The sequence below is a fragment of the Shewanella khirikhana genome (assembly GCF_003957745.1).
Lineage (GTDB): Bacteria > Pseudomonadota > Gammaproteobacteria > Enterobacterales > Shewanellaceae > Shewanella > Shewanella khirikhana.
In genome coordinates this window covers 4,610,515-4,668,185 of record NZ_CP020373.1, presented here as the reverse complement: position 1 = coordinate 4,668,185, position 57,671 = coordinate 4,610,515, and the positions used below count along the sequence as shown (strand labels likewise).

At 55.7% G+C, this 57,671-nt stretch carries 39 protein-coding genes (2 of these 39 only partly in view); 17 read left to right on the top strand and 22 right to left on the bottom strand.

What is annotated here, in order from left to right:
* Together STH12_RS20450 and STH12_RS20445 are read left to right on the top strand one after the other, a co-directional pair.
* On the top strand, nucleotides 1-54 hold the final stretch of the coding sequence (locus tag STH12_RS20450) for a LysR family transcriptional regulator (RefSeq protein WP_164551265.1). It extends 864 nt beyond the left edge of the window; 54 of the gene's 918 nt are visible here — the last part of the coding sequence; its start codon lies off the left edge, out of view; its stop codon occupies nucleotides 52-54.
* On the top strand, nucleotides 48-986 hold the full coding sequence (locus STH12_RS20445; RefSeq protein WP_237158677.1) for a LysR family transcriptional regulator: 939 nt from the start codon (nucleotides 48-50) through the stop codon (nucleotides 984-986). Before STH12_RS20450 ends, STH12_RS20445 begins: the two co-directional genes overlap by 7 nt.
* Before the next feature lie 71 nt (nucleotides 987-1,057).
* Here the strand turns inward: STH12_RS20445 and STH12_RS20440 are convergent, their stop codons facing one another.
* The gene (locus STH12_RS20440) at nucleotides 1,058-1,942 is read right to left on the bottom strand and encodes a radical SAM protein (RefSeq protein WP_126169245.1); all 885 of its coding nucleotides are present in this window, start codon (nucleotides 1,940-1,942) and stop codon (nucleotides 1,058-1,060) included.
* 133 nt (nucleotides 1,943-2,075) lie between these two features.
* On the opposite strand from STH12_RS20440, the gene STH12_RS20435 reads away from it, so the two are divergent.
* On the top strand, nucleotides 2,076-2,330 hold the full coding sequence (locus STH12_RS20435; protein ID WP_126169244.1) for a hypothetical protein: 255 nt from the start codon (nucleotides 2,076-2,078) through the stop codon (nucleotides 2,328-2,330).
* A gap of 224 nt (nucleotides 2,331-2,554) precedes the next feature.
* Here the strand turns inward: STH12_RS20435 and STH12_RS20430 are convergent, their stop codons facing one another.
* The 4 genes from STH12_RS20430 to STH12_RS20415 form a co-directional block, all read right to left on the bottom strand.
* Nucleotides 2,555-2,872, bottom strand: a complete 318-nt coding sequence (locus tag STH12_RS20430) for a putative quinol monooxygenase (protein WP_126169243.1) — start codon at nucleotides 2,870-2,872, stop codon at nucleotides 2,555-2,557.
* Nucleotides 2,869-3,330, bottom strand: a complete 462-nt coding sequence (locus STH12_RS20425; RefSeq protein WP_126169602.1) for a GNAT family N-acetyltransferase — start codon at nucleotides 3,328-3,330, stop codon at nucleotides 2,869-2,871. The genes STH12_RS20430 and STH12_RS20425 overlap by 4 nt, the downstream gene beginning before the upstream one ends.
* Nucleotides 3,331-3,407: 77 nt before the next feature.
* Nucleotides 3,408-5,027, bottom strand: coding sequence for a DHA2 family efflux MFS transporter permease subunit (locus STH12_RS20420; RefSeq protein ID WP_126169242.1), 1,620 nt, complete (start codon nucleotides 5,025-5,027; stop codon nucleotides 3,408-3,410).
* Between the two features lie 35 nt (nucleotides 5,028-5,062).
* Nucleotides 5,063-6,106 carry an HlyD family secretion protein gene (locus STH12_RS20415; protein ID WP_126169241.1) on the bottom strand — a complete coding sequence of 348 codons (1,044 nt, stop codon included), beginning with the start codon at nucleotides 6,104-6,106 and terminating at the stop codon, nucleotides 5,063-5,065.
* 98 nt (nucleotides 6,107-6,204) lie between these two features.
* Here STH12_RS20415 and STH12_RS20410 point away from each other — a divergent pair, with 98 nt between their 5' ends.
* Together STH12_RS20410 and STH12_RS20405 are read left to right on the top strand one after the other, a co-directional pair.
* A complete protein-coding gene (locus STH12_RS20410) occupies nucleotides 6,205-7,131 on the top strand; it encodes a LysR family transcriptional regulator (protein ID WP_126169240.1) in 927 nt (308 codons plus the stop codon).
* Between the two features lie 185 nt (nucleotides 7,132-7,316).
* Nucleotides 7,317-8,342, top strand: a complete 1,026-nt coding sequence (locus STH12_RS20405) for a DUF4382 domain-containing protein (RefSeq protein ID WP_126169239.1) — start codon at nucleotides 7,317-7,319, stop codon at nucleotides 8,340-8,342.
* A gap of 388 nt (nucleotides 8,343-8,730) precedes the next feature.
* On the opposite strand, the gene STH12_RS20400 is transcribed toward STH12_RS20405, so the two are convergent.
* Both STH12_RS20400 and STH12_RS20395 read right to left on the bottom strand, forming a co-directional pair.
* Nucleotides 8,731-10,686: a S9 family peptidase gene (locus STH12_RS20400; RefSeq protein ID WP_126169238.1), complete on the bottom strand. Its 1,956-nt coding sequence runs from the start codon at nucleotides 10,684-10,686 to the stop codon at nucleotides 8,731-8,733.
* A gap of 93 nt (nucleotides 10,687-10,779) precedes the next feature.
* On the bottom strand, nucleotides 10,780-12,168 hold the full coding sequence (locus STH12_RS20395; RefSeq protein ID WP_126169237.1) for an aminotransferase-like domain-containing protein: 1,389 nt from the start codon (nucleotides 12,166-12,168) through the stop codon (nucleotides 10,780-10,782).
* 197 nt (nucleotides 12,169-12,365) lie between these two features.
* On the opposite strand from STH12_RS20395, the gene STH12_RS20390 reads away from it, so the two are divergent.
* Nucleotides 12,366-12,956, top strand: a complete 591-nt coding sequence (locus STH12_RS20390) for a carboxymuconolactone decarboxylase family protein (RefSeq protein WP_126169236.1) — start codon at nucleotides 12,366-12,368, stop codon at nucleotides 12,954-12,956.
* A 55-nt stretch (nucleotides 12,957-13,011) separates the two neighbouring features.
* Here STH12_RS20390 and STH12_RS20385 read toward each other — a convergent pair whose 3' ends face one another.
* Together STH12_RS20385 and zntR are read right to left on the bottom strand one after the other, a co-directional pair.
* Nucleotides 13,012-14,451, bottom strand: a complete 1,440-nt coding sequence (locus STH12_RS20385) for an SO_0444 family Cu/Zn efflux transporter (protein WP_126169235.1) — start codon at nucleotides 14,449-14,451, stop codon at nucleotides 13,012-13,014.
* Nucleotides 14,442-14,903 (bottom strand): Zn(2+)-responsive transcriptional regulator, encoded by a 462-nt coding sequence (gene zntR, locus STH12_RS20380; protein ID WP_126169234.1) that lies wholly within the window; start codon nucleotides 14,901-14,903, stop codon nucleotides 14,442-14,444. Before zntR ends, STH12_RS20385 begins: the two co-directional genes overlap by 10 nt.
* A gap of 294 nt (nucleotides 14,904-15,197) precedes the next feature.
* On the opposite strand from zntR, the gene purH reads away from it, so the two are divergent.
* The 3 genes from purH to STH12_RS20365 all read left to right on the top strand — a co-directional run bounded on the left by purH (nucleotide 15,198) and on the right by STH12_RS20365 (nucleotide 21,535).
* Nucleotides 15,198-16,787 (top strand): bifunctional phosphoribosylaminoimidazolecarboxamide formyltransferase/IMP cyclohydrolase, encoded by a 1,590-nt coding sequence (purH, locus tag STH12_RS20375; RefSeq protein ID WP_126169233.1) that lies wholly within the window; start codon nucleotides 15,198-15,200, stop codon nucleotides 16,785-16,787.
* A 57-nt stretch (nucleotides 16,788-16,844) separates the two neighbouring features.
* Nucleotides 16,845-18,140 (top strand): phosphoribosylamine--glycine ligase, encoded by a 1,296-nt coding sequence (gene purD, locus STH12_RS20370; RefSeq protein WP_126169232.1) that lies wholly within the window; start codon nucleotides 16,845-16,847, stop codon nucleotides 18,138-18,140.
* A gap of 194 nt (nucleotides 18,141-18,334) precedes the next feature.
* A complete protein-coding gene (locus tag STH12_RS20365) occupies nucleotides 18,335-21,535 on the top strand; it encodes an ImpA family metalloprotease (RefSeq protein ID WP_126169601.1) in 3,201 nt (1,066 codons plus the stop codon).
* Nucleotides 21,536-21,584: 49 nt separating this feature from the next.
* Here the strand turns inward: STH12_RS20365 and STH12_RS20360 are convergent, their stop codons facing one another.
* Both STH12_RS20360 and STH12_RS20355 read right to left on the bottom strand, forming a co-directional pair.
* A complete protein-coding gene (locus STH12_RS20360; RefSeq protein ID WP_126169231.1) occupies nucleotides 21,585-22,385 on the bottom strand; it encodes an SDR family oxidoreductase in 801 nt (266 codons plus the stop codon).
* Between the two features lie 70 nt (nucleotides 22,386-22,455).
* Nucleotides 22,456-24,921 carry a putative bifunctional diguanylate cyclase/phosphodiesterase gene (locus STH12_RS20355; RefSeq protein ID WP_237158889.1) on the bottom strand — a complete coding sequence of 822 codons (2,466 nt, stop codon included), beginning with the start codon at nucleotides 24,919-24,921 and terminating at the stop codon, nucleotides 22,456-22,458.
* A gap of 338 nt (nucleotides 24,922-25,259) precedes the next feature.
* On the opposite strand from STH12_RS20355, the gene STH12_RS20350 reads away from it, so the two are divergent.
* From STH12_RS20350 to STH12_RS20335, 4 genes are all read left to right on the top strand, one after another.
* Complete coding sequence (locus STH12_RS20350) at nucleotides 25,260-25,961, top strand: spondin domain-containing protein (protein ID WP_126169229.1); 702 nt, start codon at nucleotides 25,260-25,262, stop codon at nucleotides 25,959-25,961.
* An 11-nt stretch (nucleotides 25,962-25,972) separates the two neighbouring features.
* A complete protein-coding gene (locus STH12_RS20345; protein WP_126169228.1) occupies nucleotides 25,973-26,692 on the top strand; it encodes a spondin domain-containing protein in 720 nt (239 codons plus the stop codon).
* Nucleotides 26,693-26,755: 63 nt separating this feature from the next.
* Entirely contained in the window at nucleotides 26,756-27,514 is a 759-nt protein-coding gene (locus STH12_RS20340; protein ID WP_126169227.1) for a response regulator transcription factor, read from the top strand.
* Nucleotides 27,514-28,941 (top strand): sensor histidine kinase, encoded by a 1,428-nt coding sequence (locus STH12_RS20335; protein ID WP_126169226.1) that lies wholly within the window; start codon nucleotides 27,514-27,516, stop codon nucleotides 28,939-28,941. Before STH12_RS20340 ends, STH12_RS20335 begins: the two co-directional genes overlap by 1 nt.
* A 152-nt stretch (nucleotides 28,942-29,093) precedes the next feature.
* On the opposite strand, the gene hemE is transcribed toward STH12_RS20335, so the two are convergent.
* The gene (hemE, locus tag STH12_RS20330) at nucleotides 29,094-30,158 is read right to left on the bottom strand and encodes a uroporphyrinogen decarboxylase (protein WP_126169225.1); all 1,065 of its coding nucleotides are present in this window, start codon (nucleotides 30,156-30,158) and stop codon (nucleotides 29,094-29,096) included.
* Between the two features lie 458 nt (nucleotides 30,159-30,616).
* Here hemE and rsd point away from each other — a divergent pair, with 458 nt between their 5' ends.
* The gene (rsd, locus tag STH12_RS20320) at nucleotides 30,617-31,081 is read left to right on the top strand and encodes a sigma D regulator (RefSeq protein WP_126169224.1); all 465 of its coding nucleotides are present in this window, start codon (nucleotides 30,617-30,619) and stop codon (nucleotides 31,079-31,081) included.
* A gap of 222 nt (nucleotides 31,082-31,303) precedes the next feature.
* On the opposite strand, the gene STH12_RS20315 is transcribed toward rsd, so the two are convergent.
* Both STH12_RS20315 and STH12_RS20310 read right to left on the bottom strand, forming a co-directional pair.
* Nucleotides 31,304-32,362 (bottom strand): methionine synthase, encoded by a 1,059-nt coding sequence (locus STH12_RS20315; RefSeq protein ID WP_126169223.1) that lies wholly within the window; start codon nucleotides 32,360-32,362, stop codon nucleotides 31,304-31,306.
* A 14-nt stretch (nucleotides 32,363-32,376) separates the two neighbouring features.
* A complete protein-coding gene (locus STH12_RS20310; protein ID WP_126169222.1) occupies nucleotides 32,377-33,363 on the bottom strand; it encodes a DUF1852 domain-containing protein in 987 nt (328 codons plus the stop codon).
* 602 nt (nucleotides 33,364-33,965) lie between these two features.
* Here STH12_RS20310 and STH12_RS20305 point away from each other — a divergent pair.
* Together STH12_RS20305 and STH12_RS20300 are read left to right on the top strand one after the other, a co-directional pair.
* Nucleotides 33,966-35,384 carry a DEAD/DEAH box helicase gene (locus STH12_RS20305; RefSeq protein WP_126169221.1) on the top strand — a complete coding sequence of 473 codons (1,419 nt, stop codon included), beginning with the start codon at nucleotides 33,966-33,968 and terminating at the stop codon, nucleotides 35,382-35,384.
* Nucleotides 35,385-35,562: 178 nt separating this feature from the next.
* Nucleotides 35,563-36,984, top strand: coding sequence for a DNA cytosine methyltransferase (locus STH12_RS20300; protein ID WP_126169220.1), 1,422 nt, complete (start codon nucleotides 35,563-35,565; stop codon nucleotides 36,982-36,984).
* 22 nt (nucleotides 36,985-37,006) lie between these two features.
* Here the strand turns inward: STH12_RS20300 and STH12_RS20295 are convergent, their stop codons facing one another.
* Nucleotides 37,007-37,780: an Eco47II family restriction endonuclease gene (locus STH12_RS20295; protein ID WP_126169219.1), complete on the bottom strand. Its 774-nt coding sequence runs from the start codon at nucleotides 37,778-37,780 to the stop codon at nucleotides 37,007-37,009.
* A 1,000-nt stretch (nucleotides 37,781-38,780) separates the two neighbouring features.
* Nucleotides 38,781-41,378 carry a bifunctional aconitate hydratase 2/2-methylisocitrate dehydratase gene (gene acnB, locus STH12_RS20290; RefSeq protein ID WP_126169218.1) on the bottom strand — a complete coding sequence of 866 codons (2,598 nt, stop codon included), beginning with the start codon at nucleotides 41,376-41,378 and terminating at the stop codon, nucleotides 38,781-38,783.
* Nucleotides 41,379-41,748: 370 nt separating this feature from the next.
* Here acnB and hxpB point away from each other — a divergent pair, with 370 nt between their 5' ends.
* Entirely contained in the window at nucleotides 41,749-42,414 is a 666-nt protein-coding gene (hxpB, locus tag STH12_RS20285) for a hexitol phosphatase HxpB (protein WP_126169217.1), read from the top strand.
* 75 nt (nucleotides 42,415-42,489) lie between these two features.
* On the opposite strand, the gene STH12_RS20280 is transcribed toward hxpB, so the two are convergent.
* From STH12_RS20280 to aceE, 6 genes are all read right to left on the bottom strand, one after another.
* Entirely contained in the window at nucleotides 42,490-44,550 is a 2,061-nt protein-coding gene (locus STH12_RS20280) for a M13 family metallopeptidase (RefSeq protein WP_126169216.1), read from the bottom strand.
* 143 nt (nucleotides 44,551-44,693) lie between these two features.
* The gene (locus STH12_RS20275; protein ID WP_126169215.1) at nucleotides 44,694-46,895 is read right to left on the bottom strand and encodes a patatin-like phospholipase family protein; all 2,202 of its coding nucleotides are present in this window, start codon (nucleotides 46,893-46,895) and stop codon (nucleotides 44,694-44,696) included.
* Between the two features lie 104 nt (nucleotides 46,896-46,999).
* The gene (locus tag STH12_RS20270; protein WP_126169214.1) at nucleotides 47,000-51,475 is read right to left on the bottom strand and encodes an EAL domain-containing protein; all 4,476 of its coding nucleotides are present in this window, start codon (nucleotides 51,473-51,475) and stop codon (nucleotides 47,000-47,002) included.
* 151 nt (nucleotides 51,476-51,626) lie between these two features.
* The gene (lpdA, locus tag STH12_RS20265) at nucleotides 51,627-53,057 is read right to left on the bottom strand and encodes a dihydrolipoyl dehydrogenase (RefSeq protein WP_126169213.1); all 1,431 of its coding nucleotides are present in this window, start codon (nucleotides 53,055-53,057) and stop codon (nucleotides 51,627-51,629) included.
* 170 nt (nucleotides 53,058-53,227) lie between these two features.
* Nucleotides 53,228-55,159 carry a pyruvate dehydrogenase complex dihydrolipoyllysine-residue acetyltransferase gene (aceF, locus tag STH12_RS20260; protein WP_126169212.1) on the bottom strand — a complete coding sequence of 644 codons (1,932 nt, stop codon included), beginning with the start codon at nucleotides 55,157-55,159 and terminating at the stop codon, nucleotides 53,228-53,230.
* Nucleotides 55,160-55,170: 11 nt separating this feature from the next.
* Nucleotides 55,171-57,671 carry the 3' portion of a pyruvate dehydrogenase (acetyl-transferring), homodimeric type gene (gene aceE / locus STH12_RS20255; protein ID WP_164551264.1) on the bottom strand. 178 nt of this gene lie beyond the right edge of the window, so only the last 2,501 of its 2,679 coding nucleotides appear in the window; its start codon lies beyond the right edge, outside the window — the gene reads right to left on this strand; the stop codon is at nucleotides 55,171-55,173.

The following is a 57,671-nucleotide window of genomic DNA, read 5'->3' as shown; positions in this document are numbered from 1 at the left end:
CTGGCGTCATTAGTGAAGGCCAGCCTGTTATCCAAAGAGTTTTCATTATGTTGAATCAGGCCGACATCGCCCGTATCCGTAGTTGCGACCTCAATCTGCTGCTGTGTCTTGCGGTATTGATTGAAGAGCAGAGTGTCTCGCGCAGCGCCGAGCGGCTGGGCCTGTCACAACCGGCCATGAGCCAGAACCTGAAAAAACTGCACAAGCTGTTTGATGAGCCGCTGTTTGTTAAGCAAGGCCAGGGCATTGCCGCCACCGACAAGGCGCTCAAGCTGTACCAGCCGCTGCACCAGTGGCTGCAGCTATCCAGCCGACTACTGCTGCAAAAGCCATTTTTGCCGGAGGAAGCCAGCGGTAAAATTCGCTTCAGCCTGGTGGCCGATGTGGCCGAGGCCTTTGTGCCGAGACTGCTGGAGCGGTTGATGGTGGATGCGCCCAATGTGGAGCTGGAGTTTATCCATAAACCGTCGGATATCTTTTCCATGTTGGAGTCGGGTGAGCTCGACTTGGCGGTAGGCGGGGTGGAAATGCCGCCACCCAACATTTATGGCCGCCGCACCACCCGCGAGCAATATCTGGTGTTTTTCAGCCCAAATCATCCCATCGCCAAGCTGGCAAAGCCGACGATTGAAGACGTGTTCGAGTGGGATCATGCCCGCTTCAGCGCCTCGAATCTGATTGAACAGCAAATCGACCTGTTGGCGCAGGAACTGGGCCTTGGCCGCAAATGCAGCTTCAGCTGCTCTTCGATTCTGGTACTGCAACAATCCCTGAAGGCCGGCAGGCACCTGGCATTCCTGCCGGAGCGATTCTTAGCCCGCAGCGAAGGCCTGCAGCACCTGGCGCTGGCACAAATTCCGGCCATCGAAGGCATGCTTTACTGGCATGCAAGGGTACATAAAGACCCATTAATCCAATGGTTTAAAGATTTGTGTATCGAGCTGACCAAAGACATGATTGCCGAGGGACAGCTGCCACAATCCTAGTGGTACGCCTCCAATATCGGCTCTGGGCTTGCCTGTGCCTCAGCGAAGCGAGTACGAGAGCCAAGCAAGCGCTACAGCCCCCGCTGCCACTCCTGTCGCAGATTTGCCTCGGCAGGCGCCTGCATCGCCAGTTGAACCTGCCTGAGCAGCGCATCCTTATCCCGCCCCAAAATGCCCTTCAACACCAGATAGTTGGAAGCGTGATCTGAGCGGAACACTGTCTGCTCAAGTTCAAGATTGGCCAGCAGCGTGTGCATTTCGGTAAACAGTTCCGCCTGGGACGGCAGCTCAAAACCACCATCAAAACCCTCATCCATCCGCGCCTTGCCAAGCGGCAATGTCACCACCAGAGTGCTCAGATAATCGGGCTGAGCGGCATTCATCAGCCGGGCAGAATTGAGCGCATGCTGATGCGACAGAGCCTTGCCACCGAGGCCATTTAAAATCATCACCGACGATTTCATCCCTGCGGCGCGGATTTTTTCCAGCGCCTCCAGCGACGAGGCAAAGGTTTCGCCCTTGGCAACCCGGGCCAGCACTTCATCATCGCCGCTCTCGCAGCCGACATACATCAAACTGAGCCCCAGCTCCCGCAGCCGCGCCAACTGTGGCACCGACTTATTGGCCAGATTGCGCGGCAGACAATAGCTGCTCACCCGGCTCACATCGGGCAGGTATTGTTTGATAAGCAGCAAGATGGCTTCGAGGCGGGCAAATGGCAGCGTCATGGCATCGCCATCGGCCAGAAACACCCGTCTGATGGGCACGCCCGAGGCAGCGGCTTTGGCCAGATCCGCCTCGATTTTGTCTTCTTTAAAGGCCCGAAAACGTTTCTGCTCGGCGGTATACATGTCGCAAAAACGGCAGCGGTTGTAGCTGCAACCGTTGGTCACCTGCAATATCAGTGACTTCCATTCCGAGGGCGGACGAAACACGGGTGCGATGTAGTCGAACATACTTAAGTTGATCCTTGACAAGCTCTGGGTGCGTATAGAGGATAAACATGCGCGAGCGCAAATTTTAACCAGATAAAATAGGGTAAAATGCGCGCTTAATATGCCAGTTATCACCTAATTGTTGGGGCGAGATATGATGAATCAAACCTTGGCGGTGGATCAAGACAGGCGAGGGATTGCACTGCGTACCCAGGACCACTGGGACACCATGACCGCAGAACAGAAGATGAGCCTCTACCGGCTGCAAACCTGGGGATATCGCCTGCTGTTTGTGCGTAACCTGCCTCAGGGCCCATTGGCGATTATCGCCCAGGATAAAGACATAGCCACCCTGGATGCCGATGGCGAGTTGAACACCCGGCCTGAGATAACCCTCAGGCCTCATTAAGCCTTCCCGGGCCCCTGTTGCCGATGCCCCTCCCCGGCAATAATGGGCTGACACAGACAGCATGCGGTCAATCTGGCCGCCGCTGCCTTGTTTTCTCAAATCTCTTAGCTTTCCGGCACGGATCAAGGCTTCCCTGATCCGGCCTTTTTGCATCTCACGGCGATTCACGGTCAAACAAAAAGCCCCGCTTGGCGGGGCTTTTACTCATATGGCTTGCAGGCAAATCAGGCGATGATTTCGTGATAGGTTTCTACCTGATACGACTCCACCAGCGCCGGCATGACCTGATGAAAATAGTGCTGGATAGCGTCTTTGGCGCAGTGCTCCTCAAACGCCTGCAGGTCGACAAACTTCTCCACAAAGGTGATGCGTCTTGGCTCATCACGGCTCTGGTTAAGTTCATAGCGGATGCAACCCGGCTCGCGGCGGGTGTCGGCAATCAGCGAACTCAGGGCAGCGATCAGCGCCTCTTCTTTGCCGGGAAAAGCCAGAAAGCTGGCAACACATACCAATTGGCGCTCGTTTTTCACGTATTGAGTCATGACATCAATTCCTTGTTGAACAACATGTCGAGGTGGGGAATACCATCTTCAAGATAGACGTCGGAGACAGCTGCAAAACCCAATGAGCCATAAAAGCCTTCGAGGTACTGCTGGGCACCAATCCGGATCCCGGCATCAGGCCACTGAGCCAGCGCCGCCTCTATGGCCTGGGCCATCAACTGGCGCGCATTACCGCCGCCACGGGCAGCCTCGGCCACCGCCACCCGGCCAATACTGGCCTCAGGATAACTCACGCCCGGCGGCAGAATACGGGCGTAAGCCACCAGCGCATCGTCACGCCAGCCAAGCAGATGCAGTGCATCCGGGGCCAGATCTTTGTTGTCCAGTTCGGGATAAGGGCAGCTTTGCTCCACCACGAAGATATCGACCCTGAGCTTAAGCAGCTGATACAGCGTCAGCGCATCCAGCTCAGCGAAGCGTTTGATTTGCCATTGGATCACGGGGCTCTCCGAAACAGTCGAAAACGCCAGTCTATCACCGCCAAACCCGTGGCGCAGCCCCACCGTTATCGGAATTAATGCATCTCACCGGCATTGGCGCCCGGCGCCTGTTTGCCCCTTGGACGGATAAGCAGCACTGCCACAACCGCCAGCCCCAGCAACATACCAATGGCAAAAAACACATCGTTATACGCCTGCATAAAGGCTTCCCGCGTCAGGGTATCGCCAAACAGCTTGCGGGCCATGGCATCGGCGCTGACAGGGTCAATCCCCGAGGCAAACAGGCTCGATGCCTGCGCCGACAGATGCTGCTGCACCGAGGCGCTGACGGCCGGCACCGACTCTTTCAGATAGGCCAGATGCTCCCGCGCCCGGTTGTCGAGCATGGTGGCCACCAGTGCAATACCACAGGCGCCGCCAAGATTTCGGATAAGATTCAGCAACGTAGAGGCGCTGGCACTGTCCTGGGGCTTCAGGTGCATGGTGGCAATAATACCGATGGGCACCAACACAAAGGGCTGCCCCATGGCGCGCACAATTTGTGCCACTATCATTTGCTCACCGGCGAAGTCGGCGGTCATATGGGAGTTCAGGTAATAACTCAGCGCAAACAGCAAAAAGCCCCAGGCCGCCAGATAACGGGGATCCCAGCGCTCAATCAGTCTGGGAACCAGCGGCAGGATCAGCAGCTGCGGGAAGCCCATCCACATGATGACCTTGCCAATCTCCAGCGCCGAGTAATTGTGGATCTGCGACAAGTACAGAGGGATAAGATAGATGGCACCAAACAGGCCAAGCCCCAGCAGAAAATAAGCCACCGATGACAGCGCAAAGTCACGCTGCGCCAGCAGTCTGAGATTCACCAGCGGTGACCGGCTTCTAAGCTGCAACACCACAAACAGTACCAGGTTGATGGCCGCAACTATGGCAAGATTCAGGATAAGATCCGAGCCAAACCAGTCTTTGCGGTTGCCCTCTTCCAGCACTACTTCGAGGCAGCCAAGCCCCAGAGCCATGGTCAGAATGGCCCCCAGACTTACCTGGGTCAGCTTGCTCCAATCGATAGGCTGCTTCTCAAGCCCCCACCCCAACATGGCCAGCACCAGCAGTCCGGGTGGCAGGTTGATGTAAAACAGAAAATGCCAGCTGAAATGCTCGGTGAGCCAGCCGCCCAGAGTTGGGCCAATCGACGGCGCAAAGGTAGCCGTTACCCCAAACAGCGCCATCCCTGTGGCCCGCTTTTCCTGAGGCAAACATTCAACAATCAGCCTGAAGGCCAAGGGAATTAACGCGCCACCAAAAAAGCCCTGCATCGCCCGAAAGGCAATCAGCGAGTTTAAATCCCAGGCCATGGAGCACAAAAGCGAACTGACAATAAAGGCCGAGGTACTCCACAGCAAATAACGGCGCACCGACAAGCCGGTGCTGAGCCAACCGGACAACGGAATGGCAATCATCTCCGCCACCAGATAAGCGGTGGAAATCCAGGAGCCTTCTTCCAGTGTCGCCCCCAGGCTACCCTGAATTTCCTTCATCGACGCATTGGTGATTTGGATATCCAATATCGCCATAAAGGCGCCGATAAGGCCGCCCATCACAGCAATCCAGGCGCGGCGGCTGCCGACCCCGTAGTCGATGGCAATATCAGATTTATCGCCCGGGGCGTGACCGGGCACGGAAACAGAGTGGCTCATGGTAGCTCCTTACATCCGGGCAGCATCTGGCAGCCTCAGCGGCTCGCCGTCAGCGCCTGGTTGGGGGCCAGCTGGGTATCCACCGACACCACGGCGCTGAGGCCGGGCACTACGTGGGCCTGCTCTTCACTCATTTCCAGCCGGATCCGCACCGGAATACGCTGCACAATCTTGGTGAAGTTGCCGGTGGCGTTCTCTGCCGGCAGCAGGCTGAATTTGGCACCGGAAGCCGGCGACAGGCTGTCGATGACTCCATGGAATTCATGGTCGGGAAACGCGTCGAGTGACACTGTCACCGGCTGACCGGGTTTCATCCCGTGGATCTGCGTTTCTTTGAAATTGGCAGTGATCCACATGGCCCCGTCCGGCACCAAACTGAAAAGCGCTTGCCCCGGCTGCACATACTGGCCGACAAAGGCGCCGCGCTTGCCCACCACCCCATCGAAGGGGGCGCGGATTTCGGTATCTTTAAGCTGCAATTTGGCCAGGCTTAATCCAGCCACAGCTTCGGCATGGCTGGCATTGAGCTGATTGCGCTCGGCCACCAGCACCGCCAGTTCCTGCTCACGGGCATCCAGCGATGCCTGGCTCTCTTCAGTACGGGCTGTGGCGCCATCGAGCTCGGCGCTCAGGCGATCCACATCGTCCTGGGAGCTGTAGTCACGGCGGCGCAGCTCACTGGCACGCACCAGTTGTTGCTTCACCCGCTTGTGCTCAGCATCGGCCGCCTGCACCCCGGCACGGGCCTGGGCGATGAGGGCGCCCTGCAAATTTATCTTGGCTTCCAGCGTGGCAAGTTCGGCACTGACATTGGCCAGACGCGCCTCGCTCTGTGCCACCCTGGCGCGGTATTCGCTGTCATCGAGGCGGGCAAGCAGGGCGCCGGCGAGCACATGCTGGTTGTCCTGCACCCGCGACTCCACCACCAGCCCCGGCACCTTCACGCTGACCTGAGAAATATCGGCTTCCACATAGGCGTTATCAGTGCGTTCAATAAACCTGAGGCTGTGCCACAGATACAGGCCACCGCCAACTATGGCCAGCACAGGTAACAGCACCCAGAGTTTTGATTTGCTCATTCGTAGACTCCTTATTCAGTGACTGCTATTGTACTTCTGTCTCTTTTTTTTGATTAGTCAGCCAAAATTCAACCCACTGTTTCACAGGTGTAACAATCATGGACTTAAATCGGGTACAGCTGTTTGCCGCAGTGGTGGAACAGGGCAGCTTCACCGCGGCCGCCGCCCAGCTTGGCGTTACCAAGGCCACCGTCAGTCGTAAAGTTGCCGAGCTGGAGAAAGATGCCGGAGTGCAGCTGCTATTTCGCACCACCCGCGCCCTCAAGCTCACCGAGGCAGGTAACAACTACTACAACCGCATCAATCGGATTTTGTCTGAGCTGCAACTGGCCGAAGAACAGCTGAGTGCCAGCCAGCAGCAAATTCGCGGCACCCTCAAGGTCATTTGTCCCATCGAATTGGGGCAGCTGTATCTTGGCCGGGTGTTAGCGCGCTTTTTGATGCAATACCCTGAAATTAATATTGAAACTGAGCTGACTAACCGCCGGGTAGACGTAATGGAAGAAGGCATCGATATGCTGTTTCAGATTTCCGATGTCAAAGACACCCGGCTGACAAGCCATGCGCTGATCCGCGCCGAAAAGATTTTGCTCGCCTCACCGGATTATCTGGCCAGATTCGGCACGCCAAAGGTCCCGGCCGATCTGGTACATCACAGAGCCATTCGGCTGACCTCGGCCCATATCGATGGCGTGTGGCGCATTTTCGATGGCGAGCAGTGGCAGGTGTTTGAGCCCGAGGCGCAGCTCACGGTCAATAATGTCACCCTGGCGCGGGAAGCGGCCCTCGAAGGTGTGGGGATCGCCGCCGTACCCACCCTGATAGCCAAAGATGCCATTGAGGCCGGGCAACTGGTGCCTGTGCTGGAAGACTTTCCCATGCAGCAGGCGAAAATCACCCTTAATTACCCCCAACGCGCCTACCTGCCGCGGCGCTACCGGGTGTTTATCGAATTCGTGTTTACCCATTTGTTCGAGCGATTTGGCGATGAGGTGCTGGAAGTGCCAGACTTTATCAAACGCTGAAACCGGGCCTGTTCGACGGTTGCAAACGGGCGCTACATCAGGAAATTTGCATTTACCGTACGAGGGGTTATCCTGTCCGGCAGGTGCTCAGGCTAACACTTTCGCATGAGCACTGAGGGTTCAGGGAAGAAGTGAACCTCAAAAACAGGGACTTATGGAACTCTGAATAACGAAAAAGGTGCAACATGAAATTCACCCAAACTCTGATTGCCGTCACCCTGACCTCCTTGCTTGCCGCATGCGGCGGCGGTGGCGATGACACCCCTCAGGTACAGATGGGCAGCTTCAGCCTGGGCGTATCGGATAACCCAGCCGATGCGACCGAGGTTAATATCGCCTTCAAACAAGTGGTATTGAAAAATGCCAGCGGCACTTACTCCTTCAACGTGGCAAACAACGGCGCCGCCAAGCAGGTTGACCTGCTGTCGTTCCAGGGCGCTTCAGCCGAGACCCTGGTCGAAGGCGTGCAGGTACCGGTTGGCGAATACCAGATGTGTATCTACATGGAAAACCGCGAAACCGTGGATACCGCCAGTTCATTTGTGAAAACCAACGATGGCAACGACCATGGTCTGGTGACCAACAGCAACGGCAGCTGCGGTGGCACAGGCGCCGAAGACGCCGACACCGGTCGCCTGTTCTTCAACAAGAGCTTCACTATCGCCGCCGGTGCCAACGACTACGTTGCCGAGTTTGACCTCGCCCGTGGTATTCAGGCGCCCCATGGCAACAAAGACTACTGGACCCTCAAGCCGACCTCGGTACAGCTGGTTAACCGCGCCGAAGTTGGCAACATCGAAGGTCTGATTGGCCCTGACACCATCGCCGCCTGTGAAACCGCGGCCGGTGGCAGCGAGTTTGCCGGTGCTGTGTACCTGTACGATGCAGGCACTGTACTGGAAAACATGAGCGACATCCGTGCTCAGGTTACCGAGCCCATGGTTGCCCCGCTGGCCGTAGCCCGCGTGAACGACATCACCGATGAAGCCGGTAACCTAACTGGCCATGGCTACGAGTTTGGCTATGTGGTGACCGGCAGCTATGCCCTGGGTTACACCTGCGTGGCCCAGAACGACGATCCTGAAGCCGACAATGCGCCCACAGACGAAGTTGCCCCCTTCTTCATCCACGCCGATGAGCAGGACGTAACTGTCACCCAGGGCGCCACCAGCAGCCGTAACTTCCCTGCCGACTACACCCCAGCGGGTTAAGTCGAATAGCAGTAAAAAAGCCCCTTAAAACAGGGGCTTTTTTTATGGCTTTGCGCCGTTAGCAAGCTTTCGAATAAGCCAATTTCTATTAGCGCAAAATAATCTATCTGTCTTTTTCGGGATTCTCTAAGCTGACTCTTGCCGTTTAAAAATTCAACAAACGGCGCCACCGACCACCGCAGGGAGCCACCATGAGCAAAGACCAAAAGAAAGCACCGCAAAAAAGCATGAAGGAAAAACGCGCCGCCAAACAGGCGAAGAAACAACAAGCCGGCAGCAAGGTTGAAAACCTCGGCAAAAAGGGCAAGTAAGCCAGCACCGCCGTGATAGAACATCCATGAAAAAGGCACTCAATTGAGTGCCTTTTTTGTGTTTTCAGCCCGTGCAATCAGGGCTTTAAGTAGGTATCAAGGAATTTAAGATACGCCTCGGAAGCCGCAATTCTGTTGGCCTTCTTGGTAAAGCCGTGGCCTTCGTCATCAAACAGCACATATTCCACCGGCACCCCATTGGCGCGGACTTTTTCCACCAGCTCATCGCTTTCCACCTGCAATACCCTTGGATCGTTGGCGCCCTGAATAACCATCAGCGGCCGCACTATATTGCTGGCGTGGAACAGGGGTGAAATCGCCTTGTGGCGCTCGCCATCGGTGGCCGGATCGCCCATTTCATCGTAGAGCGACTTGCGGAAACTCTCCCACCAGGGCGGTATTGAGTTCAGGGTACGTACCCAGTTGGTAACTCCAAAGATATCGATACCGACCTTGAATTCCTCCGGAGTGAAGGCCAGCGCAGCGGCCACCATAAAGCCACCGTAGCTGCCGCCGACAATGCCGATGCGGTCGTTGTCTACCCAGTCGAGGCTTTGCAGATATTTTTTGGCCCACACCATATCCTGCAGATCGCCTTCACCATGGTTTTTATCATCCAGATGGAAGAAGGTTTTGCCGTAACCTGAGCTGCCACGGTTGTTAACCGCAAACACCGTATATCCATGGTTCACCAGATGCTGGATGGTAGGGCTGTAGCCGCTGCGGCTCTGGCCACCCGGGCCGCCGTGAACCCACAAAATGGCCGGTGCCGGTTTGGCGCCATGGGCCAGCTTGGGCTGATACAGCAGCCCTGGCACTTCAAGGCCATCGAAGCTCTTGTAACGCACCACTTTGGAGGCCACCAGGCTATTGCGATCGATATCCGCGCTCAGAGCATTGGTCAGGCGCTTCACCGACGGCTCGCCAACACGCCAAACGTAGAGATCCGAAGGCGAAATGTCTGAGTTCAGATAAAACACCATGGTTTTATCGTCTTTGGAAAAACTCACGCCACGAATATCACCCGCAGGCAGCGGTGGCAGCGCCAACGCCTTGCCGGTTTGGGTATCTGTGATGCTGACCTCGGTTCGGGCATCGGCATTCACCGCCATCGCCTGATAACGGCCACTTTCAGAGAAGCCATAGTAGAGGATATCCCAGTCTTCCGAGGCCACCTTGGTGCGCTTGCCAGAGGCAATATCGTAGGCCCACACCTCATCGAATTCAGACTTGGCATTGCTGCTGTAATACAGGGTGCGGCCATCCGGCGAGAAGCTCTTCACTCCTTCAGAGGCCTCGAGGTCTGGCTCACTTACCATCACGGGTTTAAGGCTGCGGCTGCGCAAATCCAGCAAGTAGATGTCGCTATCTTTGTTGCTGACGGATTTGTTCAGCGCCACAAAGCGGCCACTCTTATCTATATCCCCAAGCGAAAAGCCCTGATCGTTTTGGAATACCCGGGTGCGCTCGTAGCTGGACGCATCGTAGCGGTACAGATCCATAAACTTGGGATCGCGCTCATTGGTGAGGATAAAGAATGACTTACCGTCTTCGGTAAAGCCGGCAAAGGAGGCTCGGGTATTATCGCCCGGGGTCAGATCACGGATGCTGCCATCGAGTTCGCGCACATACACATGATCCAGCTCGTTACCGCCCTGATCCTTGGAAAACAGCACCCTGTCGTCGGCCGGGAACCAGCGCTCGGGGTAGGTACTGTCTTCGAAATTGGTCAGCTGTATCTTGCTGCCATCAGCCAGACTCAGTCGATACAGGTTATAAATGCCCGACTCGTCAGAGCCCACCAGCACAGAACGGCCATCGGCACTGATGCTCGAGCCCGTGTAAGAGGTGGTGTCGTAGAAGGTTTTGGCGTCATAGCGGGGATGCGCCAACAAACGTGGCTTGGCCATGGGGCCCAGGGCTTCGGCGCCACTTTGGCTGGCCGTTGGCGCTGTGGCCGATTCATTTGATGTGGATTGGCACCCCATGACTGCCAAGGCAGACAGGCTTAGTGCCAGCATGGTTTTTTTCATGAAAATCCCTCTGGAAATTGTTAATCCGTTACCGCTGGAACTTACCCATCATGGGTGGATGAACTTGTTTAGACAAGTTCCTTTTGTAAGAAGTTACAACAAACTATGAGCAAGCCGACCAAGCACTGCCACGGCTTTTTGGGTCTTGTCGTCATCGTCGAAGGCACCACTTAAACGCAGGCAGTGGTTGTATTGCCCCGCCCCGGAAAACACATCCCCCGGGAAGAAGGCCACCCCTTCGGCAACCGCGAGGGACAATAGCCGCCCCGAGTCTATGCCGGGCAAGCTTACCCAGAGCACAAAGCCCCCCTCTGGCCGACCGATTTGAGTCTGACCCGGAAAGGCCTGCTCCACCCAGCCGCGCAGTTTTTTCAGATTCAGTTGCAGCCGTTTTCCAAGGCTTCCAAGGTGCCTGCCATAGCCACCACTGGCCATGAACTCCGCCACCAATGCCTGAATAATCAAAGGCTCAGATACATTCCGAAATGCCTTCAATTTGGCGATATCGCCATGATAACGGCCGCCGCACAGCCAACCGAGCCTGAGCCCAGAACCCAGCGACTTTGCCACCGATGAGCAGTAGATAACCCGCCCGTCAGTATCGAGCGCCTTCAGCGCCGGGATGCCTTTGCCCGGCTCCTGCAACTCAGAAAACAGGTCATCCTCGATAATCGCCAGATCGTGCTCTCCAGCCAGCGCCAGCAAGCGTTGCCGATTGGCCAGCGGCATTTGGCTACCGGTGGGATTGGAAAAATCCGGGCAAAGCACCAGAGCCGCCACCTGCCAACGTGCCAGCGCCAGTTGCAGCGCCTCCACACTGAGCCCCTGTCCGGGCGAGCAGGGAATTTCCAGCACCTTCATACCCAATGATTCAATCACCTGCAGCAGCCCGGGAAAACAGGGGCTTTCCACCGCAATGGTGTCGCCCGCGTGGGCAATGGCACTGAGGGCAAGTGAAATGGCATCCTGACAGCCACCGGTAACAAGCACCTCGCTTTCACCAAGCTCAATCCCTTGCAATATCAGCCGCTTGGCAATTTCACGCCTCAGCGGTGGATGGCCACCACTGAAAAGCGGTTGCAGCACGGTTGCCATCTCAAAGCGTGCCTGACGAGCCAGCAGCTTCGACAGAGCCGCTCTGGGCAACAGCCCGGGAGACAGGACCGCGGTACCCAAATCTGTGATGCCAGGCTGGGCACACCAGGACAGCACCTGCAGCATGCGGTTATGCACCTCATACCTGGCCGGCCCCTCCCCAGGTACCTGCGGCGTGCCGCGAAAACTCACATAAAAACCGGCGCCCGGCCGCGCCTGTGCCAGCGCCTGATCTTCCAACAGCCGAAACGCGGCCTGCGCAGTAGACATACTGATGCCAAAACGGCCGCACACCTCCCGAACCGAAGGCAAACGCTCGCCCAGGCCATAACGGCCTTCGCGGATCTGCCTGGCGATAGCCTCGGCGACTTGCTGATATTTTTTCATTTCAACCGATACAGTTTTGCCAAAAATCCACGATACAGTGAAAGTTTGCCCTGAAAGTGTATCGATAACTTAGTGCGGCGGCGCAGCTATTGCCAAGCAAAACTTTTTCTTAGGCTAGTAAGGTACTCTCTCAAAGCGCCGCGGGTGCGGGATTGCCCCAAGGTGCTTTTTATTTTCTGCTGCTTCAAGGAGACCCCATGCCGCTGGTTAGCCCCCTGCCTGCCGATTCCAACCCCGAAGTGGCCGAAATGGCCAAGTTCTTTAACGAAACCTTGGGATTTTGTCCCAATAGCGTGCTGACCATGATGCGCCGCCCCCGCATCGCCAAGGCCTTTATCGAACTGAACATGGCTGTAATGGAAAACAAGGGTCGCCTGACCAGCGCCCAGAAGCGCCTCATCGCCTATGTATCCAGCAATATCACCGGCTGTCGCTACTGCCAGGCACACACTATCCGCGCCGCCGAGCGATACGGCGCCGACGCTGAGCAGCTGGAGCATGTGTGGGAATACAAGACCCACAGCGCATTCAGTGAGGCCGAACGGGCAGCCCTGGACTTTGCCGTGGCGGCCTCAGTTGTGCCCAATGAAGTGGATGCCGAGCTGAATGCCAGACTGCATCAGTATTGGGAAGAAGATGAGATAGTCGAGATGCTGGGGGTTATCGCCCTGTTTGGCTACCTCAACCGCTGGAACGATTCCATGGGCACCACCCTGGAAACCGGCGCCATCGAGTCCGGTGAAAAGCTTCTTGGCCACCGCGGCTGGAATACCGGCAAGCACAAATAAGCTCAGCTCTTTAAACAAAAAGCCCCGCGGTGCGGGGCTTTTTGATGCGTTGGGACTAGCTGCAACAGCTGCCGGTTTTTTGCTTGCGGGGCAGTTTTTGCCACAGCACCCGGCCCATCAGGAAGGCGAGCAGCAGCCCGGATGAGGCCACCAGCCAGTCTGGCAGCATGGCATGCTCCTCACCAATCTGCGGCGCCACCTCAAAGCCAAAGGTCGCCACCAGATAGTTCACCAGCACACCAAACACCAGGGCCACACCCAGCACACCACCCAGGTAGCCAAACAGCGCCCGCTTACCCAGTTCCTTGGTCACCACCCCCAGGGTTGCGATATTGGTGGCTGGGCCTGCCATCATAAACACCAGCACAGCGCCGGGAGACACACCGGCCAGCAGCAATCCTGCCGCAATCGGGGTCGACGCCGTGGCGCAGATATACATGGGAATAGACACCAGCACCATCACCAACATGGCGAGAATGCCGTTACCCCATTGAGCCAAAAAGTCTGCCGGCACATAGGTTTGCACCAAAGCAGCGAAGAAAAGACCAATCAGCAGCCAGATGGCGGTATCGCGCACCAGGTCGGTTGAGGCATACACCAGCCCATCCCAAACTCGCTCTATCACAGAGGCAGGCTTATCCGCCGGGTGAGCATGCTGTTGCGTGCTGCCACAGCAGCCAGCATCAGCAGATTTGACCATGGACGCGGATGATGAAGACGCGCAGCAGCTTTGTGCCTCGGGCACTGCGGCCTTGGGGCTGCAACAGGAGGCCTTATCAGCGGCGGGCTTGGCGTCGCAACAAGAAGCCGCAACCGCCTTTGGCGTGCAGCAGGATCCCTGTATGGGTTCGGGCTTGGGCTCAGCTTCGGCTTTGCCGGAGCAGCAGCTGGCGCCAGTCTTTGCCGCTGTTTTTTCGGTAACTGGTTTGAAACTCACCGCCGGCGCCCCAGCCAGCTTGGCGCCGGTTGGGGTCATCAGTGGGCTGTCTGCCGCAACCGGTTTGAAGCTCATGGCTGGCCTGGCCACTGGCTTATCAGAAGGCTTCTCAAACTGCGTTTCAGACGATGCTTCTGTGGATTGGGATCTGTTATCCGGCTCATCCTCATCACGGCCAACCAGCAGCCCTGCCACAATGGCGCTGGTCACAGCAGCGATGGGGCGGATGATGGCCATAAAGGGCCCAAGCAACACATAGGAGACGGTCACTGAGTCGACGCCAGTCTCAGGGGTAGACACCAAAAACGAGGTGGTGGCCGCCTTGGAGGCGCCGCTGCGCCGAAGGCCCACTGCCGCCGGAATTACCCCGCAGGAGCACAGTGGCAGGGGCGCACCCAGCAGCGCCGCCTTAACAGTTGCCTTAAAGCCGTGACCACCGAGCTGCCTTTGCATCCACTCCATGGGCACAAACATTTTCAGCATACCGGCCAAAAACAGCCCGAGCAGCAGCCAGGGGGCGGATTCCAAAAATAAATGAAGAAAGTTGTTCAACAACATGAGTCATCATCCTTATGCTGTGCGCTGCCGTGATGTTCCGGACGCACCTGATGATTGGTTTCCAATGCTTCCAAAATGGAGCAGTGTTCGGCGCTCTCGGGGCCGCCGCAGCAGGCGTCCGACAAACGCTGTAAAGAATCGCGAAATACCGTCAGCTCGGCGATTTTGGCATTCACCTGCTCGAGCTTGTCATCCACCATACCTTTCACATCAGCGCAGGCCCACTCGGCCTTATTCAGCTCGATGGACAACAGCTCGGTGATTTCATTCAGGCTAAAGCCCACCGCCTTGGCACGCAAAATAAACTTGAGCCGGGCGGCATCATCGCGGCTGTAAAGCCGGTAGCCCGAATCAGTGCGCATCGAGGGCGCCAGCAAACCGTGCTTTTCGTAAAACCTCAGGGTATCGGCTTTCACCTCACAGAGGCTGGCCAACTCACCGATGCGATACATGTGTCTATCCCGAATTTCCAACAATGGCGCAAGTATAAACCTTGGAGTTTAATCCAAGGTCAAGGGTCTGTATTGGCTTGGGTGTCGTTCGCAGAACGATATTGTGAAATCACGCAGAAAAAACAGCGCCGGGCAGCGTTTTACGGTAGAATACGCGCCCATAAAAAGGTGTCTTGGCAGACCAATAAACTCGCGTGAGGGGAAACGCGAGGGACTTTTGGAAAATAAAACATTGATGCTGTTTTGTTTTCCGAAAGATCCTTGAACCCTTAACAGCGGAAAACTGTACCCAAAATGAATAATGCCAGACCCATTCGCCGCGCGCTGCTGAGCGTGTCCGATAAAACAGGTATCCTCGAGTTTGCCCAGGCACTGCATGCACAGGGCGTAGAACTCCTGTCCACCGGTGGCACCGCCAAGCTGCTGGCCGATAACGGCGTACCTGTGATCGAAGTTTCTGACTACACAGGTCACCCTGAGATCATGGACGGTCGGGTCAAGACCCTGCATCCCAAGGTGCATGGTGGCATTCTGGCGCGCCGTGGCCAGGACGAAGACGTAATGGCCGCCAACAACATTGGCCCTATCGATCTGGTTGCCGTTAACCTGTACCCCTTTGCCGCTACCGTTGCCAAGCCTGGCTGTACTCTGGAAGACGCCATCGAGAACATCGATATCGGCGGTCCTACCATGGTGCGCGCTGCCGCCAAGAACCACAAAGACGTGGTGATTGTGGTTAACGCCAAAGACTACGACCGTGTGCTGGCCGAAATAAGCGCTAACGGCGGCTCTACCACCCACGCTACCCGTTTCGATCTGGCTATTGCCGCCTTCGAGCACACTGCTGCTTACGATGGCATGATTGCCAACTACTTCGGCACCATGGTTCCAGCTCACAGCAGCGACGAGTGCCACGACGACTCCAAATTCCCACGCACCTTCAACACCCAGCTGGTGAAGAAGCAGGACCTGCGCTACGGCGAAAACAGCCACCAGAGCGCCGCCTTCTACGTGGATTTGAACAGCGACGAAGCCTCTGTGGCCACCGCCACTCAGCTGCAGGGTAAGGCCCTGTCTTACAACAACATCGCCGACACCGATGCCGCCCTTGAGTGCGTAAAAGAATTCGATGCGCCTGCCTGCGTTATCGTCAAGCACGCCAACCCCTGTGGTGTGGCCCTGGGCGACAACCTGCTGGACGCTTACAACCGCGCCTACAAGACCGACCCAACTTCTGCTTTCGGTGGCATCATCGCCTTTAACCGCGAGCTGGACGGCGACACCGCCGCCGCCATCGTTGAGCGTCAGTTCGTGGAAGTGATCATCGCCCCCGTGGTAAGCCAGGCTGCCCGCGATGTGGTTGCCAAGAAAACCAACGTACGCCTGCTCGAGTGCGGTCAGTGGACCGAACAGACCAAGGGTCTGGACTACAAGCGCGTCAACGGTGGTCTTCTCATTCAGGACCGCGATCAGGGCATGGTGACCGAGGCTGAGCTTAAAGTCGTGACCAAGCGCGTACCGACCGAAGCTGAACTTAAAGATCTGATGTTCTGCTGGAAAGTAGCCAAGTTCGTTAAATCCAACGCCATCGTGTATGCCAAAGAAGGCATGACCATTGGCGTGGGCGCAGGCCAGATGAGCCGCGTCTACAGTGCCAAGATTGCCGGCATCAAGGCCGCCGACGAAGGTCTGGTGGTTGAGGGCTCAGTGATGGCGTCTGACGCCTTCTTCCCATTCCGCGATGGTATCGACGCCGCTGCCGCTGCCGGGATCAGCTGCATCATCCAGCCCGGCGGTTCTATCCGCGACGAGGAAGTGATTGCCGCCGCCGACGAGCACGGCATGGCCATGGTGTTCACCAACATGCGCCACTTCCGCCACTGATAAGATTGAGGCAGCCTTAGGGCTGCCTTTCGCATTCAAGATTTAAGGAATAAGCAGATGAATATTCTCGTAATTGGCAGTGGTGGCCGCGAACACGCCCTGGCCTGGAAAGCCGCTCAGAATGCCGACGTAAATACCGTATTTGTGGCCCCCGGCAACGCCGGCAGCAGCCTCGAGCCCAAGGTGGAAAACGTGGCGATTGATGCCACCGACATCCCTGCGCTGCTCGCCTTTGCCAAACAAAGCAATATCGCCCTGACCATAGTTGGCCCCGAAGCGCCGCTGGTGATTGGTGTGGTTGATGCGTTTCGCGCCGAAGGCCTGACCATCTTTGGTCCAACCCAGGGTGCCGCGCAGCTGGAAGGCTCCAAGGCCTTCACCAAGGACTTCCTGGCCCGCCATCAGATCCCGACAGCGGATTATCAGAACTTCACCGAAATCCCACCCGCCAAAGCCTTTGTGGCCGAGCTTGCCAGTAAGACCGGCTTCCCAGTGGTTATCAAGGCCGATGGTCTCGCCGCCGGTAAGGGCGTGATCATCGCTCAGGATCAGGCCGAAGCCGATGCCGCCATCGACGATATGCTGGCTGGCAACAAGTTCGGTGAAGCAGGTTCCCGCGTGGTGGTGGAAGAGTTCCTCAAGGGCGAAGAAGCCAGCTTTATCGTGATGGTCGACGGCAAAAACATCCTGCCAATGGCCACCAGCCAGGATCACAAGGCCCGCGATAACGCCGACCACGGCCCCAACACCGGCGGTATGGGTGCTTACTCTCCAGCCCCAGTGGTAACTCAGGACGTACACGACTGGGTGATGGCCAACGTTATTCGCCCAACCGTGGACGGCATGGCCGCCGAAGGCAATGTTTACACCGGCTTCCTGTATGCCGGTCTGATGGTCGACCCTCAGGGCAAGGCCAAGGTGCTGGAATATAACTGCCGCTTCGGCGACCCAGAGACTCAGCCCATCATGATGCGCCTCAAATCCGATTTGGTTGAGCTGTGTCTGGCCGCCTGCCGCGGTGAGCTGGATAAGGTGACCGCCGAGTACGACAGCCGCGCCGCCGTAGGTGTGGTGCTCGCTGCCGGTGGTTATCCCGATGACTACCGCAAGGGCGATGTGATTGAGGGCCTGTCCCTTGGCAACAACGACGCCAAGGTATTCCATGCCGGTACCAAGATGGTCGATGGCCGCGTTGTCACCAACGGTGGCCGCGTACTGTGCGCCACTGCCCTTGGCAACACAGTGACCGAAGCCCAAAAAGCCGCTTATGCATTGGTAGATGAAATCCACTGGGATGACGTGTACTTCCGCACCGACATTGGCTATCGCGCCATTGCCCGCGAAAAGCGGTAAATTGTCATCTATTCAAAAGCCGGCACCTGCCGGCTTTTTTGTGTCTGAAATTTGACGAACGTCAAAGACACCATTCTGTAACGCAATGAATTTCTTATATTTAATTCTTTAAAGCTAAGAAGGAAAGGTTATAATGCCTGCACAATAACAGTACAAAAAGACCACAAGGACTACCCATGAGAAACACAGTGGCCATGCGAAATACCCTGGTTTTCACCGCCCTGAGCCTGGCCCTCTATGGCTGCGGTGGCGGCGGTTCTTCCGATGGCGATGGTGGCACCACCACGCCACCTGCCGCGACCCTGTACACCGCCAAGGCCCAAAGTGGCAGCGGCGGCCAGCTGTCTCCCGCCAGTCTCAGCATCGAAGCAGGCAAACAGGGCAGCTTCACTGTAACGGCAAGCAGCGGCTTTACCCTGGATACCATAGAAGGTTGTGGCGGCACCTTGTCGGGCAGCAGCTATACCACCGCCGCCATGGCTGCGGATTGCACCGTGAGCGCCAGCTTTATCACCAATGCCGCCAATGCCATTCGCCACCGCGACCACAGCCTGGCCACTGATGCTGAGCTTATCAGCCACGCAAGGGAGGCCGTCGCTGCCGCCGAGGGCTCCCGTAAGGCGCTGGTCGATTCCCTGTATCAGGGCATATCCCAAATCAGCTGGCACCCGAGCCACGACTCCATCACCTTCACCAGTTTCCTGCCTGAGCGCACCCATACCTTACTGCCCGCCAATAAAGATGGCGGTGGCAACAGCGCCAATCGTGGCCTGGTAATGGTGTCAGAAGAGGGTGAATACCGCAGCGCGGCCATGGCAGCAAACCTGTTTTCGGTCAGTACCTCCACCGAAACCGATATGCTGCTCAAAGGCCTCATCGGCTGGCTCACCAAGGGCGCCGACCAAACCGAGGGGCTTAGCATAGTCACGGCGCAAATGCCGAGCCGCGCCGACAGCTGGTATTTCCCTCATAACGAAGGGATTCGCACCTGGCTGACCAATAACTATGCCAATGCCCACAGCATTAACGAAGCCAATAGCTGTGATTACAACGAGTTATCAACTTGTATAGACAACCTTAAGCCTGACCTGATTATCCTGTCGGACATAGACCGCAAGTCACTTGGCCATGAGGGCATAGCTGCAGCCGTCGCCAAGGCCAGAGCGGCGGGGATCCCGCTGCTGCTGTCCAACTACTGGCGAGAAGCCAGCCCCATGCTCAGCCCGCTGTATCAGCAAATGGGCTTGGTGACCTATGGCAACTATTGGTCGAAACTCAATGCCGACAATCTTGCCGTGAGCGACATCCGCGCCAGCGATGCCAATCTGGCAGCGGTCGACCGTCTGCTGGCCAACCTCGGCGCAGGTAACTTCGATACCGCGCTGCTGGCCAACTGTGGCGGCAACTTCCTCTCCTGTAACGAGGCAGGCTTTGTTGATGCCTTCAAAGCCGGGGCCGACTGGCTTAGAGGCGCTGCCGTCACCCTGGATAATATGGGCCAGGATGCCTTGTCATTGGCAGGCGCAGACACCCTGCATGCCGCCGTGCTGCTTGCCGACAAATACCGCGCCGCCATCGACTACCCCATCGCCTGGGAAGAGCAGCAAAGCTGGCAGCAAGCCATGTTCGCCGACTGGCTGGTGAACTATGCCCGCAAGGACAATCCGGCTCAGGCCGACCTCGGAGAATACGTAACCGACAGGAACAATCTCGCCAAGGGCAGCAACGCCAGTTACGCCCATCCGGCCACAGTTACCGAGCGCAAGACCCTGGGCGTGCCCTACCCCAACCAGTGGACCACCACCGGCTGGTATGTGCTGCCGGGGCAAACTGTGACCCTGAATCGACTGGATAACAGCGATGCACGGGTGGAAATCAAACTCAACTACCACAGACGCAACACCAACCGCGCCTTCGAGCAAAAGGTGTACCGGGCGCCACTGGAGCTGGCAACCCAGCGCCTGCGACTGGAAAAAGGCGAAAGCATCAGTTTTTCAAGCCCCTACGGCGGACCTCTGTACCTGTATCTGGGTGGCAGCGGTGAAGCCCTTAGCGCAGACATCAGCGCCAGCGGCGTAACCCGCCATCCGGCCATCATGAATTTCAGCGATGATAGCCAAATCGCCGCCTTTAATGAGCGCCTGAGCCAGACCGAACTGCCCCATGTGGATCTGCGTACCGATGGCGCCGAGCAGCATATGCGCCGTGACCGCTTTACCAATGCCATTGGCGGCGCCGTGGCCGATGTGAATGCACTGCTGAAAAGCATCTCGGAAGATCATATCAATGCGGTCTACACCCTGGCAGGCTTTAAAATTCAGGGCAAGTCCCTGGCTGAATCTCTGCCTGCCGATGTGAAAGCCGCCTGCACGAATCTGCTTGGCAGCGAGTGCCTGGATGAAACCCTGCACACCCGCAAAATCATCCAGCACGCCAACTACGACCAGAACGCCCACTGCGGCGCCGGTTGCAGCGGCAACCCCTGGGATGCGGCCTGGAACATCAGCCCCACCGGCTGGGGCGATAACCACGAGCTGGGCCACAACCTGCAAACCAACCGCCTCAATGTGCAATATGCCGCCGCAGGTGACGCCGACAACTGGGCCGGTTACGGCAGCCGCGCCGGGGAAAACTCCAACAACATCTTCCCCTACGTTGTGAAATGGCAGGCCCATTATCTGCGTGACGGCAATACCACCCCCATCACCGATGGCCATATGAACCATAAAGATTTGTTTTATGTGTTTATGTCGGATGCCGCTGGCGTGAAAGACAGCAGCGGCAACCGGGTGGTGCTTGGCGCCAACTGCAAGGTACTGGATGCGGGCAGCGACCGCTACGAAGCCCCCTGGAAGAGCAACAACTACGCGGTACACAACGGCTATCGGATGGCGTTTTACATCCAGATGGCGCTGCGCAGCCACGGCATGCAGCTGGCCGATGGCACCCACTTGGCCAATGGTTTCAATATCTTCACCCTGCTGTACCAGCACCAGCGCATCTTTGGCGCCTTAAGCGGTAATCAGGCCGATTGGGATGCCAATAAAGACCGTCTCGGTTTTGGTCTGTTCCCCTTTGAAGGCCATAGCGTTTACGCGGGCAAGAAGGTGCGGGATATTCCTGGCAACGACTTTATGCTGGTGTCGTTAAGCAAGCTCACCGGCATCAACTGGCAGAGCCATTTCGATATGCTGGGGCTGCGCTACTCAAGCCTCGCTGCTACCCAGGCGCAGGCCAATGCCACCAAGGGCAGCCTGCCGATGGGCATGTATGTGCTGGAGACCGACCTGCCGCCAGCCAATATGAGCGAAGGCCTGAGCTTCCTGCCGCTGTCACTCTCAGATGCCACCACCCAGTGGCGTGATGGCAGCTCACCGGCAAGTTGCAGTTTGTAAAACAAAAAAACGCCCTTAGGGGCGTTTTTTATTGGCTTAAGAATTTACCTCAGTGGCCACCGGCAATGGCCTTTTTGGCGATTCGGTCAATGGCCGAGGGCCACAGCAGACGCACCCAACGGCCAAGACGGCCTCGGCGGGACATAATCAACATACGCTCGCGGCAGGCAATGGCGGGGATCATGGCTTCGGCGCAAGCCTCGGCACTCATAATCTTGTCTTCTTTCATCGGCGTGGTGCCAAGCGGATTACCCTTGCCATCCAGGGCCCGTTTATGGATTTGCGAGACCACAAAGTCGGGGCAAATTACCGTGACGGCCACATCATCGTCGGCAAGCTCGATTCTGAGCGAGTCAAAAAAGCCCATCATGGCATGTTTGGAGGCAGCATAACCGCTGCGTGTGGGTACGCCGGTCAACCCAGCCACAGAGGCAATAGCGACCACCTGGCCATGGCTTTGCTTGAGATGCGGTAAGGCATAGTGGGTGAGTCTGGCGGGGCCGAGGTAATTAACCTGCATGATCTGCTCGAGCACCTGAAGATCTTCCAGCTCATCGAAGCGGGACCACATGGTCATACCGGCGTTATTGATCAAAATATCGAGGCGGCCGTACTTGTCTATACAAGCATCCACCAAGCTGCGGCACTGCGCCTCATCGGCCACATCTGTGGCCACCAGCAGCACGTCTGCCGCCGAGCCCAGCTCCAGCTGCAGTGTTCTGAGGCGAGCCTCATTGCGGGCGCTCAGCACCAGGCGGCAACCCAGGCGTGCCAGTGAGCGGGCCAACGCCCGACCAATACCTTCCGAGGCACCTGTGAGTATCACCACCTTGTCCATCAGGCCATCCATAGGTCCCCCAACCTTATTTATCCTAACTAACAAGGATTTACACTGTCACAATCGGGGGAAACTTGCAATATCAGGCCAATCGGGCCAACTGCGGCCGGCCGTGGTAGTCCTCCAGCGGCTTGGGCCTGCCGACGGCATAACCCTGGGCATAATTGATGCCTATTTCTTCCAGTTTGCGGATGATGTCCTGGCTCTCGACGAATTCCGCCACGGTTTCTATGCCCATCACGGCGCACACATCGTGAATGGATTTCACAATGGCGTAGTCCTTGGCATTGCCCGCCAACTGACGCACAAAACAGCCGTCGATTTTCACATAGTCCACCGGCAGCTCACGCAGATAACCGTAAGACGCAAAGCCGCTGCCAAAGTCGTCGATAGCGAAGGCAAACCCCTGTTTACGAAGGTTTCTAAGCATATCCAATGCCCGCTGACGGTTCTGAATGGCCGAGGTTTCGGTGATTTCAAAACAGATACAGCTTGAAGGGGCACCGGTACGTTTAAGCTCTTCAACAATAAAGGTTTCCATGCCTTCAACCCCGAGCGAATTGCCCGACAGGTTAATGGACAGGCAATGGTCGCTCCAGAGCTCAGGACGGGCCGCCAGCCATTGCATGGCCTTTGATACCACGGCCTTGTCGACCTCGGGCATCAGCTTGAAGCGCTCCGCCGAGGCAATAAACTGCGCCGGCGGCAAAATGCGGCCATCGGCCTCACGAATTCTCAGCAGCACTTCCAGCCGCTGACGCGGGTTGCCCGCATCCAAAGCATGGATGGGCTGGTAGTAAAGCTCCAGCTCGTGGCTGTGGATCGCATGGGCAATGCGCATGGCCCATTTAGGCGCATTACGCTGATAATTCAGCTCTTTATCTTTGTCATCGTAGAAGTGGATTTGGTTGCAGCCCTTACGTTTGGCAGCCACGCAGGCAATGTCGGCGTCTTTGAACAGCTCCTGCAGCGGTGGCAAAGGCGCCCGGGCAAAGGCGACCCCAATACTCACACCGACCCGGTAACACTGGCCGCGATATTCCAGCACCTGCATCGACAACTGCCGCTGCAATTCTTTAAGCACCATGGCCACTTCATGGGCACTGCGACCAAGCAGCAGAATGCCGAATTCATCGCCCCCCAAACGCGCCAGAATTTCTTTGGAATTCAGGCAGCTTTGCAGTGCTCTGGCAACCATCCGCAACATCTTGTCGCCCTGCAGATGACCACAGCTGTCGTTGATGATTTTGAATTGCTCCAAATCGAGGTAACAGACAGCTGCCGAGCCCACATCGCCACTGATGGTTTGCAGCCGCGACTCGAAAGTGGCGCGGTTGGGCAGGCCGGTAATGGTGTCTTCCTCGGCCTGACGGCGCAGCTCGGCCTTAAGCCGCTCTTCGGCTGTCACGTCCCGCAGGGCCATCAGCGCTCCCTGCAGCTGGCCTTGATGATCTTCGATACGGCTCAAACTGTATTGCATCAGCTTATTGGCAAAGCGAAGCCGCCCCTGACGCCGCTGCTGGCCGGAACCGATAAGAAAGTCGGAGATGGTGGATGTCTTCAGGCCCAGCTCGGCCACCAGGCTCTTGCCTTCGAGCTGCCCGGCCTCAACCCCAAGCAGCCGGGCCGCAGGCGGATTGAGATACAGCAATTGTCCCTGGGTGTCGGTCAGCAGCACAGCATCGGCAATGCCTTCCAGAATCGCCCTTGCCCGCTCTTTCTGGGCAAAGATTTCCGCCAGTAACTGATTGCTTACCCTTGAGAAATGCCGCACCTCGGTGCAGCCCTCGGCACTCAGTGGCTGATATTCACTGGCGCTGGGGTCGATATTGCCAAGCTGCGCCATCAGTCCCCGCAGTGGCGCTACCAGACTGCGGCGGATCCACACATAACCAAGTGCCAACACAGACACACCCAGGCCCAAAATGCCCCACACCACCCAGTCGGGCGTAATAGCCAATCCGCTGTAATCGGCAGTGCCAAAACTGACCTGCAATGCCAGCGGTGTGGCGCCCAGGCTGTCGATGGGCACCAGATGGGCGTCAGCGGGGCTGCCCGCCACAGGCACCATGCGGATCCGCTCCACAAAGCCGGTTTGCCCGAGGCGATTGAGTTCGTTGTCGGAAAGCGCGCGGGACACCAATACTCTGGCGTCGCCTATATGAATGGAGGTGAGGATATGGGGGCCACTATCGAGCAGCACGGCGCCGACGACTTCATCGTCAAGCGCCAGCGTTTGCAATACGTCATCGGGCAAGCCTGCGTCTGTGCTTTGCCCAAGCACCGACAGGCCGCCGTCGGTAAAGCGGTAAAAGTGCAGCCCCAGCGCATGGGTGCGCTCGTGCCAGGCCGAGTCCATGCTGGCCTGCGCCTCCGGCGGTAAGGCCTTTAACGGCCCGGCATAGATGTGACTGAGCAGCAGCTGCCGTTTGACACTGCTTTGATAGTGCTCGCGAATACTCGCCAGCTCCTGAGAAATGTTCTGCTCAAGCAGGGACGATGCCTTGTTGTCGAACCAAAGCCCCAATCCCCAATAGACCAGCAACATTGCCGGCACGCAAAAGCCCGCAATGAAAACCAGAAATTTTCTGCCAATGTGCATCTTAAACCACGGCTGTGTTCACCCCACGCAGGTCAAATACCTGCCGGGTACTGCGATAACGCGGCGAAACATACCTTATTTGCGGCCGCGCCGAAACCAGTCTTGTGCCTTCCAATGCAAAAACAGCGGCAGCTTGCCTAAATCCATGACAATTCGCTTTGACTTAGCGCATTTTTTGGCACAAACAACCGGCACTCTGTGATTTTTTTGTGATATTTCGGCGATATTTGAGTGAAGTTCTCAAGGGATGCTGCTCTCCATCAATCACAAAAAGGAGAGACACCATGGCCCACAAAATTTTGCCCGCAGGCGCCCTGCTTGCCGCTGCCCTGCCCTTTATCGGCAACGCCGCCGAATTGGACATCAGCATCACCAACCTCACCCACGGCAACCACTTTACTCCGGTACTGATTGCCGCCCATGGCGCTGATATGCACCTGTTCCAAAGTGGCGAAATGGCCACTGCCGCGCTGCAAAAAATGGCCGAAGGCGGCGCTATCGACGAGCTGGTTACTCAGGTCGAAGGCGCCGGTGGCGTAACAGTACAAAACCCCGCAGCTGGCCTGATGGCTGCAGGTAGCAGCGTGTCCGGCGTCATGATGGACAGTGGCAGCCAAACCCACCTGAGTGTGGTCGCCATGGTACTGCCCACCAACGATGCCTTTATCGGCCTGGATAGCTGGCCTATTCCCACCGAGCCTGGTACCTACACCCTGTATCTGAATGCCTACGATGCCGGTACCGAAGCCAACGATGAAATCATCAATGGCGCGGGCGCTCCGGGCCAGCCAGGTATTCCGGCAGCACCCGGCGGTGATGGCGGCAGCAACGGCACCGGCGTGGCCGACGGCTCAACCAATGACAAGGTGCATATCCACCCCGGCGTGCTGGGTGACACCGACCCCAATGGCGGCGCCTCTGATCTCGACAGCCGTATCCACCGCTGGCTCAACCCCGTGGCCCGCGTGGTTGTCACTGTGAAATAAGGAGGCTCAAGATGAATAAGCTTCCCATGAAAACCAGCCTGCTGGCGCTTGCCCTGTTGGGGCTGGGAGCCTGCTCCGACAGTGACAATCTGCCACCACCGCCGCCGGAGCCACCTGCGCCACCTCCAGTGGTGATGAAGAGCTTTGAAGTTACAGTCACCAACCTCACCGCCAATCAGCCGATGTCGCCGCTGGCGCTTGTCAGTCATGATGATGACATAGCACTGTGGCAAATAGGTGAAAGTGCCAGCGTGGCGCTGGAGCAACTGGCCGAAGGTGGCGACAGTAGCGGACTCGATGCCATCAGCGGTGTTGATACCCTGGTGCGCGGCACAGGCATTTTGCCGCCGGGCATGAGTGAAAGCCTCACGCTCACACTCGCAGAAGATAAGGTAGATGCCCTGTCGCTGCTGACCATGCTGGTTAATACCAATGATGCTTTCAGCGGTTTCAACGCCATGGATATCGAGTCCATGGAAAATGGCGTCAGCAAGAGCCTGAGGCTGATGGCATACGATGCAGGTACCGAGGCCAACTCCGAAGCCAAAGGCACCATCCCCGGCCCAGCCGATGGCGGCGAAGGTTTTAACGCCGCGCGGGACGATGTGAACCGGGTTCATGTGCATCCGGGTGTTATCAGCCAGGACGATGGTTTGGCCGACTCAGTGCTGCACGCGTCACACAAGTTCGACAACCCTGTGCTCAAGGTAACCATCACACGCACCGAATAAGGGTGAAAGAAAAGGCGCCGGCGTCGGGTCATCTTGTTACCTGTCACCGCCGGAGCCTGTGTGATGCCTTATCAGATTAATGGAAGCAACACCAAAGATAGCCATGCTATGGAAGGAGGGGTGCAGATCCTGCTTGTGGAAGACGAGCAGGATTTGGCCCAAATGATTATGGTTAACCTGACGGCCCTTAATTTCCGGGTCTTTCACGCCGCCTCTTTGCATCAGGCCAAGGCGCTGCTGCAGGCCAAGCGTATCGATCTGGTGCTGCTCGACCGCATGTTGCCCGATGGCGATGGCCTGTTGCTGTGCCAGCAACTGAGAAACGCAGGCCAGGAGATGCCGGTGATGCTGCTTACCGCCCGCGATGGCGAGGCCGATACAGTTCTTGGGCTCGAAAGCGGTGCCGACGACTATATGACCAAGCCCTTCAGCGTGCTCGAACTGCGTGCCCGTGCCAAAGCGCTGCTCAGACGCCGTCTGACCGCCGCACCTTCACGGCAGCTGATCGAATTTGAGGGACTGCGCATCGATGTAGACTCCCGCGAAGTGGTCGCCTTCGACAACCCCCTGCCCCTTACCGCCAAAGAATTTGATTTGCTTGCCTTTTTGGCCCGCCACCCGCAACAGGTTTTCAGTCGCACCCAACTGCTGGATGCCGTGTGGGGCTATCGTTTTGATGGCTTCGAGCACACGGTCAACAGCCATATCAATCGTCTGCGGGGCAAACTCGCCCATATCCCCGGCTCCCGTGAGCTGGTGCAAACCGTGTGGGGCGTGGGCTATAAATTTGCTCCTCCCGCAGCCCAGGCGGCATTGCACTGATGAAAACCCTGTTTTCCCGGCTGCTGCTGGCCTCGACCGTATTGATGCTGGGGCTGATGCTGGCTCTCGGCGCCTTTTTGGAGCAAAGCCACCGGCTGGGGCGTGACAAGGTGCAGCAATCGCTGCATCTGGAGCTGGCGGCCCATATGGCCCATATCAACCCCATGCTGTCGCGGGGTGTCACCTCCGACAGCGCCCTCAAAGAAGCCTTTCACGACTTTATGCTGCTGGGGCCAAGCTTTGAGATTTATACCCTAAGCCCCACAGGACAGGTGCTGGCATTCGATGCCGCGCCAAACAAGGTCGTCACCGGCAAGGTGGATTTGGCGCCGATTGCGCGCTTTTTGCGGGGCGAGCCCCTGCCGATTACCGGCACGGATCCGCGCTCCGGCAAGCAGCAAAAGATTTTTTCGGTCAGTGAGCTGAAAGACCCCAGCGGCAAACTCACGGGTTACCTTTATGTCATCATCGGCGGCGAGATTTACGACAGCTGGCATCAGCTGCTCGCCAGTGACATCCAGAGCCGCGGCCTTGGCGCCGGCATGCTGCTGGCCATTGGCTTTGTGATAGCGCTGTTTTTGCTGCTGGCCAAGGCGCTGAGCACACCGCTCAGGCGATTGAGTAAAGATTTGGAAACCCTGCGGCTGTCGGGTGCCGAAGTGGGCCACACCACATTGCCGGGGCATTATGGAGGCGGCGCCGAAATAGAAAGTCTTGCCAATAATATCAATCTGTTGCTGACAACCTTGTCGCAGCAGCATCAAAAACTGGTGAACCAGCAAGTGGCCCGGCAACAGTTTTTGTTGCACTTATCCCACGATCTCAAGACGCCACTGACCTCACTGCTGGGTTATCTGGAAACCTTCCTCATTACCGCAGAAAAGCAGCGCGACACCGCCTGGCTTGAGGCCGGGATGCGCTCGGGGGAAAAACTTAAATCGCAACTTGGCGAGCTGCTGGAGCTGGCGGCGCTGGAAAATGGGCAGATACGGGTGCGTTCGCGCCTAACGCCGCTTAAGCCCGTGCTGGACGAGCTGGGTCAGTGCTTTGCGCCCAAGGCTCAGCAGAAACAGATTGAACTTTGTATCGACGATCCAGGCGCCTTGTCGCTGCATACCGATCCGCAACTCTTTGGCCGGGTGCTGGCCAATCTGGTGGACAACGCGCTGCGCTACACCCCTCAGGGCGGCAAAATCTCTGTCAGCCTGCTTGAGGGCGAGCAGCAGACCATCAGCATTCGCGACACAGGCCCCGGCATGGGCGCCGAATTGCAGGCGGCCTGGCAGCAAACCGGCAGTACGGATTTGCCGCAGCTGGGAGTCGGCCTGTCTATCGTACGCCAGTTGACCGGCCTGCTGGGCATGAAGCTGATGCCCGTCAGCCGCCCCGGTGAGGGCTGTGAGTTCAGAATTGAACTGCCAGCCTGAAAGGCCGTGTAAATACCACAGCGTCCAGCCCATAGGCGACACATCCTGAACAATTGGCATTCAATAACCGGCTTTAAATAACCGGCTTTAAATAACAAAAAGGCCCGCATTGGCGGGCCTTTTGGCAGTATTCAGTAAAGCGCAGCGGCCGCTTACTTGTGATACTTGCGCGACTTCTCGTGTACCGCCTTGATAAAGGCGCCTGCATGCTCAGGATCCACATGCTGATGGATACCGTGGCCGAGGTTGAACACGTGACCGGTACCTTCGCCGAAGCCAGCCAGAATTTGCTCAACTTCTTCTTCGATGCGTGGGATTGGCGCGTACAGCATGGATGGGTCCATGTTGCCCTGCAGCGCAACCTTGTGGCCTACGCGGCGACGGGCATCGGCGATGTCCACGGTCCAGTCCAGACCCAGGGCATCGCAGCCGGTTTCGGCCATAGATTCGAGCCACAGACCGCCACCCTTGGTGAACAGGGTCACAGGCACTTTACGGCCATCGGCTTCGCGGGTCAGGCCATCAACAATCTTCTGCATGTAACGCAGTGAGAACTCACGGTAGGCGCTGTGAGACAGGGCGCCGCCCCAGGAGTCGAAAATCATCACTGATTGGGCACCGTTGGCGATTTGCGCGTTCAGGTACAGGATGACCGAGTCGGCCAGCTTGTCCAGCAGCAGGTGCAAAGCCATTGGCTCGGAGTACATCATACGTTTGATTTTTTCGAACGCCTTGCTGGAACCACCTTCCACCATGTAGGTGGCCAGGGTCCATGGCGAACCGGAGAAACCAATCAGAGGTACTTCGCCCTTGAGTTCGCGACGGATGGTGCTCACGGCACGCATCACGTAGCCCAGCTCATCTTCCGGATCCGGGATAGGCAGTGCCTTGATGGCTTCCAGGGTGTCGGCCTTGCGCTCGAAACGTGGGCCTTCGCCGGTTTCGAAGTACAGACCCAGGCCCATGGCATCGGGAATGGTCAGAATGTCAGAGAACAGGATTGCGGCGTCCAGCTCATAGCGACGCAGTGGCTGCAGAGTCACTTCACAGGCCAGTTCAGCGTTTTTGCACAGTGACATAAAGTCACCGGCCTGGGCACGGGTGGCGCGGTATTCAGGAAGATAACGGCCCGCCTGACGCATCATCCACACGGGAGTGACATCCACGGGTTGTTTAAGCAGGGCGCGCAGGTAACGATCGTTTTTCAATTCTGCCATTTGGCGTGATTCCTGTTCTTATGGAAAGCTGCGCGGTAGTTTAGCATTTACGGGAATAAAGTAACCTTTCTCAGTGCATTTATGTGACCTGATCCCGCCCCCGGAGCGGATCCTGCCAACCAACTGCAGTTGTTCTGATCAAGATCAACAGATGACGGGAAAATGACGCCTTTGTGAATTTGAAGGCAGAAAAAAGTTGCGTGGGGGGATCCCCTTTGGTATAAAAACTCTGCGCTAGCAAGAACAATCAAGAAGCTCGTCACATCGAGCCCGCATATATTCTGACTCGCCCGGCTACAGGTTTCTGTCGCCGGGCTTTTTATTTTTGTCATTTTTGTATACAAAACAACTGGTTTGTCCATTCCATACGGGATACTGAAAGCGTCAAAAATCAGTTGATCAAGGACCGATTTCTCTCCTACAGTAGAGGAAGGACTGTTGAGGAAGTGAGGCCAAAAATGCTGAGCCAGCTTGAAAGAGCAGAACAAAGATGGGGTGGAGCCAATAAGCTCATCGATCAGTGGCTGGAAAACCGCAGAAATCTGCTGGTGCACTATTGCCAAATTGCCGGTTTACCTCCCTATGAAGGGCGACAGAGCCTGCCTTCTGCCGATCATGTCAAAGCCTTCTGCGACCTCTTGGTCGATTATGTCTCCGAAGGCCACTTCGAAATCTACAACCGGGTGGTGAGCGCCTGCGAAACCAACGGTCAGTCCAGCCAGGCCATTGCCAAGCAGTTGCTGCCACGCATTCACAACACCACGGACGCCGCACTCGACTTCAACGACAAGTACACAGGCTCAGACGATGACAATGTGCTGATGCAACTCGATGAAGACCTCTCCCACCTCGGCGACGCCATGGAAACCCGCTTCCAGCTCGAAGATCAGCTGCTCGAAGTGCTGCACGCCAAACACTCTTAAGCGCTTGTTTGCGCTTAAGCAAAAAAGCCGGCTGATGCCGGCTTTTTGTTTTGTATCTGCCCACAGAGGATAAAGCACCTTAGCCGCCGAGCCTTAGCCGCCGCGCCTTATCACTATCATCAACCGAGCCCCCGAGAAAAGCCGCATAAGCGGCGATAGGATTACTCGCTGGCAGAGTTGCCGTTAACTTGCCCTGGTTGTTAGCGCTTCATGCTCCAGTTTTTAACCAGCCAGCTCTCCACGCACCAGCTCTTTTCGAACCAGCTCTTCTCGAACAAGCTGGGCCCCGGCCGCGAGTGCCGCCAGTTTGCCGCGCGCCACCTGGCGAGGCAGCGGCGCCATGCCGCAGTTGGTGCAGGGGTAAAGCTTGTCGGCATCGACAAATTGCAGCGCCTTACGCAAGGTGGCCGCCACTTCTTCCGGGGTTTCAATGGCATGGTTTGCCACATCGATGGCGCCCACCATCACCTTTTTGCCGCGCACCAGTTCCAGAAGCTCCAGCGGCACCCGGGAGTTGTGGCACTCAAGCGAAATAATATCGATGGATGACTGCTGCAGTTTGGGAAAGATTTCTTCGTACTGGCGCCACTCCGAGCCTAAGGTTTGCTTCCAGTCGGTGTTGGCCTTAATGCCGTAGCCATAGCAAATGTGCACCGCGGTTTCGCATTTAAGACCTTCGATGGCGCGCTCCAGCGCCGCTATGCCCCACTGATTTACCTCATCAAAAAACACGTTGAAGGCAGGTTCATCAAACTGAATGATGTCGACCCCGGCGGCCTCGAGCTCTTTGGCTTCTTCGTTGAGGATTTTGGCAAACTCGAACGCCAGCGCCTCGCGGTTTTTGTAATGGGCATCGTAAAGGGTGTCTATCATGGTCATGGGCCCCGGCAGCGCCCATTTAATGGGTTTAGTGGTTTGCTGGCGCAGGAATTTGGCGTCTTCCACAAACACAGGTTTGGTGCGCGACACAGGCCCCACCACGGTCGGCACGCTGGCATCGTAGCGATTGCGAATGCGCACCGTCTCGCGCTTCTCAAAATCGACCCCGTTTAAATGCTCGATGAAGGTGGTAACAAAGTGCTGCCGGGTTTGCTCGCCGTCGCTGACAATATCAATCCCTGCCTGTTGCTGCTCCTGCAGGGCGATACGCAGTGCATCGCATTTGCCGTCGTGCAGTGCATCGCCCTCAAGCTTCCAGGGCGACCAGAGGGTCTCGGGCTCAGCAAGCCACAGCGGCTTGGGTAAACTGCCAGCACTCGAGGTAGGTAAGAGTTTTTTCATGATTTGCTCCGAGCTTAGGCAACTGATTGAGAAAAATTGGCGGACCACTGCTCGAGGAACGCCCTGTGGGGCTTGATAAAATGCTCCTCGGCAAACTTGCCCTGCTGAATTGCCAGTTTGCTGCGCTCTTCACGGTCGTAGACGATTTTGGTGAGTGAGTGCTGCTGGCTCTTTAAATCGGCCTGATAACGCTGTCCGGCGGCGGCATGGGCGTTATAGATTTCAGGGCGGTAGATTTTCTGAAAGGTTTCCATGGTGCTGATGGTGCCAATCAGCTCAAGGTTGCTGTAGTCGTTGAGAAGGTCACCAAAGAAGTAAAACGCCAGCGGCGCAGCGCAGCCTGCGGGCATAAAGTAGCGCACATTCAGGCCCATCTTATTGAAATACTGCTCTGTCAGTGACGACTCATTGGGCAGGTATTCAAAGCCCAGCACCGGATGCTGATTGGTGCTGCGCTGGTACACCTTGCTATCGGACACACTGAGGCAAATCACCGGCCGCTTGTTAAACTGGCTCTTGTAGGCATCGGATTTCACAAAATGCTGGAACAGCCGTCCGTGCAGCTCGCCAAAGTTTTCCGGAATGCTGAACCCTTGCCTGCCTTTATTGTGCTCCAGCAGCAACACGCTGAAATCGTAATCCCGCACGTAAGAAGAGAAGTTATTGCCCACCAGCCCTTCAATCCGTTCATTGGTTTTGTGGTCGATGATGTTGGTTTTCAGTACCTCAATCGACGGAAAGGCATTGGCCTGCGCTTCGATTTGGATATCCACCGACACTATCTCCAGCTCAACCGAGTAACGATTGGCGTTGGGGTTGTCCCAATGGGCCAGCGAGTTGAACCTGTCGTTAATCATGGTCAGGGTATTGCGCAGGTTTTGCTGGCGACGCTCACCCCGGGCCAGGTTGGCAAAATTGGTGGTGATGCGGGTGCTGTCGGATGGGACGTAATGCTCATCAAAACAGATGCTTTTGATTGAAAAAGAAAATTCGTTACTCATACTGCTGCGCTCCATTAACCCTTGACCAGCCTATATTCACTGGCGCCTGCGGGTTTGGCTGTATCCCTGTATTTGTGAACCTGTGTCTGTGAACCTGTGCCAGAATCAGCGGGCTTAAGCCCCATGACCTCTGTCGCACCTAAGACATTTAGCCATCTAAACGTCTAAAGCTTGCTATAGGAGAGCTTTATACAGACACTGAAGGTCGAAGCAAATTGAATGATCCACGACTTCAACATGAGCCAAATTCAACATGAACCGAAAGCCGCATCCGCGTGGGCTGTGACGTAGGTAAAGCGGATGAGTTGGCAAACGAGCCCCGGCAATATCAGCCTTTCGGCTCACAGGGTAGCTGTGCATTTATCAGGGTGCGGGATTTAGGTCAGCCACAATGGCATGGCAGCCCTGGCTCTATCTGCTGACTCTATCTACTGGCTCTTTTCTGGGCTGGCTTTCTGTGCTTGACTTGATTCAATGTCGGCAGGCCCAATCAAGCACCGCTGGCTTTGAATCCCGGATGAATAGCGATAGAATGCGCGCCCATCCTGAGGCTACCGCCCTAACACTAAGGCTACCGCCCTTAACACTGAGTTGGATTTGCTATGTCATTTGCCCGTCTGGGATTAGCTCCCGCCATTACTTCTGCACTTGAGTCGCTGAACTATCAACAGCCTACCGAGATCCAGCAAAAGGCAATCCCGGTAGTCTTAAGTGGCCGCAATCTGCTGGCCGCAGCGCAAACCGGGACGGGCAAAACGGCGGCATTTGGGCTGCCGCTGATTGAGCGCTTAAGCCAGGGTAAGACCGAGCGGAAAAAACGGGTACGGGCGGTGATTCTGGCGCCAACCCGGGAGTTGGTGGTGCAGGTGGCTGACAATCTCGGCGCCTACGCAGCGAATTTGCCGCTGACCGTGCTGGCCATGTATGGCGGTGTGGATATGCAGGCCCAAAAGCAGGCGCTGATTGCGGGCGTGGATATTCTGGTGGCGACGCCGGGTCGACTCAAAGACATGTACCATCAGCGCGCTGTGTATTTTGAAGAAATCCAGGTGATGGTGCTGGATGAAGCTGACCGCATGCTGGATATGGGCTTTATTGAGGTCATTAACGACCTTATCAGCCGTATGCCCACGAACCGCCAGAATCTGCTGTTTTCGGCGACTTTATCGCCACGGATCCGCGAACTGGCCAAAACTGCGGTGCCGGATCCGGTTGAAATTGCCATCGCCAAGCCCAGCAAAAAAGAGATTTCCCAGTGGTTGGTGACGGTCGACAAGGACGCCAAGTCGGCACTGCTGAGCCATCTTATCCAAACTGAACAATGGCAGCAGGCACTGATTTTCATTGAAACCAAACATGGTGCAGCCAAGTTGGTCAGCCAGCTTGAAAAGCGTGGCATCCGCGCAGAAGCCTTTCACAGTGGCCGCAGTCAGGCGTCGCGCGAACAGGTGTTGAGTGAATTTAAAGACGGCAGCTTGCAGTATCTGGTCGCCACCGGCGTGGCCGCCCGGGGGATTGATGTCGATAAGCTTGAACGGGTGGTGAACTACGATCTGCCATTCCCGCCGGATGAATATATTCACCGTATCGGTCGTACCGGCCGTGCGGGCATGACAGGGGAAGCGGTGTCTTTGCTGTCAAAAGATGATTTCAAGAATCTGTGTATGATTGAAAGCCGTCTCGGGCATGTGATTGAGCGGCGGGTGATTGAGGGATTTGAGCCCAAAAAGCCTATCCCTGTGTCTATTCTCGACTATAAGCCCAAGTCTCAGCCAAAAGCTCAGCGCAGCTCTCAGCGCAAAGCTCAGCGCAGCTCTCAGCCTAGCTCTCAACTCAACTCTCAGCCCGTCTCTCAACCAAAAGCTCGCCCAGAAAAGCCAAGGGCAAGCGAAGGCGGCACTGCAGCCAAAAACCCTTGGGCAGCGGCGCAACGAAAAAAACCTGCCAACCCACAGCGTGGAACCAGCGCCGCCAGATCAGGGACGCCAAAGGGCAAGGATTCAGGCAAGCCACGGGGCTAATGTCAGAGGAAATGACCTTAAGGATAACGCCCACTACAGCGGCTGGCAAAGCTGGCACGTAATTGCGTGGCAATTTGAGTGACAGGTTTGACAGTCCGTTGCTGCTTGTTAGGGCTTGACATGTATGCATATCCAGCTATATTGGTACCTATTACAGGTTTCGCAAAGGAAACATAGAGTGAGTACCGAAATTACCATTAAAGAAGCAGCTGAACAACTAAATATTAGCGAGCAGCGGATCCGCACCCTTTGTAGAACCAATGAACTCAAGGCAAGAAAGCTTGGTAGTTCGTGGGTAATTGATGCCTCTAGCTTAAGAAACTATGGTCTCAAATCTGCCCACAAAGTAGCTGAAGATCATCCTGTTTATAAAATTGACAAAAAAAAGCCCATAGCATTGAGCTTCTTCTCAGGAGCCATGGGACTTGACCTAGGAATAGAAAAGGCAGGTTTTGACGTCCGTCTTGCCTGTGAAATTGATAAATTTTGCAGGCAAACAATTGCTCTGAATAGGCCCAATGCTGCCTTGCTAACCGACATCAACGAATATTCTAGTTCAGATATAAGACAGGCCGCAGGATTGTCAGATGACGATGATATAGATTTGATTATGGGCGGCCCTCCATGCCAAGCATTTAGCACCGCAGGAAAGCGAAAAGGCTTCAATGACGACAGAGGGAATGTGTTTTTAAAATATTTAGAGCTATGCCTTGAACTGAAACCGAAATATTTTGTAATTGAAAATGTTAGGGGGCTTTTATCTTGTCCTATGGATCATAGACCGCATGATCAAAGAGGTCCGGAATTCCCCGACTTAAAAGCGGATGAACTAAAAGGCGGCGCGCTAAATTTTATAATTAATAGACTCGAAAGTTCCGGATACGGATTTTCATTTAATTTATATAACTCTGCTAATTTTGGAACACCGCAAATTAGAGAGCGCGTAATTATCATTTGCTCTCGCGACGGCAAAAAACCACCATTTTTGATACCAACACACTCAGAAGATGGTTCGTTTGGATTGCCGAAATGGAGAACTTTAAAGTCGTGCATTAAAAATATTGAAAGCCACAATCACCTTAATTTTCCAGAAAAGAGATTGCAATACTATCGCCTACTCAAACCTGGTCAGAATTGGAAAGATTTACCAATAGAGTTACAAAAAGAAGCTATGGGAAAATCATTTTATTCCGGTGGAGGAAAAACAGGTTTTTTAAGGCGGCTAGCGTGGGATAAACCGTCCCCAACTTTGGTCACTCATCCAGCAATGCCAGCAACTGACCTAGCTCACCCAACAGAAGATAGGCCAATATCTGTTGAGGAATACAAAAGAATACAAGAGTTTCCAGATAGCTGGGAGCTAGCTGGACCGATAATCCAGCAATATAAACAAGTTGGTAATGCTGTTCCTTTAGGTATGGGGCTTGCTGTAGGCCAGCTTATTTTAAAGTTACTCAATAATGTTGATATTATTGCTCTCAAAGGGTTTAAATACTCTAGATATAAAAATACCAGTGATGCGGAGTGGAGAGACCAATTCAACAAGCAAATAGAAACATTTAAGGACAAATCAGAACAGCAAGAATTAGGTTTTGGTTAACCAAAACCTAATTTCAATTACATTAGCTAATCGAGTTATTTTTAACAATTTCGATTTCTGAAATGCCGGTTTCTTTAGCCATTTTCATTAAAGACGTCGTAACTCTCTTTGCGGCGTCATCTAATACCGTAGGAAAATCCTTCTTTACTTCTTCGCCCTTTTCATTTTTATAAGTTCCAAAATCTATTGTTTTTATAATATCAGGTATTGACTTTAGAGTTTGACTTAATACAGAGGTTAATTCCCCATCTACTCCTGTAACCACCTCATAAGACTTATTACCTTTATAGCAAGATGCGACTTCAGCTACTTGATTTTCACCTATAGCTTTTCGCTCTTGAGTTGCCACCACCCAGAGGCAACCAACTTCTGCAGTTGGATACATTTGTGATGTTTCTTCAAGTTCTTCTGCTAACTTTTTAGAAGAAGAAGAGTTCATTGAGTTGTGCTTACTTTTAATCTGAAAATATACTTCTTTTTCTCTATTAGCTATATCAATGCCTGGAATTGAGCCTTCAGGTACCTTTTCCCACTTCGTACTGGTCGGTATATGCATGACATTACCGAGATAGTCCTCATGAAAGTCACCAATTAAATTTTCCAAAGCCATTTCTATCTTATGTTCAATCTCTTTTCTAACTGCTAATGTTAGCCCCCAAATTGAAACATTTACTGTAAATCGAAAAGGATCAACTCCTGTTTTAAGGAAGTCTTGAACATTAAATCCATCAATTTTATTTTTGTACGCATTAATTAGTTTGGTTAATGCATTATTAAGAACTACTTCTTGAGACATTTTACTTCCTATACTCAGATACTTGGTGCCCTAACATTTGTATAGTGTGCCGGGGAATCTTCTATTATTCTTTGGGTTAGACAATTTTGTCCATATCAATTTACAAGCAAAGCGTGCTTGGTTTTTTGCCATTATCAATAACACTGCCGTCATAACCTCTATGTCGCAGGTTTTGATTATCCCCCATCGAAGCCGCTTTGGCTGTTGGGCTGAATGAAACGAGCGAGCCGAGGCATGGATGCCGAGGCAGTGACCGTTGAGCTTGGAGCGAATCGGTCGCGGTGGTCGTTTTCAGCCCATAAGGCCAAAGTGCTCGGCTTCGTCTGGGGTCGCTGGGGGATTGGACAAGGGGGCCTGTCGAAACGGTCCCCTTTCCCCCGGGTGTGGGTCGGCGACCCACGACTTTCGCCAAACGCAGTTTGGCAATCCCAACAAACGCCCCGTGTTGGCGCTAAACACCCAAATTCCGGGTAGGCTACCGCACCGGCACTCGCAGCTTTATTACGTACCCGCCCAAATGGCTTTGGTTAAAAGCCATTTGTAAAAAATCCAATTAAAACAACAGCAAGTTAGCAGCTTATGCTTAATCAAACCTTGGGCTTTATCAAACCTTGGGCTGGTTCATGTTTCGTGCAACGAGGGGAGAAGCTGAAGGGCGGGCTTGGCTGTGATTTACCTTGCTGATGCTTGGTTGGCGCTGTCCCTGCTTCGCTGGCCGCGCCTGAAAAGGCGTGGGCTAAGCGGTTCTTCCCTGATCCACGTTTTTGTACTGCTTACCGTTTACGGAATGCTTAATTAACGCCTTTAATTCATCATCTTAGGGTTAACAAAACCTTGTCAGTAGCAAGTTGCACCAAGGTACAATAAAGATTGCTGCCGGGCAACCCAATGTCTGTATGAGTGTGTAGCCTTACCTTGGGCGGCAGGCTTTTACTAACCTACTAGAAACAGACACAAAAAAGCCGGCTTGCGCCGGCTTTTCAACTCAACGAGTCAGTACTTAGACCGCAGATTGGAAGATCACTTCACCGGCTTTCTTGGTGTAGGAATCAATCTGGTCGAAGTTCAGGTAACGGTAGGTATCGGCGGCAGTGGCGTCGATTTCCTTGGCGTAAACCTGATATTCCTCTGGCGATGGCAGACGGCCCAGCAGGGCGGCTACGGCGGCGAGTTCCGCTGAGGCCAGGTACACGTTGGCACCGGTACCCAGACGGTTCGGGAAGTTACGGGTAGAGGTAGACACCACGGTGGCGCCATCGGCTACGCGAGCCTGGTTACCCATACACAGTGAACAGCCGGGGATTTCGATACGGGCACCAACGCGACCGAAGATACCGTAGTAACCTTCTTCGGTCAGCTGGTCCTTGTCCATCTTGGTTGGCGGGGCAATCCACAGACGGGTTGGCAGGCTCTTGGCGAACTTGTCCAGTACCTTACCGGTAGCACGGAAGTGACCGATGTTGGTCATACAGGAACCAACGAACACTTCGTCAATCTTGGTGTTGGCAACGGCAGACAGCAGCACGGCATCGTCCGGATCGTTCGGGGCACACAGGATTGGCTCTTTGATGTTGTTCAGGTCGATTTCGATAACCGCTGCGTACTCGGCATCCTTATCGGCTTCCATCAGCTCTGGGTTCTTCAGCCACTCTTCCATGCCCTTGATGCGGCGCTCGATGGTACGGCGGTCACCGTAGCCTTCAGCGATCATCCACTTGAGCATGACGATGTTGGAGTTCAGATACTCGATGATAGGATCTTTATCCAGCTTGATGGTACAACCGGCGGCAGAGCGCTCGGCAGAGGCATCGGACAGCTCGAACGCCTGCTCAACTTTCAGGTGTTCCAGACCTTCGATTTCGAGAATGCGGCCAGAGAAGATGTTCTTCTTGCCCTTCTTCTCAACGGTCAGCAGACCCATTTCGATGGCCTTGTGCGGGATGGCATGCACCAGGTCACGCAGGGTGATACCAGGCTGCATTTGACCCTTGAAGCGCACCAGTACCGACTCAGGCATATCCAGTGGCATAACTCCGGTGGCAGCAGCAAAGGCTACCAGACCGGAACCGGCCGGGAAGGAGATACCGATTGGGAAACGGGTGTGCGAGTCACCGCCGGTACCTACGGTATCGGGCAGCAGCATGCGGTTCAGCCATGAGTGGATAACACCGTCACCTGGACGCAGTGAAATACCACCGCGGTTCATGATGAAGTCAGGCAGGGTGTGGTGAGTGTTCACGTCCACTGGCTTTGGATAAGCGGCGGTGTGACAGAATGACTGCATGGTCAGGTCGGCGCTGAAGCCAAGACACGCGAGGTCTTTCAGCTCGTCACGGGTCATAGGACCTGTGGTGTCCTGAGAACCTACAGAAGTCATCTTGGGCTCACAGTATTGACCGGGGCGAACACCGGCCACGCCACAGGCTTTACCAACCATCTTCTGGGCCAGGGTGAAACCCTTGCCAGTGTCGGCCACATCCTGAGGACGAACGAACTCGGCAGATGCGCCCAGACCCAGCACTTCACGGGCCTTGTCGGTGAGACCGCGGCCGATGATCAGCGGAATACGGCCACCGGCGCGTACTTCATCCAGCAGCACGTCGGTCTTGAGTTCAAACTCAGAAATCACTTCATCGCTGCCATGGCGACGTACCTTGCCCTCGTAAGGGAAGATATCAATCACATCGCCCATTTCCATCTTGCTGACGTCCAGCTCGATTGGCAGAGCGCCGGCATCTTCCATGGTGTTGAAGAAGATAGGAGCGATTTTGCCGCCCAGACAGAAACCACCGGCGCGCTTATTTGGCACGAATGGGATGTCATCACCCATGAACCACAGCACTGAGTTGGTGGCAGACTTACGGGAAGAACCGGTACCTACTACGTCACCCACGTAAACCAGTGGGAAACCCTGGGTTTTCAGCTCTTCGATTTTCTTGATTGGGCCAATGGCGCCTGGCTCATCGGGCACAATGCCGTCGCGGGCGTTTTTCAGCATTGCCAGGGCGTGCAGCGGGATATCTGGACGAGACCAGGCATCCGGAGCCGGAGACAGGTCGTCGGTGTTGGTTTCACCGGTTACCTTGAATACGGTCAGCGAAATCTTGTCGGCAAGCTTAGGACGGCTCAGGAACCACTCGGCGTTGGCCCAGGACTCAACTACGGTCTTGGCGTGGGCGTTGCCGGCGTTCATCTTCTCAACCACATCGTGGAAGGCATCGAACATCAGCAGGGTGTGCGACAGGGCTTTAACGGCCAGAGGGGCCAGCTTGTCGTTGTCCAGTTGATGGATCAGCGGCTCGATGTTGTAGCCACCCTGCATGGTGCCCAGCAGCTCAACGGCACGCTCAGCGCTCAGGATAGGAGAAGTGGCTGCGCCCTTGGCGATGGCATCCAGGAAACCGGCCTTCACATAGGCGGCTTCGTCAACGCCGGGGGGAATACGGTTTTCAAGCAGATCCAGGATGAAGGCTTCTTCACCAGCTGGAGGATTCTTTACTAATTCAACCAGTTCGGCTACCTGGTGGGCATCGAGTGGCTTAGGGACAACGCCCTCTGCAGCACGTTCTTCGACGTGTTTACGATATGCTTCTAGCACGGCAACATTCCTCTTTGTATGGCGCTCTCAACGAAACTGCACGTCTTCGTGGATGAAGGCTACAGTCCGACAGGACGACCCGGATTTCCGGGCTGCAGTATACTACAGCTTTGAAAAAGTATGAATCAGCTCACACTCTTGTGCGGGGGAAATCTGCGGAAATTCTGTGGGCAAGCGGCACCTTATCCCAGCGATTAAACGCACGAAATTAGACAATAGTTTGAAACAAGGGCAAATTTCATACAATACAAAACGTTACCAATCACCTCCCCATTTAATTTCAACAGCCGACTTTTCAGTGCGGACAAATATGGGCTGAAAAAAATTTTTGCCCAAGCGACAATATCGACTCATTTTCTGAGGAGCCAGCATGTTAACCAACCGCATCGATGCCGTAATTTTTGATATGGACGGCATACTTATCGATTCAGAACCCGTGTGGCAACTCGCCGAATACGAAGTACTGGCCGGACTCGGCCTGCCAATCAAGCCCGAAGACATCCACGACACCGTGGGGCTGCGCATCGATATGGTGGTCGACTACTGGTATCGCCGTTTCCCCTGGGATAACTACGATAACGCCGCCGTGGCCAAACAGATTGTCGATGGCGTGGTGGCTCATATCCTCGCCGAAGGCGTACCCATGAAGGGCGTGATTGAGGCGCTGGAATTTTGCCGTGCCAAGGGCCTTAAAATAGGCCTTGCCACCTCGTCAAGCTGGGCCATTATCGATGCCGTGCTGGACACCCTGAATATCCGCGGCTATTTCGAGGCCATGGAATCTGCCGAGCATCTCGATTACGGCAAGCCCCACCCCGAGGTGTATCTGAAGTGTGCCGACGCCCTCGGCGTACCCGCACGTCACTGTCTGGCGGTGGAAGACTCATTCAACGGCCTGATTGCTGCCCGCGCAGCCACCATGCAGACCCTCGCCATTCCCCCCGCCCACGAGCGCGAGCAGGCCCGCTGGGCCGTGGCCCATGTAAAGGCAGAAGACTTAACCGCCCTGCCACCGCTGCTGGCAAGCCAGGGCTAACTGGCTGTAAGAATACAATAAAAAGCCGGGCCGCTGTGTTGAACAGGGCCCGGCTTTTTTATTGGGGAAAATCCGTTACCAGATCTTCACCCGTGCCTCTTCTGGCAGGTACATCTTATCGTTTTCGGTCACGCCGAAGGCCTGGTAGAAGCCGGGGATGTTACGTGGAGTGCCCATGGCGCGGAAGTGGCTTGGCGAGTGGTTGTCGGTCAGCAGACGACGGCCCAGCTCTTCATCGCGGTAGTTGCGGCGCCATACCTGGGACCAGCCCATAAAGAAGCGCTGATCGCCGCTCAGGCCATCGATTACCGGCGCAGGTTTGCCGTTGAGGCTCATCTGATAGGCGCGCAGGGCTACAGTCAGGCCGCCGAGGTCACCGATGTTTTCACCTAAGGTCAGGTCACCGTTAACAAACTTGCCTGGCAGGGCTTCGTACTTGCTGTACTGCTCAGACAGCTGCTTGCCACGCTTCTGGAATTCGTCACGGTCTTTGTCAGACCACCAGTTACGCAGGTTACCGTTACCGTCGTACTTGGAGCCCTGATCGTCAAAGCCGTGGCTGATTTCATGGCCAATCACGGCTCCAATCCCCCCGTAGTTCACCGCATCGTCGGCATCCATGTTGAAGAATGGCGGCTGAAGAATCGCGGCCGGGAACACAATTTCGTTACCCACAGGGCTGTAATAGGCGTTCACTGTTTGCGGGGTCATGTGCCACTCGGTGCGATCGATTGGCTGACCCAGCTTGCCCAGCATATCGGCGTACTCGAAGTTGGCGTAGCGCACGTAGTTGCCCACCAGATCGTCGGCCTTAATTTCAAGCCCGGTGTAATCCTTCCACTTGTCCGGATAACCAATCTTGTAGGTGAACTTGGACAGTTTGTCCTGGGCGGCAATCTTGGTTTCGGGCGTCATCCACTCCAGCTCATTGATGCTCACCTCGAAGGCTTTGATAAGGTTATGAATAAGCTGCTCCATGCGGGCCTTGGCTTCGGGCTTGAAGTGGGCCTTCACATAGGCTTCACCCACCAGCTCACCAATCACCTGATCGGCCGCATCCACGGCGCGCTTCCAACGTGGCGCCTGCTCCTGCACACCGGCCAGGGTCTTGGCGTGGAAATCAAAGTGCAGCTGCACAAAGTTGTCGCTTAAAAGCTCGGCGGCACCATCCACCAGATGGAAGGCCAGATAGTCCTGCCAGGCGGCAACCGGGAATTCATTGAAGCCCTTGCCCAGCGCTTCGAAGTAGGAAGGCTGACGCACGATAATGTCAGTCACCTTGTCGCCCATGCCGGCTTTGGCGGCGAAGGCTTCAAAGTCAAACCCACCGAACAGTTTATCGAGTTCTTTACGGCTCAGCTTGTTGTAAACCTTGTTGGCGTCACGTGACTCCACCCGGCTCCACTGGTTTTTGGCGATGAAAAGTTCAATCTCGGCCACACTGTTGGCGGCGCGCTTGGCATCGGCGTAACCGGCAGCGCTCAGCACCTCGGTAACGTACTTGGCCAGGGCTTCACGGTTGGCCACATACTTGGCGTCGTCTTTCAGGTAGTAATCGCGATCCGGCAGGGTCAGGCCGCTCTGGCTCATGTATACCGCGTACTGGGAAGAGTTTTTGGCGTCGTTGTTGACCCAGAAACCGAAAGGAATTTTGCTGCCGTCGGTGAGCAATTTGCCCATCAGACCCGCCAGTGCCTCATGGCTTTTTGCCTTGGCAATGGCATCCAGCGCAGGCTTAACCGGCGCAACACCCAGCTGCTCCAGCTTGTCGGTGTTCATGTAGCTTTGGTAGAAGTCACCGATTTTTTGCTCGGTGGAGCCAGCCTGTTTGTTTTCTTTGGCGGCTGCGGCTTCAACGATTTCGCGCAGGGCTTTCTGGCTGTCATCATAAAGCACAGAGAAGGCGCCGTAGTTGGATTTGTCGGCAGGAATTGGCGTGTTCTTCAGCCAGTTGCCGTTGACGCTGTAGTAGAAGTCGTCCTGATGACGCACATCTTGATCGAAGTTTTGCTGTTCGATGCCAGAAACGGCAACGGTATTGGCAACGGCGGCTTCGGGCGCCTTGGTGCTGTCGGCACAGCCAGCCAGACCCAGCCCCAGGGCTACGCCCAGCGCCAGAGTAGATAACTTGGTCATATCAATCCCCGGTTATTGTTATATGCCCATGCGGCGGGCAGAAAGGTCCCGCACAGCCTAACAGGAGATGTCAGGCTGCTCTAAGCGGGTTTTTGTAAAATTCTGTGAGTTGGGCAAGGTGCGAGGACTTGCTCGCACCTTACTTAGAAGTTCTTGCCGATGAACAGGTAGAAGGAGCGCTGGCCATCGTCACTGAGGCCGATACCCAAAGCGGCAGGGCCCAGATCTGTGTCTGTGCCTATATAGAGGCTGCCAGCATAGATAAGGTCGTTCAGTGACACATCATCCATTTCCCACCAGACGTTACCGGCCTCGACACTGGCGCCAAGGTAGAGCGGGTAATCTGTCATCCCCAGCGCATCGCGGCCAAGGTCATACTGATACACAAAGGCGCCAAACACCTTGTGGGCACCGGCCAGCGCATCTTTGCGGTAACCGGACAGATTGAGGAAACCGCCGAGCTCAGCAATGTGGATGGAATTGCCGTCGGAGTCGGACGACTCCAGCGATGCCTTACCCACGAAGGCGTGATTACCAAAGCCCAGTGCACCTTTCCAGTCGGCCTGGATTTGGGTGCTGGATTCGTTTTCCACGCCCTCAAGATCAAACTCTTCCTTGCGCATGGTCACCTTGAGGGTGACCCTGTTACCCGAGGTTGGGAAGCTGATGCTGTTTAGGCTGTCGTAGCCCACCTGGAAGTAGCTGCCGTAGGAGGTGAATCCCAGATCGTCGGCCAGCCAGGCTTCATTGGAGATTTTGCCTTTCTCGCCGGTGATACCAATTTCCATCTGCCCATGGCGGGCAAAGTTAAGCCCCAGACCCAAATCGATTTGGTGGGTATTTTTATCCAGCTCAAACACCTTGTTATTGGCGTCGAACAGATCCCAGGCTTCGATTTCATACTGATAACGGGCGCGGCCGTAAAACTGCTGGTCGCGATCCAGCGGCTGATAAAATTCGGTGCCAATCAGCTTTTCGTAACCCAGCTTAAGTTCGTTGCGCCACTCACCGCCATTCTCATTGAGGTTGGTCATGGTGTAGGCGGTATCCAGGGTCACGGCCGAGTCGGCGGTAAAGTCATCTTCCCAGTTAAAGCCCAGATCAAAATAGTTGGGCCCCCAGGACTTGGCTTTGGTGTTCACGGTCAGCACCCGGCCATCCGGGGTATCGGTAAACTCGGCATCCACCCGCTCGAAACGGTTCAGCGCATAAAGCTGATTGATCCCGGCTTCCAGCTCTTCACGGCTGACCACTTCTCCGGCATCGATACCCAGAGTCTCCGCCAGCAGGCTTTCGCTGACCCGCGACTGGTTGGCGTATACCACCTTCACCACCGGCCGCTGCATATCATCGAGCCAAACCTTGGAGCGCTGACGCTTGCTGTCCTGATACACGGCATAACGCTCGGCATCGACGCTGAGGCTGCGCAGCTTGGCAAGCTGAGTATCGGCCGCCTCTTCACCGAGCACCAAAGCGGTGCTCATCACGCTGAAATCCGTGGTACTCAAATCATCGATGGCTGGACGGATAAGTACGTCGGCATCGGTCAGTAATTTCTTTTGCGCTTCGGTGCTGGCTGCGGTCAGCATGGTCGACAGCTGATTGAGCACGGCTATGGTGCTGTTAAGCTGCTCTTTACCCACCAGCGGCGAGCCAATGTCCACGGCAATCACGATATCGGCGCCCATGGCCTTGACCACGTCTACCGGCATATTGTTGGCGATGCCGCCATCCACCAGCAGTCGCTCGTCAATCAGCATGGGCTGCAGCGCGCCGGGCACAGTGGCGGAGGCCTGCATGGCTTTAACCACACTGCCGCTGGCAAGCACCACCGGCTGACTGGTGGCCAAGTCGGTAGCCACGGCGCGGTAAGGGATGGCGAGTTCATCGAAACTGGCAAATTCGCGTACCACATCGGTGGATTCACGCAGCAGCACCGACATGGTCTGCCCCCGCAGCAAACCGCTGGGGGTTTTTACTTCCTGCTCGCTGTAACCCAGGTTCAGCGGGATGTTGTACTTGTCTCTGAGCTGCTTATCGCGGTAGCTCAGGGACTCACGGGGAATGGTGTCGGAATAGCCGCGGTTCCAGTCCACGTTCATCATGATGGCTTCGATTTCGGCGGCGCTGTACCCCAGGGCATACATACCTGCCACGTAAGCGCCAATACTGGTGCCTGCCACGTAGTCCACCGGAATGTGGTTCTCTTCCAATACCTTGAGCACCCCCACATGGGCAGCCCCTTTGGCACCGCCGCCACTGAGCACCAGGCCAATCTTGGGGCGATCGGCAGCCTGGGCGGCAGTCAGGGAAAAAAGCAGCAGCAGAGACAGTATCTTCTTCATTTAAGCCGGTCGCTAAGGTATCGGAAAAAAGTTGTGCGCCATTCTATCAGACATGGCGCAATAAAGTTAAAAACTTGAATACTTACTGAGCAGTAACAGACTCATCAGACCTGGCTTGAGAGGGCCTCGTCGGGATCAGACAAGCCGAGGAAGGCATCCAAATCATCCCTTGGCATGGGTTTGGCGAAATAGTATCCCTGGATTACATGGCAGCCACGGCGGAACACCTGTTCGAGCTGCTCTTCGGTTTCAATCCCTTCGGCCACAACCTTGAGCTTCAGGTTGCGGGCCAGTTCTATGATGCTGGACACTATGGCCTGATCCGCCGGGTTATCGGCGATATCTATCAGGAAGGAGCGGTCAATCTTCAGCACGTTCACATCGAAGTGACGCAGGTACGCCAGCGAAGAGTAACCGGTACCGAAGTCATCAATCGCCACCTGCACGCCCATACTTTTCAGCTGCCGCAGGTGGTCGCGGGCCACGTGCAGCTCCTTCATCAGCACCCCTTCGGTGATTTCCAGCGCCAGGTTTTCCACCGGCATACCGGTTTCGTCCAGAGTTTGCTGCAGATGCTCAATAAAGTCGTGCTGACGGAAATGCACCGCCGAAATGTTCACTGACAGCTTGAATGGCCGACCAAGCAGCTTGCTCCAGCGGGCGCCGTCGGAACAGGCCTGCTTCAGCACCCACTTGTCGATATCAATCACCAGGCCGCAGGCTTCTGCCACCTTGATAAAGATGTCAGTACGCACAAAACCATCTTTGGGGTGTTTCCAGCGCAGCAGGGCTTCCATCCCCACAGGTTGATTGTCTTCCAGCACATCGACCTGTGGCTGGTAGTTCAGCAAAAACTCACCGCGCTCCAACGCCTTACGAAGGTCAGCCTCCAGGCGTAAATGGTACAGCGCCTCGGCGTTACGCTCCTGAGAGTAATACTGGAAGTTGCCGCGGCCTTCTTCTTTGGCATGGTACATAGCCAAATCGGCATTTTTAATCAGCGCCTCCGGCTGACGCGCATCATCGGGCCAAATGGAAATACCGATACTGGTGGAGATATAAAACTCGCGGCCAAACAGCCTGAACGGCGTCTCGATTTGCTCCAGCATGGCGTTGGCCAGATGGTTGAGCGTGTCTACTTCGGCGCCATTGACGAGCACCACAAACTCATCGCCACCAAAGCGGCACAGGGTATATTCGGGGTCGATACAGGACTGCAGCCGCGCCGCAGCTTCCACCAGCAAGGCATCACCCATGCTGTGGCCGAACGAATCGTTGACGTGCTTGAAGCGGTCGAGGTCCAGGAACATCAGCGCCAGCTTCTCATCGTGCTGGGTCGCCTTGTGAATGGCCTGATTCAGTCTGGCGGCAAACAGCGAACGGTTGGGCAAGCCGGTCAGCACATCGTAGTTGGCCAAACGGCGCAGGTCGGCCTCGCTGCGCTTACGCTCTGTGATGTCCGAGAACACCACCACGTAGTGCTGCACCCTGCCCTGCAATCCAAGCATGGCCGAGACATTGAGCCACACAGGACACACCTGCCCCTTGGCGATACGCAGTTCACGCTCGCCGGTCCAGCTCATGCCGTTGGCGAGCAGCGCCGCTATCTCACTGCGGTTACCGCCGTGCTCCGACAACAGCGAAATAAACTTGCGCCCACTGAGCTCACCCGTGGTTGAGCCCAGTATCGATTGAGCCGCGCGGTTGGCCACCTTGATTTGCTCGTCAGCATCGAGAATAAGCACCCCTTCCGACGTGTTTTCAAAGGCCTGCGCCAGCAGATCCACCTCATTTTGCAGCTCTTTGTGCTGAGTAATATCACTGTAGATGCCGCTGATTTTCAGCACTTCACCCGTGTCCCGTGCCAGCTGACTTGGACGGCCGCGTACCCGCAGCCAACCCCAGCTGCCACTGCGGCGCCGGAAGCGATATTCGGCATCGAAGCGATCGATTTCACCGTCCACCACCGCATTCCAGTGGTTCAGCACCCGCTCTTTATCGTCGGGATGGATTGGGAAATCGGCGGGCGCCAACACCAGGACGTCCTTGTCGACCGACAGCACGCCATTTTTGTTGTCCAGATAGAAGTTGTTGTCTTTACGGGTCCACAGCCACAAATCGGAGTCACTGCCGCGCAGCGACTGCCTGAGCCGCTCTTCACTCTCCTGCAGCGCAGTGTTGATGGCGCGGAAACGGGAGACCTGGCGCTGACGCACGAAGATGATGGCCAGGGTCAGACCCATCAGCATAAAAATCAGCGACCACTTGAACCAGGGGGTTTCCCACCAGTAAAGGTCTACCTTCAGCTGGTGAATATATGGGGTTTCTGACCAAACCCCGTGGCGCTGGCTGAGAATTTCCAGACTGTGGGAACCGGCGGAGAGCCCGGATAAGTTCAGCTGCGGCTGACCGTCGAGCATCAGATAGTGGGGCTCTTTGAGCTCACCGCGGCGGGCAAGCCGATACTGGAAGCGAATGGGGGAATCGTCCAGATAATCGTTGGTGGTCAGCTGCAGGCTAATCATGCGTGCGCCGGGGGCGAGGTAGGTATCGCTGGACGGCACCAACGCCTTTTCGACGTGATTGTCGTAAAACACTGTGACCGATTCCAGGAACACCCGCTCATTGAAAATCCGATTGGACAGGGTGGCCACATCCAGAAGTCGCACCCCGTTGGGGCTGCCCAAAAACAGCCCTTTGTCGGGCCGGTAACTGATGGCCCCTTCATTGAATTCGGAATTCACCACCCCATCATTGGCCGAAAACACCTGCACCTCACCGGTGGCCTTGTGTTGCCGCACCAGGGATTTGGGGCAAACCAGCACCCGATAATCCGCGGTATCAACAATGCCGTAGGAGATGTAGCAGCTGAGCTTCCAGCGCTCCATCAATGACTCGAGACTGTCAGAGGCTTCCTGATACTCGAGCACGCCATACATGGGCGTTCCCAGCCAGAACTTGCCAGGGGCAATTTCTGCAATCTGGCTGACCTGCAAATCGCCCTTGAAGTTGGCAAACATCTCGGTTTTATCGATGTAGTAGTTATCGCCGTCGAGATAGCCGAACTTGCGCTCGCCCCCCAGCCACAACTTACCGTCGGCCGCCCTGAGCATAGTGTAAAGTGAGGGCAGATGCGGCTCACCGCTGCGGCTTTGAATGGAAAATTCCTGCGGGTCGAACAGCCCCGGCTCCCAATAGAAGAGTCCGGTCGCAGTCAAAAACCAGATGCGGCCGGGAATGCCGGGGTCCTGATACACATTCAGAATGTATTTGCGCTTCAACGACTCACTGCCGTGGGTCCATTCCGAAAAGCGCCGGGCAGCATTGGTTTGCTTATTCAGCACAAACAGGCCGTTGGTGGTGGCGATTAATAATTCGTCCTGACTTAACGACATCACCGCGTAGACGCTGTCATTGGGCTCAAACTCATCGGGCGTGATAAGCACCGAGCCCGGCTTGCCTTCTTCCACCCGAATGACGCCCGCATCGGTACCAAACCAATAGCTATTGCCCTCAGTGTAGATAGACCACACCATCTGATTGCCAAGCTGATACGGCGGCGCGTCGGTAAATTTCTGCTTCAGGAAGTCCGGCGTGTCCACCGCCAGCACCAGGCCGTCACCGGCGCCACCAAGCCAAATCAGCCCCTGATTGTCGATGGCAAGATCGGTAAGGTAGTCGATGTTGGCAGTGCGGCGCAGGTCACCATCGAAGGTGGTGAGCTTGCGCGACTCGGGCTCCCATTTCAGTACCCCACCGCGGCTGGCAAGCCACAGATTGCCTTTGGCATCCTCGTTGATGGCGGTGACATAAAACGGCACTTCGGTAACAGCGGTTATCTGTTCTCGCTGCGGGTCGATGCTGAACAGACCGTCGCTCGAGGTCAGCCATACCCGCCCGGCCCGGTCACGGTAGAAGCGCTTCGCCTGTCCAGAGGCTTCCACCCAGGGCAAGTCCACCAGCTTTTCCCCCTGACGGCTGCGAAGCTCCAGGTGGTATTCCTTACCAATCAACAATCTGCCATCGGAGAGGGACAAAATTTTATCCCAGGGTTGATCCGGGTCCTGTTGCAGCTGAATGACTTTTTCTATCTGCCAGCTGCTGAAGTTGAGCCGATACACTTCGCCTTCGCTGGTCAGGAACACCAGCGTGTGGTCATCAACAAAGTTGGAACTTACGATCCCGCCGCCCTCAAATTCAGGCATGAGTTCTGCGGTGCCGACCTGCTCGAAGCTGTCGGAGGGAATGTGATAGCGATAAATAACGTCGGAGAGGCTTATCAGCAGATGTTCTTGCCCGAGGGCTTTGACATCCACAAAGTAAGAATCGTTGAGGCGGGTTTCGCCCTGATAGGTGTCGATGCGTCGCACCAGGGTCTTGCTGACCCGGAACAGGCCATCTTCGGTGGCAACCCAGACAAAACCATAGCCATCGAAGGCTATGGAGTTCACCATGCCATTGGACAAGCCATCGCGGCTTTCAAAAACGCGCTGCACAAATTCGCCGCCGTGGCTTATTCCCAGCCAGGGCAGATAAAGGCACAAACACAACAGCAGATGATGAACGGCTTTTCTTATCATGATTTTTATTGCGTTAAGATCTGCGACCAGATTCCCAAGAGCCACCAGCAGCCTAAGACCTGAAGATAATTACATAAATTTTACACCATTCACAAATGCCGCCATAAAAAAAGACGCCATTTCGGCGTCTTTTTTGCGGCGGATCAGAAAATTACTTTTTCTTTTTCGCCTTTGGATTTGGCAGGTCAGTGATAGAACCTTCGTAAACCTCAGCCGCCAGACCCACAGACTCGTGCAGAGTTGGGTGAGCGTGGATGGTCAGCGCGATATCTTCGGCATCACAACCCATCTCGATGGCCAGGCCGATTTCGCCCAGCAGCTCGCCGCCGTTCACACCAACAATGGCACCACCGATAACACGGTGAGTCTCTTTGTCGAAAATCAGCTTGGTCATACCGTCGCTGGCGTCAGAAGCGATGGCGCGGCCGGAAGCAGCCCATGGGAAGGTCGCAGTTTCGTACGCGATGCCTTTCTCTTTGGCTTCTTTCTCGGTCAGACCTACCCAGGCCACTTCAGGGTCGGTGTAAGCGATAGATGGGATAACCTTAGGATCGAAGAAGTGCTTCAGACCAGAGATCACTTCGGCAGCCACGTGGCCTTCATGCACACCTTTGTGCGCCAGCATTGGCTGACCCACGATGTCGCCCACGGCGAAGATGTGTGGCACGTTGGTGCGCAGTTGCTTGTCTACATTGATAAAGCCGCGCTCATCAACGTTGATGCCAGCCTTGTCGGCGTCGATCAGCTTGCCGTTAGGGGTACGGCCGATGGCCACCAGCACGGCGTCGTAACGCACAGGCTCAGTTGGGGCCTTCTTGCCTTCCATAGAGACGTAGATACCGTCTTCTTTGGCTTCAACCGCGGTCACCTTGGTTTCCAGCATCAGGTTGAATTTCTTGCTGATCTTACGGGTGTAAACCTTCACCACGTCTTTGTCTGCAGCTGGGATAACCTGGTCGAACATTTCAACCACGTCGATGTCACTGCCCAGAGCATGGTACACAGTACCCATTTCCAGACCGATAATACCGCCGCCCATCACCAGCAGCTTCTTAGGTACTTCTTTCAGCTCCAGTGCATCGGTAGAGTCCCAAATACGTGGGTCTTCATGAGGAATGAATGGCAGCTGGATTGGACGTGAACCTGCAGCAATGATGGCGTTGTCGAAGTTGATTACAGTCGCGGCGCCGTCGGCACCGGTTACTTCGATGCTGTTAGGGCCGGTGAATTTACCCAGACCGTTTACAACCTGCACTTTACGCATCTTGGCCATGCCACCCAGACCACCGGTCAGTTGGCCGATCACTTTCTCTTTGTAGCCGCGCAGCTTGTCGATATCGATGCTTGGCTCGCCGAATACTACGCCGTGCTCGGCAGCAGTTTTGGCTTCTTCAATCACTTTGGCAATGTGCAGCAGGGCCTTTGATGGGATACAACCCACGTTCAGACACACGCCACCCAGGGTGCTGAAGCGCTCGATGATTACGGTTTCCAGACCAAGGTCGGCAGCACGGAAAGCAGCGGAATAACCCGCAGGGCCCGCGCCCAACACTACTACCTGAGTTTTGATTTGATTACTCATGTTTTCCTCTGAATTTTTCTTCATTCCGTCGTTTAAAAAGTTGCTCAAGCATTTGAGGGAGGCGACTTTTTAAACCAACTATCGGCCCGCTTGTAAGGTGGCCGCATTTTAACCCGCGTTCGACACGGATCACAATAAAAAGGCCGTCCTATTCAGGACAGCCTTTACGGTTACAGAACGAGTTTGCGTATGTCTGACAGTACACCGCTCAGATAAGTGGTGAACTTGGCACCTTCGGCGCCGTCGATCACCCGGTGATCGTACGACAGCGACAGTGGCAACATCAGACGTGGCACGAATTCTTTGCCGTTCCACTTGGGCTTCATCTCAGACTTGGACACACCCAAAATACCCACTTCAGGGGCATTCACGATTGGGGTGAACGAGGTACCACCGAGGCCACCCAGGCTGGAGATGGTAAAGCAGCCGCCCTGCATGTCAGAGGCAGTCAACTTGCCGGCGCGGGCCTTCTTGGAGATATCGGCCAGCTCGCGGGACAGCTCATAGATGCCTTTCTTGTTCACATCACGTACCACAGGTACCACCAGACCATTGGGGGTATCCACCGCAATGCCGATGTTGATGTATTTCTTCAGAATGAGGCTCTCGCCATCTTCCGACAGAGACGCGTTGAACGATGGGAAGGCTTCCAGCGACTTGGCCACCGCCTTCATGATGAACACCAGTGGGGTGATCTTCATGCCGGTATCGCGCTTGGCTTCTTCGGCGTTTTGCGCCTTACGGAAATCTTCAAGCTCGGTGATGTCGGCCTCATCAAACTGAGTCACATGGGGGATCATCACCCAGTTGCGGTGCAGGTTGGCACCACTGATCTTCTTGATGCGAGACAGCGGCTGAGTTTCAACTTCACCAAACTTGCTGAAGTCGACCTTAGGCCATGGCAGCAGGTTCAGACCAGCACCAGAGGCAGCACCCGCAGCAGCGGTGGCTGAGCCTGACTCGAGACGCTTGAGTGCTTCTTTGATGTAAGACTGCACGTCTTCGCGTACCACGCGGCCCTTGCGACCTGTACCCTTGACCTTGGCGAGGTTAACGCCAAACTCACGGGCCAGACGACGGATAACCGGTGACGCGTGGGCGTACTCGTGGTTTTCCACGAACTCGCCTGTCTTGCTTTGAGACTGAGACGGAGACTGAGCCTGGGCATTTGCGCCAGGCGCCGCAGCGGCCGGAGCAGCAGCTTGAGCCACAGGTGCAGCTGGCGCGGCAGCAGGAGCAGCAGCTGCCACAGGATTCCCTGCGACTTCAAACACCATAATCAGTGAACCGGTAGACACCTTGTCGCCCGCGGCCACCTTGATGGCTTTCACGGTACCGGCAAATGGCGCTGGCACTTCCATGGAGGCCTTGTCGCCTTCCACAGTCAGCAGTGACTGGTCGGCAGCAACTGTGTCGCCTACCTTCACCAGTACTTCGGTCACTTCCACTTCATCGCCACCGATGTCCGGCACGTGAATGTCTTTGTCACCGCCAGCCACAGCCACGGGCGCGGCGGCAACCGGCGCTGGCGCAGCAGCGGCCACAGGGGCAGCAGATGCAGCCTGAGTCTCGAACACCATGATAAGGGAGCCGGTGGCTACCTTGTCACCGGTGGCGACCTTGATTTCTTTCAGCACACCGGCGAACGGCGCTGGCACTTCCATAGAGGCCTTGTCGCCTTCTACGGTGATCAGTGGCTGCTCATCAGAGATGCTGTCGCCCACTTTCACCAGAATTTCAGTGACTTCAACTTCGTCACCGCCGATGTCGGGCACGAACACATCTTTCAGTGCCGAAGCAGCGGCAGGGGCTGCAGCAACCGGCGCTGGCGCCGCGGCCTGGGCCGCTGGAGCCGTTGCGGCAGCAGCTTGCTCACCTTCAAACATCATGATCAGTGAGCCGGTGGCGACCTTGTCGCCCACCGCAATTTTGATTTCCTTGACCACACCGGCCTTGGGAGCCGGTACTTCCATGGAAGACTTGTCGCCTTCCACGGTGATCAGCGACTGATCTTCAGTGATGGAATCACCCACCTTGACCAGGATCTCGGTCACTTCGACTTCATCAGTGCCGATATCGGGTACATGAATTTCGATTGCCATTGTCTCGTCTCTTACGCGTAAAGTGGGTTCATCTTCTCGGTGTCGATATCGAATTTCTTGATGGCCGCAACCACCACAGATTTCTCGATGTCACCGCGCTTGGCCAGCTCGTTCAGGGCTGCAACCACCACGTAACCGGCGTTCACTTCGAAGTGACGACGCAGGTTGGCGCGGCTGTCAGAGCGACCGAAACCGTCGGTACCCAGCACCTTGTAAGACACGCTTGGCATGAAGGCACGTACCTGTTCGGCGTAGTTCTTCATGTAGTCGGTCGCAGCGATGGCAGGCTCGTTGCCCATCACTGTAGTGATGTAAGGTACGCGGGCGTCAGCTTCTGGGTGCAGCATGTTGAAACGCTCGCAGTCCTGACCGTTGCGGGCCAGCTCGTTGAACGAGGTCACTGAGAACACATCAGAACCTACGCCGTATTCTTCAGCCAGGATGACTGCAGCTTTGCGTACTTCGTTCATGATGGTGCCTGAGCCCATCAGCTGTACCTTGGCTTTCTTGCCTTCATGGCTTTCGAGCTTGTAGATACCCTTGCGAATACCTTCCTCGGCACCTTCCGGCATGGCTGGCATGGCGTAGTTTTCGTTCATCAGGGTCAGGTAGTAGAACACGTTCTCCTGCTCGCCATACATGCGGCGGATACCGTCCTGAATGATCACGGCTGTTTCGTACGCGAAGGTCGGATCGTAAGAAATACAGTTAGGTACGGTACCTGCCAGGATGTGGCTGTGACCGTCTTCGTGCTGCAGACCTTCACCGTTCAGCGTGGTACGACCGGCAGTGGCACCCAAAAGGAAGCCGCGCGCCTGTTGGTCGCCCGCCATCCACGCCATATCGCCCACGCGCTGGAAGCCGAACATGGAGTAGTAGATGTAGAACGGGATCATCGGCAGGTTGTTGGTGCTGTACGAGGTGGCAGCGGCAACCCATGACGACATGGCGCCCAGCTCGTTGATACCTTCCTGCAGTACCTGGCCTGAAGTGTCTTCCTTGTAGTAAGACACGATATCGCGGTCTTCAGGGATGTAGTTCTGGCCGTATGGGTTGTAGATACCAATCTGACGGAACAGACCTTCCATACCGAAGGTACGGGCTTCATCGGCGATGATAGGCACGATGTTTTTGCCGATATTCTTGTCCTTGAGCAGGATGTTCAGGGTACGAACAAAGCCCATGGTGGTAGAAATATCACGCTTCTGCTCTTCCAGCAGCGGCTGGAATTCAGTCAGTTCAGGGGCAACAAACTCGCCGGTGAAGTTAGGCAGACGCTTTGGCGTGTAACCGAGCAGGGCTTCCCGACGGGCGTGCAGGTACTTGTGCTCAGTGCTGCCTTCTTCGAGCTTGATGTAAGGCAGGTTAACCAGAGATTCATCACTGATGAGGTCGCCAAGACCCAGACGGTCACGCAGCTTGGCCACGTGGGACATGTCCATCTTCTTCACCTGGTGCGCGATGTTCTTGCCTTCGGCAGCATCGCCCATGCCGTAACCTTTTACGGTCTTGGCCAGGATCACAGTTGGACGGCCCTTGGTATCCTGGGCAGCCTTGAATGCCGCGTACAGCTTGGATGGCTCATGGCCACCGCGCTTGAGGGCGAAGATTTCTTCGTCGGTCATGTCGGCAACCAGAGCAGCAGTCTCTGGGTACTTACCGAAGAAGTGCTCACGCACGTAGGCACCATCTTTGGCCTTGAAGGTCTGATAGTCACCGTCAACGGTTTCGTTCATCAGCTGCAGCAGCTTGCCGGTGGTGTCTTTGGCCAGCAGCTTGTCCCAGCCACTGCCCCACACTACCTTGATCACGTTCCAGCCGGCGCCTTTGAACAGGCCTTCGAGTTCCTGGATGATCTTGCCGTTACCCATTACCGGGCCGTCGAGACGCTGCAGGTTACAGTTGATGAGGAAGCACAGGTTGTCCAGCTTCTCACGGGCAGCGAAGGAGATGGCACCGCGGCTTTCCGGCTCGTCCATTTCACCGTCGCCGAGGAAGGCGTATACGCGTTGCTCGGTGGTGTCTTTCAGGCCACGGCCGTTCAGGTACTTGAGGAAACGCGCCTGATAGATAGCAGAGATAGGACCCAGACCCATGGATACAGTCGGGAATTGCCAGAATTCAGGCATCAGCTTGGGGTGCGGGTAGGAAGAAATACCCTTGCCATCCACTTCCTGACGGAAGTTGTCCAGCTGCTCTTCGGTCAGACGGCCTTCGAGGAAAGCGCGGCTGTAGATACCGGGGGCAATGTGGCCCTGATAGTACACCAGGTCGCCGCCATCTTTGTGGTTAGGGGCGCGGAAGAAGTGGTTGAAACACACTTCGTAGAAAGCAGCCGCCGACTGGAAAGAGGCCATGTGACCACCCAGCTCCAGATCCTTCTTGGAGGCGCGCAGTACGATCATGATGGCGTTCCAGCGGATGATGGAACGGATACGGCGCTCGATGGTGGTGTCGCCAGGGTAAGCTGGCTCCTGGGTAGGCGGAATGGTGTTCACATAGTTGGTGGTGA

Excerpts from the sequence above, each read along its gene's own strand:
- STH12_RS20270 (WP_126169214.1), bottom strand. The coding sequence starts at position 51,475 with ATGATAAGAAAAGCCGTTCATCATCTGCTGTTGTGTTTGTGCCTTTAT.
- STH12_RS20340 (WP_126169227.1), top strand. The coding sequence starts at position 26,756 with ATGCCTTATCAGATTAATGGAAGCAACACCAAAGATAGCCATGCTATG.
- STH12_RS20360 (WP_126169231.1), bottom strand. The coding sequence starts at position 22,385 with ATGGATGGCCTGATGGACAAGGTGGTGATACTCACAGGTGCCTCGGAA.
- STH12_RS20415 (WP_126169241.1), bottom strand. The coding sequence starts at position 6,106 with ATGAGCAAATCAAAACTCTGGGTGCTGTTACCTGTGCTGGCCATAGTT.
- STH12_RS20410 (WP_126169240.1), top strand. The coding sequence starts at position 6,205 with ATGGACTTAAATCGGGTACAGCTGTTTGCCGCAGTGGTGGAACAGGGC.
- STH12_RS20395 (WP_126169237.1), bottom strand. The coding sequence starts at position 12,168 with ATGAAAAAATATCAGCAAGTCGCCGAGGCTATCGCCAGGCAGATCCGC.
- hxpB (WP_126169217.1), top strand. The coding sequence starts at position 41,749 with ATGTTAACCAACCGCATCGATGCCGTAATTTTTGATATGGACGGCATA.
- rsd (WP_126169224.1), top strand. The coding sequence starts at position 30,617 with ATGCTGAGCCAGCTTGAAAGAGCAGAACAAAGATGGGGTGGAGCCAAT.
- STH12_RS20385 (WP_126169235.1), bottom strand. The coding sequence starts at position 14,451 with ATGTTGTTGAACAACTTTCTTCATTTATTTTTGGAATCCGCCCCCTGG.
- zntR (WP_126169234.1), bottom strand. The coding sequence starts at position 14,903 with ATGTATCGCATCGGTGAGTTGGCCAGCCTCTGTGAGGTGAAAGCCGAT.
- STH12_RS20310 (WP_126169222.1), bottom strand. The coding sequence starts at position 33,363 with ATGAGTAACGAATTTTCTTTTTCAATCAAAAGCATCTGTTTTGATGAG.
- STH12_RS20445 (WP_237158677.1), top strand. The coding sequence starts at position 48 with ATGTTGAATCAGGCCGACATCGCCCGTATCCGTAGTTGCGACCTCAAT.
- STH12_RS20275 (WP_126169215.1), bottom strand. The coding sequence starts at position 46,895 with ATGAAGAAGATACTGTCTCTGCTGCTGCTTTTTTCCCTGACTGCCGCC.
- STH12_RS20430 (WP_126169243.1), bottom strand. The coding sequence starts at position 2,872 with ATGACTCAATACGTGAAAAACGAGCGCCAATTGGTATGTGTTGCCAGC.
- STH12_RS20335 (WP_126169226.1), top strand. The coding sequence starts at position 27,514 with ATGAAAACCCTGTTTTCCCGGCTGCTGCTGGCCTCGACCGTATTGATG.
- hemE (WP_126169225.1), bottom strand. The coding sequence starts at position 30,158 with ATGGCAGAATTGAAAAACGATCGTTACCTGCGCGCCCTGCTTAAACAA.
- STH12_RS20345 (WP_126169228.1), top strand. The coding sequence starts at position 25,973 with ATGAATAAGCTTCCCATGAAAACCAGCCTGCTGGCGCTTGCCCTGTTG.
- STH12_RS20315 (WP_126169223.1), bottom strand. The coding sequence starts at position 32,362 with ATGAAAAAACTCTTACCTACCTCGAGTGCTGGCAGTTTACCCAAGCCG.
- STH12_RS20390 (WP_126169236.1), top strand. The coding sequence starts at position 12,366 with ATGCCGCTGGTTAGCCCCCTGCCTGCCGATTCCAACCCCGAAGTGGCC.
- STH12_RS20295 (WP_126169219.1), bottom strand. The coding sequence starts at position 37,780 with ATGTCTCAAGAAGTAGTTCTTAATAATGCATTAACCAAACTAATTAAT.
- STH12_RS20420 (WP_126169242.1), bottom strand. The coding sequence starts at position 5,027 with ATGAGCCACTCTGTTTCCGTGCCCGGTCACGCCCCGGGCGATAAATCT.
- STH12_RS20435 (WP_126169244.1), top strand. The coding sequence starts at position 2,076 with ATGATGAATCAAACCTTGGCGGTGGATCAAGACAGGCGAGGGATTGCA.
- STH12_RS20440 (WP_126169245.1), bottom strand. The coding sequence starts at position 1,942 with ATGTTCGACTACATCGCACCCGTGTTTCGTCCGCCCTCGGAATGGAAG.
- STH12_RS20405 (WP_126169239.1), top strand. The coding sequence starts at position 7,317 with ATGAAATTCACCCAAACTCTGATTGCCGTCACCCTGACCTCCTTGCTT.
- purD (WP_126169232.1), top strand. The coding sequence starts at position 16,845 with ATGAATATTCTCGTAATTGGCAGTGGTGGCCGCGAACACGCCCTGGCC.
- STH12_RS20400 (WP_126169238.1), bottom strand. The coding sequence starts at position 10,686 with ATGAAAAAAACCATGCTGGCACTAAGCCTGTCTGCCTTGGCAGTCATG.
- STH12_RS20305 (WP_126169221.1), top strand. The coding sequence starts at position 33,966 with ATGTCATTTGCCCGTCTGGGATTAGCTCCCGCCATTACTTCTGCACTT.
- STH12_RS20365 (WP_126169601.1), top strand. The coding sequence starts at position 18,335 with ATGCGAAATACCCTGGTTTTCACCGCCCTGAGCCTGGCCCTCTATGGC.
- STH12_RS20355 (WP_237158889.1), bottom strand. The coding sequence starts at position 24,921 with ATGTTGCTGGTCTATTGGGGATTGGGGCTTTGGTTCGACAACAAGGCA.
- purH (WP_126169233.1), top strand. The coding sequence starts at position 15,198 with ATGAATAATGCCAGACCCATTCGCCGCGCGCTGCTGAGCGTGTCCGAT.
- lpdA (WP_126169213.1), bottom strand. The coding sequence starts at position 53,057 with ATGAGTAATCAAATCAAAACTCAGGTAGTAGTGTTGGGCGCGGGCCCT.
- STH12_RS20350 (WP_126169229.1), top strand. The coding sequence starts at position 25,260 with ATGGCCCACAAAATTTTGCCCGCAGGCGCCCTGCTTGCCGCTGCCCTG.
- STH12_RS20280 (WP_126169216.1), bottom strand. The coding sequence starts at position 44,550 with ATGACCAAGTTATCTACTCTGGCGCTGGGCGTAGCCCTGGGGCTGGGT.
- aceF (WP_126169212.1), bottom strand. The coding sequence starts at position 55,159 with ATGGCAATCGAAATTCATGTACCCGATATCGGCACTGATGAAGTCGAA.